The following is a 55,512-nucleotide window of genomic DNA, read 5'->3' on the forward strand; positions in this document are numbered from 1 at the left end:
CCGTAGGTTGTGGAAAAACCAGCTTAATGAAACTCTTAAGACACCTGGTGCCGCATCTACGCCCTTATGAAGTTATTCCCTGTAGAAATATCACCTTTGCGTTCAACCACCTCGGGTATAAAGTCATTCAGGAACATGGGGATGGGAACTTCTATTGTTTTGATGATCTGGGTACCGAAGCCATCGGCAGGCATTATGGTAAGGATTGTAATGTGATGGGAGAACTCATTTGCAACCGCTACGAACTCTTCTTAAAACACAAGATTAAAACCCACATCACGACCAATTTAAATGCTACAGAATAGGAAGAGCGATACGGAGTACGGGTGCGCAGTCGAATGCGGGAATTGTTTAACTTGGTTGCGTTTGATAAGAATGCTAAGGATAAAGGAATCTAGGCGTTATCCAGACGTTCGCATTCTTGCATCTTTTTTATTACTCATGTCTGAACTTTCTTAACTTTGACCCTCTTTAAGGGTAGTGATTAATTTAAATTGAGAATAGTGATAGAAGTTGTGATAATTGAAGATGAAGATCTTGCAGCGGATTCTCTGGAGAAACTTTTGTTGCAGACTCCCTATGATCTGGTTATTAAGAAGAGATTAGAGAGTGTTTCTGAAGCTATTACCTGGTTTAAAACCCAGCGTTGTGATTTAATCTTTAGCGATATTAGCTTGGGTGACGGGGATAGTTTTGAAATTTATGAAGCTTTAAAAATTGAGATTCCAATCATTTTTACTACCGCTTTTGATCACTACGCCATACAATCTTTTCAATTTCAAGCAATTGATTATTTATTAAAGCCTTATAACAGCACTAAGCTTCAAAAAGCTTTAGAAAAGTTTATAGCACTCACAAGAAAACAAACAACTCCCGAGAATCAAAATCTAGAACACTTAATCAATCAATTAAGTACTATCTCCGAAATACATAACTATCAGACCCGGTTTTTAATAACAAAAGGAGATGCATTAGTCTCCATAAACAGTTCGGAAATAGCCTATTTTATGGCTGATGATAAATCCCTTTTTCTAACGACTCTTGAAGGAGAATTATTTCTTTATGATGATACCTTATCTAATCTGGAAAAAAGGCTATCACCCCGAGACTTTTTTAAGGTGAACCGTAAATTTATAGTAAGGCATAATGCCATCAAATCTATCATAAAATACAGTCAAAGCCGCTTGAAAGTTGCATTACAACCTGAACCTAATTTAAATGACCCCATTTTAATAAGTGCAAGAAACATACAGTCTTTTAAAGAATGGTTAAACAACTAAAATGGGTTCTAGTAAACTGCTGATTAGCTTTAAAAAACATAAGCGGTATTTATATACAAGCCTGGCACTTATTATTTTATTTTTTGCCGTTAGCGCGCTGATTACACCTAAGATCACCTTAGTTGCTGAAAACCTCTTAGAAGATGTCGTTCAGGAAAATCTCACATCTAAGAAAAATAGCATTGCATTTGAGTTCAATAACCTGAATAGTTTTCTCATCTATTCTGAAAAAATAGTAGGAGACTCCATTGAAATACCGGCTGAACAACTGCAAGAAAAGCTTCGGTTTACTGCAGATTTGGCTCAAACTTCTCCATTTATTTTAAACAGTTACTTCTACAACCTTACTCCTAAAGGGTGGACAAATCTATATACTACTCAAGACCCCATCAATAAAATGGGTTTACCCTTACACTACGAGGATTACGTGCGTAGTGAGTTTGTAGACACGATCCTAAAACTCAAAGACCATGTTATCTATCGAAAATTCTATGTACATAGAGGAGCTGCTAATGGCATTACGGTAGTAGGCAATGATATTGACCTATTGGCTTTTTGGAACTATTTTTCTGAGAGTAACGAGGCTCGTATAGGCTACACGGTTGTTACAACAGATACCGGAATCTGTCTGTTACATCCTGAGCCTAAATATATAGGAACGAGATTAGACTCGTACTTTACCCGGGTTTCACTTAACGCGGTATTAAACCATTCAGAGCATTCAGATACAAAACTGTTAACAGATGAAGCTAAATCTGAATATTTAAATTTGAATGTCAAACGCTATTTTGATAAGGTTCAGGTTGGAAACTCATCGTTGCTTGTTATTGAAAGTTTTCCCTTAGATATTATTCTCAAAGAGCGTACTCAAAAAATCAACCGCTACTTTCTTTGGATAAGTTTATTAGCATTTTTTGTTTTTATGGGTTTACTGTTGGTATCTCGATATCAATTGAAAAAAGAATTCCTCGAAAACCTCAAAGTTGTAGAAGAAAAGGAACAGCTCATAAACGCCAATGAAAAATACCAAAAAGAAAATGCACTTTTACAATTGAATCAGCTGAAAAAGAAAATGAATCCTCATTTTCTTTTTAATAGTTTAAACTCTCTTCATATACTCATTGAATCAAAGCCTGAATTATCACAGGAGTTCTTATTAAAACTCTCTGATGTTTACCGGTATCTGTTAGAGAATAAAGAAGGAGACTTGATTTTAGTTAAAAAGGAGCTGACGTTTCTTAATCAATACTTTTTCCTTCAAAAGATACGTTTTGGCGCAAGTATACAAGTCCTTATCAATAATACAGTTGATGACGCCAAGGTATATACAAAAAAAATCCCCTTTCTTGCTTTGGAAACCGTAGTAGAAAACGCTATCAAACATAATGAATTTACCAAGCAAAATCCGCTTCAAATTGAACTCCTCTTTTATGAGAATTACATTGAAGTCATCAATACGTATACCCCACGAAAAACCCCAAAAGTAGCAAGTCATAAACTGGGATTGATCTATCTTAAAAACACTTACAATTTTTATAATATTGAAGGCTTTCAAACGGAGATTACTGGAGATAAATTTAAATGCAGGCTACCTTTGCTACCTTAAAATCTAATTTCACTCTCTAAATTACAGACTTCACTCCATTTGCTTTTTTTTAACTTTTCAATTAACGGAGATTTAGCGTTAAATAATCTAAATCCATGGAGAAATCCTCAAGCATTTCCGGCTACCTTCGCCAGTTTATCATCCTTTTAATCTTTTTCACATATCATTCTCAATTTGCGCAAAAAGATCAGAATAAGGAGGAAAATAAAAACAAGACTGAAGATATCAAAAAGGTAATTGATTCTATCGCCGATGCAGAGCAAGAATTATCGTACCAGCACTTTTTGAAAAAAGGAAACGTCAAGAAGGGTTTATTTAATGTGTACAATCTTGAAGGGGATTATTACTTTGAAATTCCCGACTCTTTAATAGCCAGAGATTTATTAGTTGTAAACAAAATTTCAAGCGTTCCTTATGCGTTAAACGGACACGGATTAAATAAAGGAATGGCTTTTGAAACGAAATTGATTCGTTTTTATAAAGATACGGTCTTAAATAAAGTTTGGGTAAAAACCATCAACCCCCGGGTACAGTCCCCTACTTCAGATGCAATTACGCGTTCGGTAAAAGCAAACTTTGGAGAATCTATCATTGAAGAATTTGACATCAAAGCAGAGAATACTGACTCTACTTCCACCTTTATCAAAGTAAACAAAATCTTTAACGGAAAGGAAAAAAGCTTTAGCGACATTTTAGCGAATACTGGTTTAGGAGGTAGCCTAAAAACCGAACTCTCCATTCTTGAAGAAGTCAAGTCTTTTCCTGAGAATATTGTTGTTAAGTCACTTTTGTCTACTTCTGTAAGTGAGGGTGGTAGCCCTGCACTCCCCTTATCTATTGGTGTAACCACAAACCTTGTACTTTTACCTACAGATGTTATGAAACCCAGATTTGCGGATAAGCGCATTGGTTATTTTGGTACACCGATGGACTATTTCTCTGATATACAACAGGAAGTGGAAACCCGAGAATTGATAACCCGATGGCGACTGGAACCTAAAGCGGAAGATGTCAAAAAATATAATCAAGGAGTTCTTGTTGAACCCAAAGAGCCAATCGTTTATTATATAGACCCTTCCACTCCACCCCAGTGGGTGCCTTATATAACAAAAGGAGTTTTGAACTGGAACAGGGCTTTTGAAGAAGCTGGTTTTAAAAATACAATTCAGGTAAAATTACCCGGTAAAGAAGACCCTGATTTTGATATAGATGATGTACGCTATTCTGTAATCACGTATGCGGCCTCAGAAAATCAAAACGCGATGGGTCCTTCAGTAGTGGACCCCAGGAGCGGACAAATTTTGGAATCAGACATTATTTGGTGGCATAATTTGATGAAAGGTTTGCATTCCTGGATTCGTGTTCAAACAGGCCCAATAAATCCTGAGGCAAGAGCCAATACCTTTTCAAATGAATTGATGGGTGAAGCTATCCGGTTTGTTTCTTCGCATGAAGTAGGTCATACTTTTGGACTTAAACACAATATGGGTGCTTCCCACAGCTATCCTGTAGATTCATTAAGATCACGATCTTTCACATCAAGAATGGGGGGAACAGCACCGTCTATTATGGATTATGCTCGTTTCAACTACGTGGCGCAGCCGGAAGATAATGTTGTGGATATCACCCCGGAAATCGGCATCTATGATAACTATGCTATTGCATGGGGTTATAGATGGATTGAAGGTAAATCTGCTCAGGAAGAACTTCCCATTCTAAATCAGTGGATACGCAAACACGAAGACGATCCGCTCTATTTTTACGGCCCCCAACAGGCCGATGTTATCGACCCCAGATCACAAAGTGAAGATTTAGGAGATGATGCTGTCAAAGCCAGTGAATATGGATTGAAAAATTTAAAGCGCATTATTCCTAATCTCCTCAACTGGACCCAGGAAGAAGGCCAAGATTATTATAAAGCATCCAAACTCTATAAGGCTGTTATTGATCAATGGGAGCGTTACAACCATCATGTAATGGCAAACATAGGTGGAGTCTATCTCAACAATACGGTTTATGGTGATGGCAAAGATTCTTATGTTCCGGTACCAGCAACCCAGCAAGAAAAAGCTTTAGAATACCTGATAGAGCACGCGATAAAACCGCAAAAATGGCTTTTCACCCCTGAAATTACTGATAAAATTTTTGCAGTTCGCGATGCTCCTGATGGAGAACGCTATTACTCGCCTGTTTCTATGCTTCGTATTTATCAGACCAATGTAATCTATGATTTAGTAGATACCGATCGTATTATGCGTATAACAGAAAATCAAGTGCTTGAAAAGAAGGATAATCCGGTATTTACGGAACAATACCTTTTTGATCAACTTTATGATGCCATTTTTGAAAAAACCCAAAAAGGTAAATCCTTAGACATGTTTGACAGAATAACCCAGAAGAATTATGTGGATGTGCTCACTGTAGACCGTAACAAGCTTCTTGAAAAAACAAAGGAGAACACAGTATCGGAAAATTCTAAACAGTTTAAGAATATTCATTTTTCATACCTACCCCGTGTTTCAGACGCAGGTACAAATAAAAGAGCAGCGCTTGAAAAAGTATTGTCTTTACTAAAAAAGAAAAAGAAAAGAGGTGATCAAGCAACCCAAGCCCATTATCGGGATCTTATTTCCAGAATTGAATATAATTTGAACCATTAGAGCTTATGAAGAATTTAATATATCTGATGTTATTTATTCCCGTCTTTACCACTGCTCAACAAAAGCAGAAAATGGTAAGCGGTACTGTTGTTGACGCGGCCATGAACATGCCGATTCCCGGAGCGTCAGTCTACATCTCTTCATCTATGGTAGGAAGCAAAGCCAAAGAAGAAGGAATTCTTGATGGTGCTATGCTGGGTACCACTACAGATTTTGATGGATATTTTGAACTTAAAATTGATGATACGGTAAAATCGCTTGTGGTATCATATATGGGGTTTAAAAGCAAAACCATAGATGTTTCCGGCTCTACTCAAAACTTAACTATTGTTTTAGAAGAAAGTACCCAAAATTTAAACGAGGTACTGATTACCGGCTACCAGAAGATTGAAAAACGCAAGGCTACTTCTGCTTATTCTACAATTGACGTTTCAGAAATTCAGCAGGCGGGTGTTGCAACAGTAGACCAGATGCTTACCGGCCAACTCCCCGGGGTATTTGTGCAGCCTACCAGCGGAGCGCCAGGTGCTCCTTCTAAAATTTCCATACGCGGTACCGCAACTTTAAACGGTTCTTCAGATCCCCTGTGGGTTTTAGATGGCATTCCGTTAGAGGGAGAGGACATTCCCAAAGATTTCCGTGATAAGGATAATATTGATAATCTTCAATCTTTTCCGGTAGCTGGTCTCAATCCTGAGGATATAGAAAGTATCACTGTTTTAAAAGATGCCGCTGCGACCTCTATATACGGAGCAAGAGCTGCTAATGGTGTTATTGTTATAACCAGTAAAAGCGGTAAAAAGGGAGGAATGCGCATAAGTGCCTCGGCAAATGCCTTTATTACTCAGAAACCAGATTACAGTAAATTGAACCTAATGAACGCTTCACAAAAAGTAGATTTTGAATTGTTCTTGGCCAGCCGCGAAGATCTGACCTACCAAAAGAACCGGGGTGAAGTGGCGCGTATACTCAATTCCTACAATTCTTATGATACGTTTCAAAACAACGGATTTTCTGCACTTGATTCCGAAGTACAAAACGCGATCAATAATCTCAGGACCAGAAACACAAACTGGGGAGGTGAATTATACCAAATGGCAGTAAACCAGCAATACAGTTTGAGTATTTCGGGCGGAAACGACCAGAATACGTATTACTTATCTGCAGGTATTTTTGATGAAAAAGGAAGCACCATTGGTACTGGACAGCAGCGTTACAACATCACTTTAAAAGATAATTTTAATTTAAACGATGATTTTAAAGTAGGTGTTTCGGTATTTGCCAGTCAGAATAAAACATTCTCCTATATAACAGGCGCTGACTCCTATACCAATCCCGCGTATTATGCTCGTAATGCCAATCCCTATTTACGTCTAACGGATGATCAGGGGAATTACGTTTACGATCCCGATTTGGTAGAGCGTTCTGACCTTAACCTCAACTATAATATACTGGAAGAGCGCAGAAATACCAGCCATGATTTGGTAGCAAATTCTGTAAAATCGATCTTAAATGCAGCTTATGATTTAACCGATGATCTTCATTTTTCTACTCAACTGGGCTTGCAATTTGACTTTAACAGAACCGAAAAATTCAGTGACCGAAATAGCTATTATACGCGAAAATACAGACAACGCTCCCGATATGCAGGTCCTACCGGCGATGCCTATTATATGCCCGAAGGCGGAATAATACAAAATTGGAATACCGATGTTTTTCAATATAACTGGAAAACTACCGCCAATTACAATACCACCTTTAATAATCTTCACGAGCTGGATGTTATGCTAGGTACCGAATTCAGGAGAAATAAGACGGAAGAAATTCAGACTAAAGGTTTTGGATACAACCCAAATACACTTACTACCATTCCGATTACAGATGAGCGGGCGTTGACCAATTCCTTATTTGACCCACTTAACAAGCGCTTTAATGAAAATGCTTTTGCTTCGTTCTTTGGTACTGCATCGTACACCTACGACCGTAAATACACGTTGTTTTCGAGCTTACGATATGACGGCTCCAACTTATTTGGTGTAAACCCTAAATACCGCTACCTCCCTATATGGTCTGTAGCCGGTTCATGGAATGTACATCAGGAAAGCTTTATGCAGGCGTTTGCTATGGTTAGCAACCTCAAATTAAGAGCTTCTTATGGTATTCAGGGCAACATTGATAAAAGCACCTCTCCATACGTTTTGGGTATCTATGATAATGTTTCGATTTTACCAGGAGTAAATGAAGAAATAATTCAGGCTCAGGGTGCTCCTAACCCTGATTTAAGATGGGAAAAAACCAAGTCGACAAATGTAGGTCTTGATCTGGGTCTCTTCAATAACAAACTTTATGTCACCGCAGATTATTATTACCGTAAAAGTACAGATTTGATAGGTCTAAGAGCAGTACCCCTAGAAAGCGGGTATAATTTTATCAATACCAATTGGGGAACAGTTAGCAATAGAGGTTTTGAACTCGCTATTAACACGATAAACATTTCTAATGCAAATTTTAAATGGACCAGCGGTCTTAATATTTCACATAATAAAAGCATTGTTGAAGACATTCAAATACGGGAGGAAAACTTTAAACCTTCCTTAAAGGGATATAGCGCAAATGCCATTTTTGCTTTAAAAACTGCCGGGTTAGATAGTAATGGTCTGCCTGTATTCTGGAAAGATGGAAAAAAAGTTTCAGCCGTAGACTTTTATAATCTGGAAGAAGGTACCGATGGCAGTCAATTAACCAACCAAGAACACCGGGATTTGTATTCCTATGTAGGTGACGGTGCTCCGCTTTTTAGTGGAGGGTTTAGAAATACCTTTCAATATAAACAGTTTGATTTGCGAATTCTAAGCAATTTTATACTTAAGCAAACTGTGCAGGCAGCCCCTAGCTATTACCCTACACTAGCTCGGCCAGGCACTAATTACAGTACTGAAATTTTAAATGCCGGTACCGGTAATTTGCCTGCACTTATTGGTGCTAATTCTCCTGGTTTTAATACCGATCTGGTTTACAGTTGGTACAATTCATTTGATGCAGGAAGAACTTATGATGATCTGGATATTTGGGTAAAAGATATGTCATACATACGTATAAGCAGTATCAGACTTAGCTATTCAGTACCTACCAAACAATTGGATAAATTCAACATATCTCGTTTAAATTTTAATGTAGAAGGTAGAAACTTATTTGTGTTCGGAAGTGATTATGATGGGTTCTTTGATCCTGAAACCTACGGAAGTCTCTATGCACAGCCCATTCCTAAGGTTATTTCTGCAGGATTTAATCTCACATTTTAAATGACTCTTATGAAAAAACTAGTATACCTATATATAGTGCTGACGGCCTGCATATCCTGTGATGATTACCTGGATATTAAACCCGTGGGACAGGTTATTCCGAGTTCAGTAGAAGATTACAGAAGCTTTTTAACCTCGGCCTACAGCATCAAAAATCTGGATAAAATATTAACCACCTATCGAGGTGATGAGTTACAATTAAACCCAGACAGTCCCGGAGTTGAACAATATACTGATATTTACATCTGGAATGATGAAAATCCAAGTCCGTTGAGGAGGAGCTTTCCTTATGCCAGTTTCTATAGCATCATTTTTTATTGCAATCACATTATCGAAAGCAAGAACGAGATCACAGGCGATTCTGGCGCCATTGATGAACTTGTTGGGGAAGCCTACGCACTTAGAGCGATGCAGTATTTTAGATTGGTTAATCTGTATGCCAAACCTTATGAGCGTACTACAGCTGATCAAGATCCTGCTATACCCATTGTAACTAAATATCAAACTGATGTAGATTACCCGGTAAATTCGGTACAGGAAGTTTATGATTTAATCCTAAACGATTTGAACCGGGCAGAAGATTTAATAGGTGTAGCTAAGCAGGAAGTTGGCTTAAATTATCGATTTTCAAAAGTAGCTGTAAAAGCATTTCAGACACGTGTTTATCTCTATCAAAATGAATGGCAAAAAGCGATTGATCACGCCAATGCTGCATTGAGCCTGCATTCCGAACTGCAGGATTTAAATGCCGATGTCTCCCACATGCCTTCCGAATACAACTCGGTAGAATCTATTTTGGCACTGGAAACAGTAGCATCTTTTGACACCGCGAACAATACAACCATTGCAGATGACCTAATCGGAATCTACGACCAATCTACCGATTTGCGTTTTGATCTGTATTTCCGCCCAATTTCAGGAGGAGGATTCCGGAGTAAAAAAAATGCAGATACCAAATTTAAAGTGAGCTATCGCACTTCAGAATTGTATTTGATCAAAGCGGAAGCACTTGCCAGACTTGGCCAAACTGAGGCTGCAACAGACCCGCTTCTTGAATTGGCTAAACACAGGTATACGCCTGAAGGATTTCTTACCTACCAGCAAAATACTGAAGTTTTAAATGACGAAGAATTGCTTTCGGCCATTCTAGAAGAACGCAGGAAAGAATTTGCCATTGAAGGACATCGCTGGTTCGATTTGAGGCGTACGACGCAGGCCAAAATCACAAAAACCTATGATGGACAACTCTATACTTTAGAAAAAAATGATTTGCGGTATGTCATTCCCATTCCCAACGATGCAATAATCAACAATCCAGATCTTTAAAAAATACTAAAAATTTAACCAGGTTTTGCGTTGTTATCTTGCGCAATGCCTTAGAACAAAAAAGATAACATAACCTTTTAAACAAATTACCTTATGAAAAGAATGTATTCTTTTATTCTTAGCCTTATTGTAGTCGCAATGACTCTGGTTTCTTGCTCAGATGATGATAGCCTCACGCAATCATCTCTTGCTGAAATCACCAATTTTACTCTTGATTTTGACGGTTTAGAAGCCGATGATGTAGCCTATGATCTGGGAACGGCTATTTCTGTAAGTGTACCTTACGGCACTTCTTTAACAGGTGTAGTACCCGCAATTATCGTTTCAGAAAATGCCAGCATTTCGCCAGCATCAGGAGAAGCAATAAGCTTTGAAGACGGTGTGGCCAAAACCTTTACCGTAACCGCAGAAGACGGTTCTATAAAAGAATATACGGTAACTGTAAACATACGCCCAGAAGTAGGAAGCGGTTCTAAGCTGAAAACCTTTTTAGAAGTACAGGATTTCGGTTTCTTTGCTCTCGAAACAATTACTGAATATGAGTATAATGAAAACTCCGGTTTTGTAAGTAAGTATTCTATAACTGAAGATGGAGAAACTATAGCTTTTACGCTGGTTTATGATGACAAAAATCAGGTTACTGAAAAAACCGCTGAAACACAAAGAACTACTTACACCTACGAAGGCGGTAAAATTACAAAAGCTGAAGAATATGAAGATGGTGAACTAAAATATGGTTTTTCATATACCTATAATGAAGACGATTTACTGGCAAGAAAAGAACAAACCAATTACCAAGAAGAAGAACCTGTTGTAGATGACATAAGAACCTATAAGTATGATGATAAAGGCAACGTCATAGAATTTAATAGAGGTACGTCACAAACTAATATTGTAAAAGCTACTTATGATTCTAAGAATAATCCTTTTAAAAGTATTTATCCAAAAGCCTATGCAGCGATCAAAGTTTCAGGAATTGATGGGGTAAATACGAATAATCCAATTACACGTAGTGAGACTAATGGGGAAGTTACTTATGAATATAATTCAGACGACTACCCTGTATCATCTTCATATTCGGATGCTGATGGAATTGTCACCTATAAAAAAGCTTTCACATATTACGCAGAATAAATTAGCCAATAGTTTTTTCTATTTAAGTCAAGGAGGCTGTCTACAAGCTAAGACAGCCTCTTTTTTATTCACCTGAACTACTGTATTCTTTCAGAAAACTTTTTATCAGGAATTACCCCTATTCTCTACTTCTTTTATCCTTATAACATCATGAAAAACACACTTTTAATCCTATTTATTATAGGTATTGCATCATCCTGCAATAGCAATTCTACTGAAGATGTTCAAAAAAAATTAACCAAAGCTGAACAATTCATTCAATTATATACTCTTGAGGTTGTTCCCCTCTTTGATGAATATTCAGATTTGAATATCCCGGAAGAAATACAGATTGATGAAAATGATCTTTCGGTAAATGCCGGGGCTGCTTTTGGTTATGTTGAAGTAAGTAAGGGCCTTGTAGAACTGAAGGACCAATCAATCCAAATTTTTGTTCTTGCCCACGAGCTTGCACATATCGCAACTCTAAAACAGGCAGAAGGATTCAATCTAAAGGGTGAACTACCATCAGGCTCTGAAACAAGTGATTACAAAAAAGCAGAATATTTGGCCGATTTAATGGCATTTTATCTTATCTCTAAAAACGAACCCGAGACCTATGATCTGTTAAAAGAAAAATTGAATTATTTGGAAGAGTTGCTGGGGAATGGTGATTTTACCCATCCATCAGGAAGTTCCAGAATTGAATCCCTAATGAAATACCTAAAAGGAATGGATAACACTTCGAAAGAAACTGCCTTTTCTAATAGATTTAGAACGATATGGAGTATGAATTAATTTTATAATCCTACCAAATCAGTCAAGGTATTAGTCATTTTAATTATATCAATTTTTCTATCCGAAATTGTTACGAGCTAATGTTAGCTGTTTGTAATATCTCGCTTATATCTCTAGCACAATTACTCAGGACCCTACAGTTCTTTTTCAAGTGGTATTTTTTACTGCTTTTACCTTTAAAGACAGAGACGGCATTTGTACTTATTTGAGGTGCTGCTGTAACTAGTGCAAGGGTCAAAATAAATATGAAGCTTTTCATCAGTTGATCACGTTATAATTAGCGGTAAGATATTCATTTTATAGGTATTAACGGATATCTTTTATAAACCCTACTTCTAACACTATTGCAGGACAAAAATCTTTTAGATCCCGCAATACCTGAAAGTTTGCAAATTTCACCCCTCTACTCTTTTGACCGGTCAAAACAACAAGCCGTTTTTCTAACAGATGCCCCAACCAAATGGATTGCTCTAAATACGGATTTTCTTGGTTATATGCATATACCTCTACGCCAGTTGCATTAGAATTAGAAGCGTCATTATAATGTAAAGAGATAAACAAATCCGCCTGGAGTATTCTGGCTAGTTTTGTACGATCTCCAAGACTGATCAAGGTATCGGTATATCGGGTCAGGAAATATTCAGCAGGTTTCCCATCAAACTCCTGTTGTCCAGTGATCAATCTTTGAGCTAGATCCAATACCAGATCCTTCTCAAGAATACCATTTAAACCCCGTGCTCCAGAATCCATTCCCCCGTGTCCGGGATCGATCACAATACGTAAAGGTCGATATACATCCTGACCAAAAAAGAGACAAGTTTTGAGGAGCAAATAGAGAAAAACGACGTTTTGGAGCTTCATTTTATTTTTTGGGTTTTGAGTTATTAACAGAGGAACGGCTTTATTTCCTAAAATTTAATTGACTTTGAATGCATTTAAAATCAAATGAATACAAAATTTATTTTATTCACAAATTATTGATTTACAGGTATTTGAGATAATAAATATATACTTTTCAAGAGTTCAATCAAACAGTAATTTAAAACGAACTCTTATGAAAAAATCAAGCTACTTCACAACGATCCAATCGCTGGTCACGATTCCTCTTTTTGCTCAGATTGGAGGGATTGAAGATTCTGTAAATGATGTTTCCGATACCATCAGAGCCGTATTCCCTATCATTCTAGGGGTTATATTTCTAGTGGGTTTCCTCTTTAGTGCCGGGCATTTCTTTGGGGAGAATTCTGATCTAAAGAAAGGAATCACGCGCGTACTGGTTTTTGTATTGATCGCCGGAGGAGTGGTAGGCATCTTTTCCTACCTGATCGGTATCGTAGTCTAAGCGAATCAACAGCAACACGCACAATGAAAAGCTACGAAGTCTATAAAAACATCAGAAAACGGGCCGTCCTTTTCGGACTCCAGCTTTCGATGTTCGCCCTTATGATGTGCAGTATCATTTGTTCATTAATGGTCATCATCTTTTCCTTCAGTCTTCTTGTTCTTATAGGTGTTCCTGTTTTCAATGTCGCACTGTATTTCAGCTTGCTGAATTTAAACCGATTTCAAACGCTCAGGCTATTCGGATCTCGATTTCCGAAACATTTAAGCAATAAAAAACCGCTATAAACTTCTACGATGACTTATAAAACTCAGTTAATACAACCCATAGCAGCACTAGAAAGCAACATACTTTTTACCAGCAATGGAGACGTTGTATGGTGTTATGAAGGCCATTTACCGGAGATTTATTCTTTATCGGAAAAAGATTATGAAGCGCTTCACGCCTGTTGGTTTCAAGCGGTTAAAACTTTACCAGCAGGTACCATCATTCACAAGCAAGACTGCTATCAGCAAAAAGAGTATTGCGCTGAAGAATTGCCCAATACCAGCTTTTTAGAACAAGCAACCCGGAGCCATTTTAGGGGGCGAAAGTATCTCACACACCGTTGCTATGTATTCTTCATATTCACAAAAAACAAATCCTTAACTCGTGCACATTACATCAATCCTTTTAAAAACAGCAACAAAGCCATACCCAAGCAGCTGGATGATGCTCTTCTGCATTTTAAAGCAGCTGTTGAAGATGCTGTTGCCTTTATCAACACAAGTCGTAAAATGGCTGTTGAACCGCTTGATGCGGCGGCTATTGAGACGCTGACCCGTTCTTATTTTAACGGTTACAATACCGACGTGGATACCGATATCGTGTTAGATAACAACCAAGTGATCATCGGGGATCACTATTTTGATGCGCTTGCCGTAACTAATGAAACGTGCTTTGGAGAGGCTGTACAAACCAGCACGATCAATGAGAAATTTTCAACGGACTCGTATGTATTTCATAAGGGATTTATAGATGGTTTAGGGCTCGCTTTAGATGAGAACCACATGGTAAATCAGATACTGATTCTCGATGATAAGCATAAATGGCGTAAGCTTTTAGATAAGAAAGTAGAGGAACTCAACAAAAGCTCCAACTTCGGTACGCAAAACAAAGTGGTCTTAGGGAAGATTCAGGATATTCTGGAGCAGATCAATACCGATGAAACATCGCGGGTAAGCGGTCTCACTGCCACAAAACTTTTGCAAGTGCTTTTGTATTTGTTTACTTTGCGTACTCATTTTAGTTAGATTAAAGTGATTAATTAGAGGGCGTTAATTTTGGAACATCTTCGCCCTCTTTTTTAAGTGATTTACTCGGCTTTGCTTCCCAGTAATAGAATTTCTGAAGCTTCTACTTCAGTTACATAGCGTTTGATGCCGTCTTTGTCCTCGTAGCTTCTAGACTTGAGTTTTCCGCTCAAAGCGAGTTCTTTGCCTTTGGTGAGATAATTCTCAATAAGATCAGCGGTTTTACCCCAAGCCACAATGGTGTGCCATTGCGTATCCTGTGTTTTTTCGCCTTTGGTATTTTTGTAAAACTCATTGGTAGCCAATGAAAAACGAGCTACTTTTTTTCCGCTTTCTAGCGTAACTAGTGTAGGTTCTTGTCCTACGTTTCCAATTAGTTGAACTTGATTTCTGATCGTACTCATAACAGTAGTATTTAAAGATTAATTAAAATGCTGTCTAACCTCTTTAGACAGTTTGCATTTGTATTTTGAAAAATTGATTTACTTATTTTATCCTGAGCGTTTTCCTTTTTTGTTTTTGTTTGTTTTGATCCCGCATCTTTTTGTATGTTTTGAGCTGATTTCATAATGCTTGTTTTTGATTTACTTCCCTTAGTGCCTATCGCTGTTCCCTTTTTTTGTTGCTGATACATTTTCAAGAGTTTGAATTAGTAAGGACATATAAAAGCGCGGTACAAGCGGTTATGCTGTCCGGCTAACTTCAAACTATTGGTATTTTGCTTTCAAAAAAAGAGACGTACAGCGATGCTGTTAAAGGGAATTCAAAAAACTAACGTGGGAAGTTTTAAAACTTGAGAAGGGGGATTAAATGCTAAATGATAATTCTTTAAAAAAAGAGAAGTCCATTTACTCGATAAATACATTTGGCTTTCTGTATTATTGATAAACTACAAATAAGTGCCCCCGAAGCATTTTAGTGTTGAAAATATACTTACGTTTTAATACCTTTTTTTAATCAAAAAAAAAGGGTGACCAGTATATAGTAACCCTTATCACTTATCCTTTTTATTTATTCGTTTATATATATAAAATCAAAGATTGTCTGTTAATCTATATTAGCACTTCCGGTATTATTTGTTGTGACCTCTTCAATTAAAAAAATTCATTCAAATGGAAATCTTAAAACATTTGGAATTGTAAAATTTCTTATTGAGAAATCGAATACAAAAACGTCTAAATTGATCATTTTCTAGTTTAGAGTATAGCTTTAGAAAAAGACCAGAATATTACGTAATACTTATTATTCCTCATTAAAATCTAGGATATATGTAATTATTTCAGCTTGTTGTACAAAAGTATTTGTGAAAAATTAATGAAACTTATAAAGTTAATTTTAGCAGATTATGAGACCTGAAAAGTACTCTATGCACAGAACGAATGTGAGGCATAAATTGTTGAATTTAAAATAGAGTTTTAACAGGCTTTCATTTGCCTAAAATTCGTTTACTAATTATTGTAACACTTAAAAATTATGAAAGTAAGAATTAAGAATATGGTAAGCCTGCGATGTAAACTCAAGGTAGCTTCAGTACTAGAAGAATTGGGTGTTGCGTATACGACTTTAGAGTTAGGAGAACTGCAATTTGCAAAGCCGCTTTCCAAGCCATTAAAACGAAAGCTAAAAGAAGAATTGTCAAAATCTGGTTTAGAACTTATTTATGACCGAAATGCCTTACTTATTGATAAAATAGTCAATGTAGTGGTAGTGATGGTAAAGTATACAGAAGAATTACCCGAAATTAGTTTTTCTACTTACCTCAGCGATAAACTAAAGCTTGACTACAACAAAATGGCAGTTCTATTTTCAAGTTCTAAAGGCATCACATTAGAACATTTTGTTATTCTGCACAAAGTAGAACGCGTTAAAGAGTTAATTATCTGTAATACATTGAACCTTACCGAAATATCTTTTAAGATGCAATACAGTGGTGTAGCGCATTTGTCTAAACAGTTTAAGCAAATAACCGGTATTACGCCTACATTTTACAAATTGATGTCAGATCAGGAGCGCAGTGATCTGAATAAAGCCGGATGGCTTTATTCTTAAAACCTGTGATAGATGTAATTTTCATAATAAACTATACAACTGTTTTACCCAATTAAGTGCTGAATTTTGTGAAGTGAGTTGACATTAAGAAAATTCATCTAAAACAGCTCGTTATGGATATGTACGCAGGTTATAATTTCTGAGGAATGCACGTGATCTGGTGGTTTATCTGGGGCATTTTACTCCTGTGGATGTTTGCCACGCCTTACGAAATCCCTGGTCAATTTACCCGAAAAGAGACTCCCTTAGATATTTTAAAAAGACGTTTTGCTTATGGAGAAATTAATATGACAGAGTATAAAAAATTAAAAGAACACCTGCGTTAACAACTCAATGAAGAATCTGAAATGAACAAAAACACAAAATTTTCCGTAGAAAAAATGCAGTATGGTACAATTAGTTCCGTGCGTGGGAGTGTGGTTGATGTTCGGTTTGAAACGAATTTACCTGCTGTCTGTACGGTTTTGTATTCAGGAAAAGAGAATGAGATTGTTATTGAAGTCCTGTCGCAAAAAGATGAATTTACGGTTCGGGGTATTGCGCTAAATCACACACAAGGACTTGCCCGTGGAATGCGCGTTAAAACCGATAGAAGCGAACTTACCGTCCCCGTTGGGAACCACATTTTAGGGAGAATGTTTGATGTTTTTGGGAACACGATAGATCATCTTGAGCCGCTTAAAGAAGGTGAACTCCGCAAGGTGCATCAACCACCACCTCCTTTATCAAAAAGAGCGGTTAAGGCTGAGGTTTTTGAAACGGGAATTAAAGCAATTGATGTTTTGGTGCCTTTAGAACGGGGTGGTAAAGCCGGACTATTTGGTGGTGCAGGCGTAGGTAAAACCATTTTGTTAACTGAAATCATACACAATATGGTGGGTCATAACCACGGTGTGAGTATGTTTTGTGGTATTGGTGAGCGTTGCCGGGAAGGGAACGAATTGTACAACGCGATGAAAGAGGCCGGTCTTTTAAAAGATATGGTGCTAATTTTTGGGCAGATGAACGAACCGCCGGGAGCACGATTCCGGGTGGGGCACGCTGCTTTGACAATGGCCGAATATTTTAGGGATGAAGAGAAACGCGATGTGTTATTACTGATAGATAATATTTTCCGGTTTATTCAAGCGGGAATGGAAGTCTCTGGTTTGATGGGGCAAATGCCTTCCCGATTGGGATACCAACCCACAATGGGTACCGAGCTTGCAGAATTGGAAGAGCGAATTGCGTATACCAATACCGGGGCGATTACCTCAATACAGGCGGTTTATATACCGGCTGATGATTTAACAGATCCTGCTGCCGTACATACGTTCTCCCATCTTTCTGCATCTATTACGCTTTCGCGGAAAAAAGCCAGCGAAGGATTATATCCTGCGATTGACTTATTACAATCCAATTCTAAGATGACCACCCCGGGGATTATAGGTCAAAAACATTATGATCTCTCGCAGCAAATACGAGAAACTCTGGCGCAGTATGAAGAATTAAAAGACATCATCTCGATGTTGGGCATGGAACAGCTTTCCGTTAAAGACCGCCTAGTGGTGAATCGGGCGAGGAGAATAGAACGTTTTTTAACCCAGCCATTTTCAGCTACAGAGCAATACAGCGGTATTAAAGGCAAGCAAGTTCCTTTACAAGATGCTTTAGACGGTTGTCAGCGCATTCTGAATGACGAATTTAAAGACTATCCGGAAAGTGCTTTTTATATGATAGGTACTATCGATGAGGCTAAAATGCCTAAAAATGAAGAGAAACCCAAACCCGGGGATAGTGTTGAACATAAACCTAAAGAACCCGAAAAAGGCGAGAAAAAAAAGAAGCCTACGACTGAAAAAGAAGTTGTAGTAAACGCATAAAAATCTAAACCAGATGAATTTAAAAATCCTGCTTCCGTATAAACTATTTGCAGACATTAAAAATGTGAAAAGCATTGTGATGGAAACCAGTGAAGGTTGTTTTGGGATGTTACCTAACCGCCTGGATTGTGTGGCAGCACTAGTTCCGGGTATTTTAAGCTATAGAACGACTACTCAAAAAACAAACTATATAGCCGTTGACGAGGGAGTTATGGTAAAGGCTGGTAGCGCAGTATTGATATCGGTACTCAACGCTACGGGAGGTACCGACCTTGGAAAGTTGGGTGAACTTATAAAAACGGAGTTTAACAAAAAGGAGGAAGATCAACGCAAAGCACAAAGGGTAATTGCCAAGCTCGAGAGGGGCTTTGTATATAGCTTTGATAAATTCAGAAACCATTAAAATGGAATCCGAATTTCATAACGAATCCAGTTCTTTTAGTGAAGCAATTGCAAAAAAAGAAAAGCGGAAGCTCAATACACAGCAAAAGAAAAATAGTGTTTGGTCTGGTTTGGGAATGATGGGAATGGTTGGCTGGTCTGTTGTGGTTCCTGCGGTGATCGGTTCGGCTGTAGGGCTGTGGCTCGATAAACATCATCCGCAATCTTTTTCCTGGACGCTTACGCTTTTGTTAATCGGTGTTATCATCGGCGCAATAATCGCGGGGTACTGGGTACAAAAAGAAGATAGTGAAATACATAATGATAAAAACGATGATGATGAATGAATCCTTGATACTGATTTTATGTTTTACTGCGGGGATGATCCTGGGCGTTCTGTTTTTTGGTGGACTCTGGTTGACGGTGCGCAAATCGGTAAATGCCAAAATCCCCGAACTGTGGATTTTTGGAAGTTTCCTTTTACGAACAAGCATAACTTTAGTAGGGTTTTACTTTATAAGCGGCACAGAATGGCAACGTCTTATTTTCTGTTTATTGGGATTTATAACAGCAAGATATCTGGTGATGCGAGCAACCAAAAAATGGGATGCCAAACATGAAATTCTAGAAAAAGAAGAAAACCATGGAGCTTAGTCCCGACCAAACAATTTTCTGGCAGTATGGTTTTATCACCATCAATCTGACTCTGGTTACGACCTGGGGCATTATGCTGTTCTTGATAAGTTCTTCGGTTGTGGTAACCCGCAAATTAAAAACCGGACTTCAAATCTCACGCTGGCAATGTTTTGTCGAAATGATCGTAACCGGTATTAACGATCAGATTAAAGAAGTGGGCTTGAATAAACCACAGGAATACATCGGTTTTATAGGTACTTTGTTTTTGTTTATAGGTGTTTCGAACGTGTGTATTATTTTTCCGGGATACACGCCACCCACGGCATCCCTATCCACCACAGCAGCTTTGGCCTTGTGTGTATTTCTTGCGGTTCCGTTTTACGGGATTAGCAAAACCGGAATTCTGGGTTATCTCAAATCCTACCTGCAACCCACTTGGATTATGCTTCCGTTTAACCTTATCAGCGAGGTGTCACGTACACTGGCACTGGCAGTTCGTTTATTTGGAAACATTATGAGCGGCGGTATGATAGTGGCTATTTTATTAAGCATTTCGCCCTTTATTTTTCCAGTTATTATGAATGCGCTGGGCTTACTTACAGGCACGGTACAAGCGTACATTTTTAGTATTCTGGCAACGGTTTACATCGCCGCTGCTGTTCAGAATACCAAAAATAAAAAGAAACCTAAAATACTAAACACTAACTAAATCTCTAAAAATGGACAGTACAACTTCAATAGCCATCGCATCAATTATTACTGCCGGTCTCACTACCGCTGTAGGATGTATGATGCCGGCAATAGGCGAAGGCAAGGCTGTTTCTACGGCATTGAGCTCAATAGCACAGCAGCCAGATGCGGCTCCTACCATTACCCGAACGTTATTTGTGGGCCTAGCAATGATCGAGTCTACCGCGATTTATTGCTTTGTAGTGGCAATGATTCTCCTTTTTGCAAATCCCTTCTGGAACCACGTAATCGCTAATTAAAATCCTATGAAAATCAACTGGTTCACGGTAATAGCGCAAGTCATCAATTTCCTAATTCTGGTGTGGTTGCTCAAAAAATTCTTATACAAACCCATTCTGAATGCAGTGAATACCCGAGAAAAAAAAATTACTGATGAACTGAAAGATGCCGATGCTCAAAAAGCGTCTGCACAACAGGAAAAGGACGATTTTAAAAAGAAGAATACAGATTTTGATACTCATAAGAAAAACCTAATGGCAGCGGCAGTTGCAGATGCGGCTACTCAAAAAGAGCAGCTTATAACTGCGGCCAAGACCCAAGCCAATGAACTGCGAACCACTATGGAAAAAGCCGCTCAGGAAGATCAGAAGAATGAGAATGCAGCACGTGCTCACGACAATCAAGATCAGGTTTTTGCGATGACACGTAAAGCCCTTACTGCTATTGCTTCTGTAAGCTTAGAAGAACACGCGGCAAACAGTTTTATTCAACGCTTGAAATCGGCTACAGAAGAAGAAAAAAAGCAAATGCAGGATGCGTTTCAGTCTAAAGAGCATGTTCTTTTAGTACGTTCTGCTTTTGCTCTAGCTGAAGAGCAACAGGCAAGTATAAAGAATGTAGTTAAGGGAGTGTTGAATGTGGAAAAAACAATGGAATTTAAAACAGACCCCCAATTGGTTAGCGGAATCGAACTTTCCACAAGCGGCTATAAACTGGGGTGGAATTTTTCTGAATATATAAATGCTTTGGAAGAACATACAGCTGAAATATCGAAAGAAAAGCTAAAACTGCAATTGGAAAAAAAAGCTGTGATATCCAACTAATATGCAAGCAAAAACCCCTACTCTACCCTATCAGTTCATCGAAGGAATTGAAAATTTTAAATTTCCACTGACACCACGTGAAATTGGAACGGTGACTAGCGTTTCAACAGGAATAGCAACGGTCTCCGGCTTACCTAATGTGGGTTTTGAAGAATTGCTGAAATTTAAAAACGGACTTTTTGGTATTGCTTATAATCTTGATGAAGACGAGATCGGTGTTATTCTTTTAGGAAAAGACTTTTTGCTCAAAGCCGGTGATGAGGTCGAGCGTACCGGTCGCGTGATAGATGTTCCAGTGGGTGATGGATTGATAGGAAGAGTGATTGGTCCGCTTGGCAACCCTTTAGATGATAAAGGCACTGTGTGGTTTCGTGAGCGTTTTCCCATTGAGCGCCCCGCACATCAGATAATGGATCGAAGTGCGGTTTCGGTTCCCTTACAGACGGGTATTAAGGTGATTGACGCGTTGATTCCCATTGGTCGCGGCCAGCGTGAATTGATCGTGGGAGACCGCCAGACCGGTAAAACCGCCATAGCCATTGATGCCATTCTTAATCAGCGTGATAAAAATGTATTGTGTATTTATTGCGCTATTGGCCAAAGAGCTTCTGCTGTGGCAAAAGTGATTGCCAATTTTCAGGAAAAAGGAGCAATGGAATACACCGTAGTGGTGGTTGCCGAAGGGAATAATGCTCCAGGAATCTCCTACATTGCCCCTTATGCAGCGACTAGTATTGCAGAATATTTTATGGAGGCAGGCCGCGATGTGCTTATCGTTTATGATGACCTTACGCATCATGCACGCGCGTATCGAGAACTGTCTTTATTACTACGAAGACCACCGGGGCGAGAAGCTTTTCCCGGTGATATTTTTTACATTCACTCCAGATTGCTAGAACGCTCAACGCATTTAAGCTCTGATTTAAAAGGCGGTTCGCTTACGGCTTTGCCAATTATAGAAACCGAAGCACAGAACATTTCGGCATACATCCCCACAAATTTAATTTCCATAACAGACGGGCAAATCTATTTATCGCCTAAACTTTTTGAACTTGGAATTCTACCGGCTGTTGATGTTGGAAAATCGGTTTCCAGGGTTGGAGATAAAGCGCAGTTGTTCGCGTATCGCGCTATTGCAAAACTAAAACTCGAGTATGCTCAGTTTGAAGAATTAGAAAGCTTCACCCGCTTCGGAACCCGACTCGATGAGGGCACTAAAAAGACAATCGCTCACGGAAAGCGTATTCGCGAATGTTTGAAACAAGAAGAGCATCAGCAGTTGACGGTATCTGAACAAATCGTGATTTTACTTTCTTTGAAAGCAGGTCTTTTAGATACAATTGTCATCGAAAGGATTCAAGAAGCAGAGCAGGAATTACTTAACAATATGGATTCTTTTCCGCAGGAAATTATACAACGTATTACTTCTAACGAAAAGCTAAGCGAGGAAGATAGCCAGACGATTCTCAAAATTTCTGAAACGCTACTGAAATTCTTCTTAGATAAACCCGAAGTCTGATGGATACTTTAGAAAACCTACGCGGTAAGATTGAAGGCGCCAAAGATTTAAAGTCGGTGGTGAATGCCATGAAAGCGATGGCAGGTTCTAATATTATTCAATATGAGACCGCTGTAAGTTCCCTTGCAGCTTATTATTATACTATAGCTCTAGGAATCGTTGGATATTTTAAAGCTGAGCAGATTGCAGCAATTGAAAAACCGAAGGGATTTAAAAATAAAGAAGAAGTGATTTGTGCCATTGTTTTTGGTTCTGATCAGGGATTGGTTGGGCAGTTTAATGATTCTATGGCAAACTTTGTTTCTGAATACTTTAAGGCTTTAACCGGAAAAAAAGAGGTTTGGGTAGTAGGCGAACGGATGCAACTGTTGTTGTCTGATGAAGGTTTTAATACTTCAAAAATATACCCGGTACCTAATGCTATTAATGGGGTTACGCCTTTAATTACTGAAATTTTAAACCAAAGTAGGAAAAGTCAGGATAACGAGAACATTTCAGTCTTTTATATTTTTCACAATAAGCCTAAACCAGATTCGGGTTATATCCCGGTAATGCAGCGTTTCCTACCATTAGATCAACAGTGGAAGGATGACTTACAAGAAACCGAATGGCCTACAAAATTACTTCCGCAGCTTGCAGGAGCTGTACGTCCCACACTTGCTACTCTAATTAAAGGCTATCTATTTACTTCGTTATTTAAGGCCTGTGTAGAATCATTAGCGAGTGAAAATGCGAGCCGGTTAGAAGCCATGCAACGCGCAGAAAAAAATATTAGTGATCAGCTAGAGGATCTCAACAAAAAATACCATCGACTTCGCCAAAGCTCAATTGATGAAGAATTGTTTGACGTGGTTTCAGGTTCTGAAGCATTGAAAAAGTCATAATTCCCTTCAACGTGCAGATGTGTGGTTTATGCAAGAATTAATCGAAATAGAACAAGAGCGCGGATTCTTTAAAAGGGTACCTTTTTTCATTCTTAGAAAGATCATCAAATCAAAGCGTATAACGCGAAAAGGAATTAGGAGCTTGATGGATCTTTCTGAATCAAATGCAAATTAGGGCTTCCGCAGCTTTAAAATCTTGCTTGATTAAACCCGAATACACTAAAATAAAACTATGGAAGCAGAATTGATTAATACAGCCACCGGAATATTGTCTCCCGATCTTCTAAGAAAGATAAACGCCTATTGGCGCGCTGCTAACTATCTTTCGGTAGGGCAACTTTATTTGCGGGAGAACCCGTTACTTAAGGAGCCTTTAAAGCTTTCTCACGTAAAGAAAATGTTGTTGGGTCACTGGGGAACTACCCCGGGTCAAAATTTTATCTACGTCCATCTCAATAGAATTATAAAAGAATACGACCTCGATATGTTTTACATCGCAGGTCCGGGTCACGGTGGTCCTGCATTAGTAGGAAACACCTATTTGGAAGGTACCTATAGTGAGATTTATCCCGATATAAGTCAGGATGAGGACGGACTCAGAAAATTATTTACCCAGTTTTCGTATCCCGGAGGAATCCCAAGTCATGTATCTCCTGATTGTCCGGGTTCGATTCACGAAGGAGGAGAATTAGGCTATTCTCTAAGCCATGCATTTGGCGCAGCCTTTGACAATCCTGAACTCATCATATCCTGTATTATTGGTGATGGCGAGGCAGAAACCGGTCCGCTAGCTACCGCTTGGCATTCTAATAAATTTCTGAATCCCGTTACAGACGGCGCTGTTTTGCCTATTCTGCATTTAAACGGATATAAAATTGCAAACCCAACCATACTGGCAAGAATTCCACATAAAGAGCTCAAAAAGTTGCTTAAAGGCTATGGTTGGAAACCTTATTTCGTAGAAGGTGATAATCCCGAATTGATGCATCATATAATGGCAGAAGTTATGGATGAGGTGGTCAAAGAAATTCAGCAAATTCGAAATGATGCCCGTAGTAAGGGAGTGACCAAAAGACCGCGCTGGCCAATGATCGTGCTCAAATCTCCCAAAGGCTGGACCGGACCAAAAGAAGTAGACGGTTATAAAATAGAAGGAACCTTTAGAGCGCATCAAATACCGCTGCAGGTAGATCGAGAGCATCCACAACATCTGCGTGTACTGGAGGAGTGGATGAAAAGTTATAAGCCGGAAGAGTTGTTTACCGAAGTAGGGAAACTTGTGCCTGAATTAGCTGCACTTGCACCAAAAGGCGAACGCAGAATGGGCGCAAACCCACATACAAATGGAGGGAAATTACTGCGCGATCTGGTGATACCTAACTTTAGAAATTATGCGGTTGAAACGCACACCCCGGGATCTGTAAAAGCTTCAGATACGAACCAAATGGGCATTTTTCTGAGAGATATTGTTAAACACAATCAGGAGCAACGAAACTTTAGGATTTTTGGACCGGATGAGATTCTTTCCAATCGCCTAAATGCTGTTTTTGAAGAAACAGACAGGCAGTGGGAATCAGGATCCAGAGTAAATGATGAGTTTCTTGCTTTGGAAGGCAGTGCGGTAGAAATGCTAAGCGAGCATCAATGTGAAGGTTGGTTAGAGGGCTATTTACTTACGGGAAGACACGGGCTATTTACGAGTTATGAAGCCTTCATACATATTGTTGATTCTATGTTTAATCAGCACGCAAAGTGGTTAAAAGTAAGTGCACGAATCCCGTGGAGAACAAAAATTGCGTCTCTAAATTATTTGCTGGCTTCCCACGTTTGGCAGCAAGCTCATAACGGAGATACGCATCAGGATCCCGGTTTTATTGATCACGTGGTCAATAAAAAAGCTTCCATAGTGCGGGTATACCTTCCGCCGGATGCGAACTGTTTACTGTCTGTAACCGATCATTGTTTGAGAAGCCGTCATTATGTAAATGTGATTATTGCCGGTAAATATCTGGCTCCGCAGTGGTTAAATATGGAAGACGCGATAGCGCATTGTACCCGAGGAATTAGTATCTGGAAATGGGCAAGTACTTACCACGGTACTAATCCTGATGTGGTGATGGCAAGCTGTGGGGATGTGCCTACACTAGAGTCACTTGCAGCAGTTTCCATTCTTAAAGAATTTTTACCAGAGCTCAATGTAAGAGTCGTAAACGTTGTTGATCTGATGAAATTAGAATCGAATACCGAGCACCCACACGGATTGACTGATGAGGAGTTTGACAGGTATTTCACGGCAGACAAGCCGATTATTTTTGCTTTTCATGGTTATCCGAAACTCGTACATACCCTTACCTATCGCCGTACAAACCATGTCAATATGCATGTGCATGGTTATAACGAAGAAGGTACAATCACAACGTTTTTTGACAATCTAGTGGCTAACGACTTAGACCGCTTTCATTTAGTGATAGATGTTGTAAATCGTTTGTCTCATCTGGGTGAAAAAGGACAGGCGGTAAAACTTATGCTTGAGGAAAAACTGGTTAAACACAGCGCATACATCATCAAAAACGGTGAAGATTTACCGGAAATCCGCAATTGGAAATGGAAAAAAAACTAGACAATTCGTATTTAAAAGAGACGATACGCTTACTCTTCGCCGGCAACAAGCGTTTTGAAGCCTTGGGAATCCCACAGACACTTGAAATGCGCCGTAATTATCGCGAATTGATCATCAAAACCCCGGGTTTGAATGAAAGTATAGGCGGTGTTATTTTATACGATGAAACGATACGGCAACGAACTAAAGACGGAATTAAGTTTACGCAGTTATTGAAAAATGCCGGTATAATTTTCGGAATAAAAGTAGACACAGGAGCGAAGCCAATGGCCGCTTTTCCGGGTGAAAAAGTCACCGAAGGCCTTGATGGTTTGCGCGAACGTCTCGCTGAATACAAAAAGATGGATGTTCGTTTTGCTAAGTGGAGGATGGTGATTGCCATAGCAGCGGAGATCCCCACCACTGCCTGCATCGAGGCAAATATTCATGCTTTGGTACGCTATGCCGCTTTATGCCAGGAAGCAGAAATTGTACCTATTGTTGAACCCGAAATCCTGATGAGTGGAAATCATACAATAGAACGTTGTTACCAGATTTCTGAGGACGTATTAAAACGGCTTTTTTATCAGTTGTATCAATTTGGAGTCGATTTAGAAGGAATGATTTTAAAACCAAATATGGTTAGTTCCGGGAAAGCCCGGGTGGTTCATAGCAGTGTTGATGAAGTGGCAGAAGCTACAATAAAGTGTTTACGGGCATCGGTGCCGGCAAGTGTGCCTGCGATTGCGTTCTTGTCTGGCGGTCAATCTTCTCTGGAAGCCGCAACCCATTTAAATGCGATGCATACCCAATTTAAAAATCAGCTGCCATGGATGCTTACTTTTTCTTTTGGCAGAGCCATTCAACAACCGGCATTAGAAGTTTGGAAAGGCCGGGATGAAAACATAAAAAAAGCTCATAAGTTACTGTATCTGGCAGCGAAATCTGATGTTTCCGCACGTTTAGGGAAATATTTTAACGAGATGGATCGAGCTGCATTTTAAACTTATTTGACCAGAGAAATAGAACATTGAAAAGTTTTAAATATGACTGCTATTACTCATTTTAATATTAAAGGGTTAACGGAAGTGCAGGTTTTAGAAGCCCGAAGGAATCACGGTGGTAACAGTCTTGATTATAAAAAGGAAAGTGGCTTTTTTGCAGCTTTGAAAAGTATTGCCAAAGAACCAATGGTTCTGTTGTTGCTGGCGACTTCTTCCATTTATTTTATTAGCGGAAAAACCGGCGATGGTATTTTTATGGCTTCGGCAATTTTGCTGGTTGTTGCGATCTCCCTGTATCAGAATTCGCGAAGCCGTAATGCGCTTGAGAAATTAAAAGATCTTACGCAACCGGTTTGTAAAGTCATTCGCTCTGGCGACATACAGGAAGTTACGAGTGAGGAATTAGTACTGGGAGATAGTCTGATGATTGAAGAAGGCACTGCGATTGCTGCAGATGGAACGATTGTTCACTCCAATGATTTTTCGGTAGATGAGTCGATCCTTACCGGGGAATCTTTATCGGTTTACAAAGACAAGGATTCTGATAAAAATGAAGTGTATCGAGGAACCACAGTTGCCGGAGGTCTCGCAATTATTACGATTACCGCTATCGGCAATAAAACCCGACTGGGAGAAATTGGCAAGAGCCTGGAAGACATTCAGGAAGAAAAAACCCCGCTTGAACGCCAAATCAACAGTTTTGTTAAGAAGATGGTTATTGCGGGAGTGCTCGTCTTTAGTATCGTCTGGGCGATAAACTATTTTCAATCCTACAGTTTTACAAGTAGTTTGATCGAAGCACTTACACTGGCGATGAGTATTCTGCCGGAAGAAATTCCCGTGGCATTTACCACATTTATGGCATTGGGAGCCTGGCGTTTGATGAAACTGGGCATTGTGGTTAAGCAAATGAAAACGGTAGAAACCTTAGGCAGTGCAACGAAGATTTGCACCGATAAAACCGGCACACTTACAGAAAATAAAATGACACTTGCCAAAGTGTTTACGCTGGTAGATTCTAAAATCACAGAAACAGCGGCTATTGCAAGCGATACTGAAAAAGAGTTGGTACGCCTGTCGATGTGGGCGAGTGAACCCATACCTTTTGATCCTATGGAAATCGCGCTGCATCAGGTGTATAAAACTACAAATATTACTGATGAAAGACCCGATTTTAAGTTGGTGCACGAGTATCCCTTAGATGGAAAACCACCCATGATGACGCACATTTTTGAAGATACTTCCGGTAATCGCATCATTGCAGCAAAAGGAGCTCCGGAAGCGATGCTGGAAGTTTCCGATTTGACTGAAGTTCAACAAAAACAGATTGAAAACGCCTTGGAAAGCCTTACAGGAGAAGGGTTTCGGGTACTGGGAGTTGGTGAAGCGGACTTTAAAGGCAAAGACTATCCTAAAAGACAGCAGGATTTTAAATTCAGTTTTAAAGGAATTATCGCGTTCTACGATCCGCCGAAAAAAAATATAACTCAGGTTTTAGAGGATTTCTATTCCGCAGGAATTCAGGTTAAAATTATTACAGGTGACAACGCTACAACTACAGGAGCGATTGCAAAACAAGTGGGATTCAAAGGCTTTGAAAAGAGTATTTCGGGAGAAGCATTGATGCAATTATCTGATGCTGAAATTCAAAAAATAGTAACGGATACGAATGTCTTTACCCGAATGTTTCCGGAGGCAAAACTGAAAATAATAGAAGCTCTTAAAACTAATAAAGAAATCGTAGCGATGATTGGCGACGGGGTCAACGATGGCCCTGCATTAAAAGCGGCTCACATAGGCGTGGCGATGGGAACCAAAGGCACCGAAATCGCTAAACAAGCGGCTTCTCTTATTTTAAAGGAAGATGACTTGTCGAAGTTGGTTGACGCCGTAGCGATGGGAAGACGCATTTATGCCAACCTTAAAAAAGCGATTCAGTATATTATTTCCATTCATATTCCTATCATTCTGACGGTGTTTTTACCGCTGGCTTTGGGTTGGATTTATCCTAATATTTTCTCGCCCATACACATCATTTTTCTGGAATTGATTATGGGACCTACCTGTTCTATAATTTATGAAAATGAACCGATTGAAGCAAATAGTATGCTTGAAAAACCCAGAGCGTTTACCAGTACTTTTTTCAATATGAAAGAGTTGGCTACCAGTATAATTCAGGGAGTGGTAATAGCTGTAGGAAGCTTGTTTGTTTATCAATATGCGGTTTGGCAGGGCTATAATGAAGCGCTCACCCGTACGATGGTTTTTACGTTGCTTATCGTAGCTAATATCGTTTTGACTCTGGTTAACCGGTCTTTTTACTATTCGGTATTAACGACGCTGAAGTATAAAAATAAACTTGTACCGCTCATCATCGCGATCACCATTGGCATTACTGTGGTACTGCTATTTGTAAAACCAGTGACCGATTTCTTTCAGTTTGAACGTCCAGATTTTCTGCAGATTCTAATGAGTTGTGCAGCCGGTTTCCTTTCTGTTATTTGGTATGAAGCTGTAAAATGGCGGAAGCGCCTGAGGGAATGAAAATGCATATATAAATATTATTATAATCAATTAATCATACAATTGACTGAAGCGTTCGTAAGCGCACAAAATGTGGGAGATGTATAAAAAATTATAGGAATTCAACAAAAAGCAGCACCGTATTATTCTGAAATTGTGTTACTGCGATAGCGTTAGAACCACTTGATATCGGTAGTTCACAACCCGATACTATGAGATTTCACCTAAGTAACAAAACTTGATATGAAACGTATTTTATTACCAACAGATTTTTCGGAAGATTCATTCAATGCAATTCAATATGCGCTACAGTTGATGCAGAGTGAGACTTGTACATTTGTACTCTTACATACCTACACCCCTCCCATGATAAGCACGCATACCATGCTTGATAGTTCAGCTGTGTGGAGCATTCAAAAAAGTGTTGAAGACAACGCACGTAGAAATCTTGATGATTTATCTGAAAAACTGCAACTCGACTTTCCTAATACTAAACACAGCTTTAAAACTCGGGTTTCTTTTAACCTTCTAGTGCCTGAAATGGGTGAGGTTGTCCTTAAAGACCGTATTGATCTGGTAATTATGGCAACTCAGGGAGCCACAGGTGCTAAAGAAATCTTTTTGGGGACGAATACGATGTATGCCATTAAACATTTGAAGATTCCGGTGCTGGCGGTACCTGCAAGATATAGCTATCAAATACCCAAACAGATACTTTTTGCTACGGATTATAGTGCAAGCAAAGGCAATCTCTTTTTTAGTCTTTTACGTGATCTTGCCCAAACACATCGGTCACACATCCAAATATTAAACTCCTACTTCGGGGTGCCGCTCCGGGATTCACAAATTGCTTTTAAAGATTACCTAAACACATATTTTAAAGATATCATACATATTTTTCACGTAGTCGATGGGAAAGAAGTGCTTGATGCCATTGAACATTTTGAGTCAGAGAACACCATTGACCTATTGGTAATGGTTCACAACAAACATAATTTTTTCGAAAACCTATTGTTTAACCCCACGATCAATAAGATCGTTTATCATACCAAAGTGCCTTTTTTAGTAATACCATCAATTAAACAGAACTAACTTCAACCTTTGAGATATTGATTTAAAAATTGAGGTAGAAACTTAACCCCATTATTCTAAAAAGAAATGATTCTAATAGAAAATGGAATTATTATTACTTTAAATCACGTAACTCATAGTAGAAAGCTTCTGTTACAGATTTAGATTTAAATATTCTATTGGCATTAAATACAACTTCCGGTGAATCTGAAAATTAGTTCAATAGATCAATAAATTTTAAAAAAAAACCAAAACTGAGGTTTATATTTTCTAGGAGCGGAATCTGTTAAAAGCAACTTCTTTTGCGGGATTGAATTCAAGAATTTTGAATGAACCCTTTGTCCTACTCTATAGTCTTTTACGGCATATCCTGAAATGAGATGAATTCATCAATGATACCAATAATAGTATATAAAATACTAAGTGACTAAATGCATCCATCAGAACTTTGTCTACTTCTTTTAGAAACAACAATAAGTCACTTTAAGAAAGATTTCTATTTAAAATAGGTGTACCTTCTTTTCATAAAATAAAAGCTATGAGAGTTTCGGTAGTTCGTAAACAAATTAATTTTTTACCAGACTCAAGCAGGGTTGTCGCCAGGTATTTTATGAACGGTGATCTGCGCACACAAAACCTGGTTACCCGCATCTTAAGAATGAGTTCAGTACAGGTATCAGATGCATTAGAACAAACCCTCAGAGAATTTGCTACGCGGCATCGCAACATCACCCGTCTTTTTCATAAACACTGTGAAAATATTAGACCTATAATTGAAAGGATGGAAATCAATTTCAACCTGCTTTCTGGCGAACAACGCATGCTTATTGGTTCTTACTGCACAATGGAATATTCTCTGGAATCAGCAGCCTTTTTCAATCCTTCTATCGTTGAAGATTTTGATCAGTCGTACCTGCAAAAAGGAGAGAAACGGGTGATTATTTCGTTTCGAGCAACCGGGGAAGGTCATATCTCATCGCTGGTTTTTCGGCGGGCAATTCTGGATTTTGACAATAATCTGCACTTGACCCGTTTAGGCGATTATATCGATATGGCTGAAATTTCGCATAAGAAGCTCTTTGACAAAAAGCATTTTGAAAAACGACTCAGCGAGATGCAGATTGAAAAGCAGTATTCAACCCGTATTATGGCAGGATTGCCCGATCGTTTTGAATATTTCGCACTTAAAAAGCAAGTGTCTGATTTGCTTGCTAACGAAAGCATCAACCCGGCAGCACGCATTGCCTATGAAGAAATGATGTGGCTTTTAGAATCCTTTTACGATTTGATATTTCACCGCGATTCAGATCTCACCGAACGCGTGATTTTTCCCATTGCCGAATCAGAAAGTAACGGTATTGAAGACGCCCGTTTTGTACGCTTTTGCGACGGGGAAGAAAATACGGTTATTTATGCGACCTACACCGCGTACAACGGCCATACCATTTTACCAAAACTTATCGCCACCGAAGATTTTTACACCTTTCGCATTATGCCCCTACGCGGCGAAGGTGCCAAAGGCAAAAACCTGGCACTCTTTCCGAAAAAAATTAAAGGCAAGTATGCGATGCTATCCCGGGTTGACGGAGTTAATAACTACCTGATGTATTCTGAAAGTCCCATTGTGTGGAACAAACCCATACTACTTCAGGAACCTAAATACCCCTGGGAATTTACCCAGATTGGGAATTGCGGCTCCCCGTTATGGACTGAAAAAGGCTGGTTAATCCTCACCCACGGGGTTGGGCCTATGCGCCGCTACTGCATTGGCGCTTCGCTCTTTGACCTTGATGATCCCGCTATAGAACTGGGCAGGCTTGAAGAACCACTATTGATGCCGCTTGAAGAAGAACGCAACGGCTATGTGCCCAATGTTGTGTACTCCTGCGGTTCAATCATTCACAACAACTGCCTGATTATGCCCTATGCCGTTTCAGATTATTCCTCGACTTACGCTGTGGTTAAAATGGAAGAATTGTTTGACGCCCTGCTCAACTAGCTTTTGATAACTTTCACATACGCTGCTTCATAAGCGGTGATCATTTTGTGCATACTAAAATTGGTCTCTGCGTGTGCACGTATTTTCTTTGGATTGAGATTATTGAGTTTTTTAATAGCAGCTACTGCTTCCGCTATCGTTTTAACCAAAAATCCCGATACGCCTTCTACGATAAGCTCGGGCATACTGCCTCTTGAAAATGCGATGACCGGCGTTCCGCACATCATCGCCTCAAGTACGCTCAGGCCAAAAGGTTCTTCAAACGAAATAGGATGCAAGAGCGCTTTTGCCCCGCCCAAAACCACATCACGCTCTTTCTTGCACAGGTTGCCTAAATACTGAATCGTGTCGCCGTTAATTTGTGATTGAATTTGCGACTGGTAATATTGCTCATCCTGAATAAGTCCGGCAATTTTAAGCTGAAGCTTTGCATGGCGTGCAATTGCAATGGCTTTGTCCAGACCTTTTTCCGGGTGAATGCGTCCAAAATATAGCAGATACTCTTCTTTTTTACTGCGGAGGGTAAACAAGGCGGGATCAACACCATGGTAAATCGTATTAAGGTAGTTGAGGCTATCATGCCGGTCTGCATTTGATATCGAAATATAGGCAGTTGTCTCATCGTACTTTTGATATACCGGAAGGATTTTAGGCGAAGAAAACCCGTGAATAGTGGTAATCATCGGGGTTTTAATGAGTCGGGAATAGGTAAGCGGAAGAAAATCAAAGTGGTTGTGAATGATGTCAAATTCTCCCGCCCGCTCCATGAGATTGGTTATGTGCAAACACTCTGATACTTTAGGGTCTGCTTCGCGGTCTTCTTCATACGGTTGCGCGCAAACAGCTTCCAGCGTTCCTGCTGTAACCGAATTTCCGGTTGCAAAAAGGCTCACTTCATGGCCACGTGCAACTAAACCTTCAGTTATGGTTGAAGCAACCTGCTCCCAGGGACCGTAGGTTTCCGGTGGCGTGCGCCAGGCTATGGGAGCGAGAATAGCTATTTTCATACCGATTGTAAATCCTTAATTTTTTCGCTAACAGCACTAGCATCAGCTTTGTAAAATTCTTCATACGCCTGTAATACGGTCAAATGCGAAATGAGATAAGCCAGCGAACTTTCAGCGCCTTGATTTCGGTTGATTCCATAATTTTCAAACCCATCACAACAGCCTTTGGTTTCAAAATCATACAAACTCATACGCAGATCGTTTTCACCCAAAAACCACATAAACGAGTCAAAAAGCTTGGTTAGGTATTTTTTATCACCGGTTAGTAAAAACGCCTGATGAAACATTAACACCATCGCCATCGCATCTATGGGCTGCTGTGCAAAAAAGGAGCGTTCGCCATCTTTTGCATACCATTTATCATTACCAATTACAGAGAGAATACCGTCTTTAAGGGTATGCTCTTCCAGAAATTCCATTGTGGTCATCGCCACGTCAACGATTTGTTTGTCAGGTAGTATCTGGGCTGCGTGCAAGAGCGCCAACGGTAGCATGCCGTTGTCGTAAGCCAGTAAATGTTCAAACCATTTCCAGTCTTCAGAATGACTCACAGCGTATTGATGTAGCAGTTTTTGAGTAAGACTTTTTAAAGTATCTAGTACCGGTTCGTCTGAAGGGTTGGTTTTTAAATAATAACAAATCCCAATCACCGTATTGGCAATGCTGCGTATTGATTGTAGTTTTTCAAAGTTGGGCATCGCATCAAAAAACACCAGTTTACCGGTCTGGTAATAGGCATCGTTAGGCGCATTGCCTATCAAATAGCCCAGTGCCCAGATGGTTCTGCCAAAAGAATCTTCAGAACCCACCTCATCCAAAAAGTTTCGGTTAAAGCTTAGAAAATTTCTAAAGCTGCCATCTGTATTCTGCATATAGTGAATATAGCTCAGGTAAATAGGCATAAACTCAAGCGCCTTTTCATCTTTCTTCTGCTTGTATGTCATCAAAACCATTAGCAACGCGCGGGCGTTATCGTCAAGACAGTAACCTTCCTTTAGATTAGGAATCCCAAATTTTGCATGCTGAATGATCCCGGTATCATCGGTAAGACGTTTGATGTGGGTCAACGAAAAGGGCGGCAGTAAAAGCAGATCGATTACCGTTTCCTTTTTCTCTAAAACCTGCTTGGGAAACGAAAGCAGGCTGTTACACAGATGCAGGTACTTTTTACCAATTTTTGGCCAGGTTACATTTTTTCCGTATTCGTAGGCATTCTCCTGAATTTGTTTTAGGGTTTCCGGTTGATCGAATAACTCATTGAGCAGCGCAGCCAATTGCTCGCTGTTATTAAAATCAAACAATCTGCCCCGATCTTCGGTAAGCAATTCTGCTGCATGCCAATACGGCGTAGAAACTACGGCGCAGCCGGCTCCCATAGCATAAGAAAGCGTCCCGCTTGTAATCTGGGCTTCGTTAAGATAAGGTGTGATGTAAATATCGCACGCGCTCAAATATTTAAACAACTCGACCTCTCCTATAAATTCATTGAGCATGAGCACGTGCGACTGTAAATTAAGGTTTTTGATAAGCAATTGTAAAAACGTACGGTACTCCTCCCCTTCATGCCGCAGCACATTGGGATGAGTTTTACCCAATACAATATAGAGCACCTCGGGATGGGTTTTTATAACCTCAGGCAGTGCGTTAATAACAGTCTCAATCCCTTTATTACGACCGATAAAACCAAACGTAAGAATCACTTTTTTCTTAGTGAGTTTAAATTCGGTCTTTGCAGGCAACCGGTCAAAGTGAATGTTGGGTACACCATGCTCAATAAGTAAAATCTTCTCCTGCTTAACATCGTAGATTTCGGTTAGAAATGAAATCGCTTTATGACTCATCACGACGACCTTATCTGCCATTTTGCAAATCTCTTTGAGAATGGCTTTCTCGCTGTAAGAAGGTGCATCTAGAATTGTATGTAACGTCACAATACACGGGATCTCCAGCCGGTGCAAAAGCGGAAGAATATAAACGCCGCTTAGCCCTCCAAAAATACCAAACTCATGTTCCAGAATGCAAATATCTGCACCGCTCAGGTTGATGTAGTTTGCTGCTTCCAGATAATCGGTTTGCTGTTCCTGTTGAATTTGCAGTTTTACTTCTTTGGGGTAATTGTAATTTTGATTACCATCGTTCAATGCCACTACCAGTAGTTCATTTTCGGCAATACCCTGATCATCAAAACCTAACATAGACTGGGTTAGGTTTTGAGTGAATGTCCCTATGCCGCATTCGCGCGGCGGATAGGTTCCTATATACGCTAGCTTCATACCGTGCAATTACGAATCGGTACCCCGGCTTCTTTTACGTTCGGTGCGTTTTGCTGCTTTAGCGGCTCTCTTTTCTTTGAGGTTTAAAAGGGGTTTGGTTTTATCGGTTTTTGGGGTCGTATCTTTATTTCCTTTTGCCATGATATTTTATTTTTTGTAGTTAATAAATTCAAAATCAATATAGCTGAAGGAACTTCGCTCTGCATTGTACAATTATCTGTAATTGTTACATAAATCACATTTCTTCTTAACTATTAAAACCTTTTAATCTTTTACATCAAAAAAAAGTGTATCGCGTTTCTCTACACAAGCGGCCGCATATAAATAATTTGAAGCACTCCAGGTTTGCCAATCCTGTCCCATTGGCTCGCCATTCTGGGCTTTATACCACTCATTAAATCCAAAATCAAGCTCAGTGTTTTTAGACTTTTTAATTAAATGCGTGAGTTGGATCAACTGATATTCAGCCAAATCATATCTCTTAATAGACACCAGTGCTGCAATATAAAAGCCACAAATAAAAGGCCAGATCCCTCCATTGTGATAATCCCCAGGCATATTAAAAGCTTCGTATCTATCTAACCAATCTTTATCACCAGGATTTATATACGGAAAGAAGTTGGGAGGAAGTTCAACACCTAACTCTTTTTTGGCACGCATCAAATGGCACTGTTCCTCTATCCATTTTATAATGTCATTTGCTTTTGATTCTGAGGCCAAACCTGATAGTATTGCCAGACTATTTCCCAAAAGATCAAAACGCTCGCTGCTGTAAATCTTATACGTCCATAAAGCGAAATAAGGTTTATCCTTAATACTAAAACCTTCATATTTATGCGTATGTGAAAAATCTGAACTATAGGTGTATTGATTAAATGAAAGTTTGAAAAATTCCTTCCTTTCATTCACTGCCAAAATTTTATATCCTGTATAAACTAAGGTGTTTACATAAAGACCAAACCCCAGAACCCATTGCTCATCCCTCCAGTCACTGGTAGGTTGTTGCGCAACAAGATAATTACTTTTAGGGCATTGATTTTCAGTCCACAAAAGTGCTTTAGAAACGGCCTCTTCCAGAAATAAAGGATCATTAATTATCGTTCTTAGAATTCCTACAGCTATTAAGAAAAGTGGAGTGGTGTCACTCGATCCAAGGTTGTTTTTATCAGTTACTATAGAGGGTATTTGTCCATTCTTAGATTGATTCAAAGTCAAAATCAACAGAACACTCTTGAGACTTAAAATAAGATCTTGATTTTGTGTGGTGGCAATTCCCAATGCTGAAATCAAAAGATCCCGCGTATACGGTTCAGGATACCCCCATCCCGCAGTGCGCGGGAGATCATTAATAGGTCCTTTAGCATTATGCACTAAAACGTCAAGGGCGGCTCTTTTAGCTTTATCAATTAATTTTTGATTTTCTAAGGTCATGGTTTTAGCTTATACCCAATTTGTCCTGAATAATATCTATAAATTTTTGAGCAACTATTTTATAATCAAAATTAGCCACCACGTGCTTTCTGGCCTCGTTTCCCAATGATGTTCGCAGGTTTTCATCCTTCATAAGCCTTAGCATATAGTTAGCAATGTCCTGCACATTTGCACGGTAATCTACGGTTCTGGGAATATCAAATTCAATTTTATGTGAATTTTCAAAACCTGATTCTTTTCCAAGAGTTACTTCCTTAACAACTATACGTTGTGCCACACTTGCCAATAATGCGGTTTTCTCATGAATAAGCGTATCGAGCATTCCCATTGCCTTAAGACTTATCACAGGTTTACCACAAGCTCCGGCTTCAACCTGAGGCATCCCAAAACCTTCTAATCGGGAAGGAGCTGCATAAATATCACAAGCTCCGATCAGATAAGGCATAAAATTTCTAGAAATTGTATTGGTGGCGTAGGTTACATTTTTTTCAATACCCAGTTTTGTAGCCATTTCCAGGTCTAAAAGATTTTGAGCTTTGGTACGCGGCTGTGGCCATACTTTACAAACGTATTTCCAATCTGGTGCTTGGGCATCTATAATTGCCAGAGCTTGCATCACTTCCTGGGCACCTTTTGAGGCTGCGTCCCCACCTACTGTCAAGACCATTAACTGATCTGGGGAAATACCTAAAGCTTCCCTCACTGCACTTATTTTAGGATCTGTCTTTTCAAAAGGAATAAAGTAACTGGTATCGCAACCTACCGGCAATACCACAATATTGTCAGGTTTTATTCCATCACGGACGTACATCTCCTTAACCCAGTTAGAAGTTACCAAGATAAGTGGTAAGGCATTAAGTACTTCCTGATAGTTAGCAATGTACCCGTCTGCAACCAACCACGGCACCGGAAGTACCCCATACCTTTGAGGATGGAGCACAAGATCTGGTGTATGTCCCCAATAGCCCACTCCTACTACGACATCTGGCTCAAACCAGCGGTAATACCATTCTTTTTCCTGTGCTGATTCAAAATGAACCGCATGTGCATCTACACCCAATTCTAACAGTCCGCGGTATAACAAATCTCCCTGCGTTGCCAGACCTCCCGGTGAAGGTGGATAATCGTAAAGAACTAAAACTTTCATAATTTATTTTTAAGGGAACGCTTTGCATCTTGCAGCCATTTCAAGGCTTGTTGAGTTTTTGTAAATTTCCAGAAAGCTTCTGCTTTAGGATTGCATTGGGATTCAAAACTGTCGGGTAAAAAACCATAAACTTCATTTATGATTTTCGATTTCATTTTAAAAATAGATTCCGAAAGTATATTTTGAATGGGGGCTTCCTTTCTATTCTTAGGGAAATAGGCTTTATTACTGTCTTCATAAGCGAAAGTCCACAATTCTCTGGTAGCAATTTTATTACCATGCCAAAGTTTTATAACTGCAGCACCTATCTCTTCATGACGCAGGTGTCTGGTATATTCACCTGAGGGATCATGGGTTATGATTAGGTCAAAATATTTATGGGGTATCAGATTTAAAACAAATTTTTCAACATCTTTAGGTCTAAGAGGGACCTGCTCTGGACCATCATCTAGATCACCCATGATCCCATCAGCCTTTAACTGTTTTAATGCACTTCTAAATTTAGGCGCTCGATCTAAATCATTCTTTCTTGAAAGACAAGCTATAAACCGGTTCGCTTCAGGAAAATTTAAAACAGTACCGCCACACCATAGCGTCTCATCATCAGGATGGGCTACGATCACAAGTATTTCCTTTTTATTTTCATTTACTGCTCCATCCATAATCGATTTGAGGTTCTGGTATGTGGCTTAATTGCGTTACGCTTTCAAAAATTGATAGGCTTGACATCTAACTTCAGCGCAAGAACTACATAAAAATAATCATATAGGTACCCGATTTCTTATACAGTTCTTATCAGATCATATATAAATCACACATTTTAAAACCATTAAGAAGTAGTCAATAAGGAAACTTTATTCGTAACCATTAACAGCATTTACAATCGTAACTTAATTCTAGATTTAATACTAAAATAGAAAGCCGGCTAATCCCCTGATTAACCGACTTTCATCCCCAACTTAAACTTGTTATTCTCTTAGTATTCAGCCACACCAATTGATTTAGAATATTTGTAATGCTAATCGTAATTGATCAAATTGAATCCTTCACGTTTTCCATTGCACCATTTAATTTGAATTCCCCTCTCCTTTTTGAGTCTTGTGTGTTTTTGAATATTTCAATAGGATTTCTTCCAACGAATTGTAATATGCTTTGAAGTTGGCTACACGCATCTGGTCTGAGTCAATACCCAATTCCTGTTCAGGTATCTCCTCAATGTATTTTGATAACTCTGGAAATTTATCGTGGATTTTCAACGTAATATCAATAATCTCGCGTTCTAATTGGGCTTTACTTTTCATTTTATAGGGCTTAATTTGATAAAAATCAAATACTCAACACTCCTCAGAATCGTGGCAGTTGCGAATTTTTGTGAATTATTTTCTTCGCTTAACTCTTGTCTTTTATAAGCTTGTTACTTTAATAAAAAGCTTAGAGTCTGTCATTGATATCTCGCAACGTGCCGGAGCAACGGTTGCATAGGTATTCCCACAAGTGGGGCATAAAAAATAAAGTTTGGCAAGTGTATTATCTGTTCTATTTTTTAATGCGGCCAGCGCTTCAATATAAAAATCCCTGTGCTTCTGCTCTACTTTATAGGCATAGGTGAGACTTATTTGCGCCATATAATTTCCCGCTGCATTAGCATTTTTTATGAACTCAGGATACATTGTATTGAATTCGTAACTCTCGCCTTCAATAGATTCTTCCAGGTTTTCTGTAGTCGATTTTACTGTGAACTCAGGAGTAATTTCAGGAATGGTTTCTCCCATTCGTATTAATACAACTTTATGATTATTGGCGTGAATCAATTCGGCTTCTGAAGCCGCTTTAAATAATAATGCAATTTCAGGATGACCCTCATCTGCAGCTTTTTTACTATACGCCGCATATTTAAAATGTGCCGTGGTCTCACCTTTATACGCATCGTGCATATTCTGAATGGTAAGCTTTTGAGGATCCTGTTTTTCAACAGATACATCTTCTGTTCCTTCAGTATTGAGTTCTTCTGTAGTCGAAACGGCACTCGTATCGGCTATTTTTTCTTTACAGGATTGGAATACCATTCCGAAGAAAACTAGCGCTAAAGCATATACTAAAATTGATTTTTTCATGGGTTCTATAGTTATATATGGTGTATTCTGCACACACCGTTTTGTGCAGCACAGTCATTAAATTGAATTCGTATTGTATTAGTCTGTGTTTTGGGTTTCAAAATCAGGCAATGCCAATTCTATACCCGCGCCGTGTTTAAAAACCAGCTCTCCTCCCAGGTATCCTGTTCTGGCAATAAAACCTACTAAAACGGCAAAGAGTAAAAAACTAACGCCTTGTAACCAGGCTTTTTTGTAGTTTAAAAAATGCATTGCCACACGCAGGAGTGCTGTGCCTATTGCCAGCCAAAGCGTTATAGTGGCAGCATCTTCGTGTAACTCTAAGGGTTCCTGTAAAATACCATCGGTCATCCCGTCACCGGCATAACCGCCGCTTATATAAGCCGCAATGGTACCAAGCGCTCCAAGGAGTAGCAGGTAAAAAGCGGCATTTTTAAAAAAATGCTTTTTAGTGATTAGCGCGACGGCTTCTGTTATAAATCCTATCAGCAGTAAGGCTATAGGAAAATGGATAAGCATCGCGTGCAAATGAGGTGCTGTGATCATATAGGTTTTGTGACTATTGAATTATAAAAAGACATTTCCCACTTGAGCTTAAGCGCGTTGAATTGCCTGAAGCATTTAAAGTGTGCGCCTAGAAAAATGATTTTTAATAAATAAATGTTTTTCTGAGTCTGTCATTTTATCTGCCGACTCTATATCAATCCTTATATTTTTAAAATGAGAGTCGGTACTTAGAAAATTATAGAGTTCTGTTTTTGCATCAGTAGGGCCAAACAGTAACACGTGATTGTAGTTTAAGATAGCATCGGCTATCTCTTTATAATAGGCCTCGTTCATTTGCTGGCGCTTGTTGTGCATACTTTTTTCACTTCTATTCAACACTTCTTCTTTTGTTTCTGCAGTAAATTTTGAGGTGATATTCTTATTTTTTCTTTTAGTGGTACTGTGTATAAGATTGGCCATTGCATGATCCATCCAGATGCCCAGATTTTTTGGTGTTTCCATTTTTTATGTTATTTAATTTCTAGTGTGATCCTAATCAGTTCACTCTTCTCCCATAAGCAGTGGGATCTTCCCTCATACATGTTTATATTGTTTAAAAACAGGTGGTTTTTTCATTAACTGTCAATTAGAATGGGATCCACTTTTATTGCTATTTCCATACTTATTTTTGACTTGATCGAATGTGATATCAGGCAGGCGTGTTCAGCTTTCTTTACAATGCGTATGGCTTTGTTGCGCAAGCCTTCATTTTGAATAAACACGGTAGGTTTCAGTAGTATTTCACTCATCATCCAGACGCCGTCTACCTGCTCCAGTCTGCCTTTTGCATTACAGCTAAAACCCGTGAATTCTAAAGTTGAATTTTCGGCTATTGCCAGAAAGGTAGTCATCAAACAGCCACTCACCGATTCTACAAATAAATGTTCTGGTGACCAGATGCCAGGCATTCCTTTAAAAAATTCAACCGGTGTAGCCACTTCAATAGCAACGCCCATCTCATTCATAAGCTCTGGGCAAGAAAGCAAGCCTTTGCGGTGACTTTGCCAGGTTAAGTCTACATTATAATGATGTACCATGATCATACGTGTAATTTTTAGTGTTAATTATTCATTGCGCTGCTTATTCGAAAAAGGCGATACATGGGGCAAAAACCCAAAAAACCTGTGACAACGAGTATAAGAACAGGAATCAATACTAAAAACGAAAAGGTTCCTGTAATTACCTGCGCTGCATAAAGGAGAAGAATTATAAAAGAAACGGTAAATCTCAGAACACTATCTAAAATATTCATGTTCAATATCATATAGTTATTTCTTTTTCGCATGCCTCTGCTATATGTTCTTTACTGAGTTTTTTAGTGCAAAAAAACCAGTCTGCGCAGGTGAGCTCTTCATCTTCGCATTGCATACGCTCTTTTGCTAAGCCGCACGAACCTGCAGGTGGTACGATAACATCATCGCCGGGTTGCCAGTCTGCGGGTGTGGCTACATCAAAAGCATCTGCTGTTTGCATCGCAATCAAGGCGCGTTTGAGTTCGTTAAAATTTCTTCCCATCGAAAGCGGATAGTAAATAAGCGCGCGTATGATTCCTTTAGGATCTACAAAGAAAACAGCACGCACCGCTTTTGTAGAACTTTCTCCCGGCTGAATCATTCCGTATTTTTTGGCCACTTCCATCGTGATGTCCTCAATAAGCGGGAAATTGACTTCTACGTTTTTCATACCCTTGAATTCGATTTTTTCTTTAATCGTACGTAACCAGGCAATGTGGCTGTAAAGGCCGTCAATAGACAACCCTACGAGCTTACAATTGAGTGCGTTAAACTCTGGCTCTCTACTGGCAAACGTCATAAACTCAGAAGTACACACGGGCGTAAAATCTGCAGGATGACTAAAGAGTATCACCCAGTTGCCCCTATAATCCTGCGGAAAGTTGATGGGTCCCTGAGTAGTCACTGCTTTAAAATGTGGTGCCTCATCCCCTATTCTGGGTAACGAGACTAGTGCTTCAAATGAAGAATCCATAGATATAGGGTTGAATTAAAAGCGAAAGCCGTTTAGCTCCCGCTTAACTAAATTTAATAGACTAATGAATAATCATAATCTACCGTGAGTTCATTATTTACGTGTAATACCCCAGGTGTATTCCAAGCAATACGACCGGCTTCATCTTTTTGATACCACGAAGTAACCTCGCCAGAAAGTGTAACGGTAGAACCTTTTACCCGTACGGCAATGTCTTTATCATTAATGGCGCTGCGCTTCAAGGCCTGTTCTACATCGTGCTGCTCAATCTTATCTCTCGATTCTGGATTGATTTTAATGCTGTTGGTCACCCCTTTAACGCCCATTAAAATGTGAACAGCTTCTTCGGCAGCTTCTCTTTGGTAATTCCATGGAAGCTCTCCCTCGAGGGTAATCCAACCTTCTTCAACGGTTATAGCTATCATATCTCTAGGTATAGACCAGTTTGCATTAAGAGAGACCAAAGCCTCTTCAGCCACTTCCTCATCAGTTTTTGACCAGAGACTGGGAAATTTTACTATTATATTTTCAACTAAGGCTTTAACGCCAATAACTTTTTTAGCTGCTTGCTCAGCTTCAATTTTCTTTAAATAATTATCTACTGTACCGGTTAGGGAAACCACACCATCTTTTGCAGTAACGCCTATCTCTGCCGCGTGTAATAAAGGTTCCCAGCGTATGGCATTTTGGACATCGGTTTGTAACTCTGCGTTGCTTTTCATCTTTAAATTATTTAGACTGCTACAGACTTATAACAGCACCTTAAAGGTCTGGAAATACAGTGGGTAATGTATTGTACAATTAGTCAGAATCATTGCATAACTCCCACATTTTGACTTTTTAGTGCGCTCAACGCGGAAGAGTTAACCCATTATTTTTACTCCGATCATTCCCGATAAAAAACCCAGACTCGCACCCAGTGCCGGGATGTAATTTTTTTTCATTTTAGATAAAGGCGCGATATCCTGAAATATCAAATACACTATACCGCCGGAAGCAAAAAGCATCAATACTCCTGTAGCGAGTGGTTTGTCTGCTAAAAAGTAAAAGCCAACAAGTGCTGAAGCTACTCCTGAAAAACTCAAGACGAAAAGGATGGCAAGACACAAGACTGTACTATACATTTCCTTTAAATCGATATAAGCATTAAATGCTTCCGGAACATTCTGAAGTCCTATGACCACAGCCAGCAGAATTCCCAGATCCGGATCCTGGGTAAAAACAGCACCCATTGCAATCGCTTCGGGGATAAAATCGGCCAGCATTCCTAATAATTGCGGCAGAGATCCTTTCTGCTTGTCGAGGTAGCGATCCAGCAGATAAAATGAAAAAGCTCCACCCAGAAAACTCACAATAACAGGAATGATTTGCAGGGTTTCCATACCATATGGTATAAGTACCAAAGCAACCGCTGCCATCAAAATACCTCCACCAAAGGCGGTGATACTGTGTAAGATTTCGGCTTTGATTAATCCCGATTTTACAAACGCTCCGAAATAATACGACGCAATACCTCCTATGATTATTGTTGAGCCCGAAAGCATCGCATAAATCAGGAGGTATTCTAGTGTCGTCATGGTATGTTGAATTTAGAAACTGATAGCTGCTTCCAGATTTACCCCATCAAACTGGGCTCCTGCAAATCTGCCGGTCCAGGCGTTGCCTTTGTAATTTTGATCTACATATTCTGCCTTAAGCACAATATTTTTAGACAAAAACCAGCCACCACCCAGATTCAAGCGCGTGATCTCCAGATCCTGGGTATCACTTTCTAAAGCCTGTCCTTTAACCGTGTTGTACCTTCCGGCGATAAAGAAGCGTTCATCCTGACCAAAACGATACACCAACTCACCAGCCAATTGTGTAAAATCACCCTCTTTTTGAGCTACAGTACCTGTTGTGGTATTGCTTCCTAATGCACGTTCAAAAATTCCGAAGAACTCAATCCCCTTGTACTTGATAAACGGATTGATCTGAAAAGCAGTTAACTTCTTAAACCGCGGATTAAAACGGCCTTCAAACTCGCCACCCTGAGTTGCCCCATCAACATCTGGGATGGTATGTAAAACATTGTAATAGCGCCCGCCAGTACGGTCACCCCCGTATAAATACGTACCCGTAGAAGTTCCGTGATTACTATAAATAGATCCGGTTAGACGAAAACGCATTTCGCTTCCCAGACTCTCGTCAAAGCCTATTTTACCGTAAAAGGAAGGTTTGTTGTCTGTATTCTCGTTGACGGTGACACTCTGGTTGAGTTTCCCATTGGTGATACCGGCAACAAGCAGCAATCCATTTTTTTGAAGCGTAATTTCTCCAAATGCTTCTGTAGAAAACGAATCCATAATATAATTGCCTACAAAAGGATTGAAAATCGCCCGGGCGTTGTCTGTACGTCTAAAGTGCGCATCGCCGTAATTGAACTCGTCGAGACCTATGGTGATGGTTGTGTATTTCATAAGCTCTTCTAAAAGTCCGGGGCTTACAAAATCGAGCTTGTCTATTTGAATATGACCGCCTTTAACCCAGGTTTCTTCGTGATGCTGAGAAGATAAATAGAGTTTTAAATGCATACGCACCCCATCAATCAACTGCACATCCAGGTTTAAATTAGCCGATGGCAGATTAAAATCTGACCCTAATTCTACCAGATTATTGGCATCATTGCTCTGATCCAGACTTTGAAACTGCATCGCAAAGTCTCCTCCTACCCGCACCCGCACGCCTTCATAAGCGATGGTGTCTTCTTTTGAAGTTTCAAACACATTAAGTCCTAATTGGCTGTTGGGTCTAAAATATTGTAAATTCTTTTGTTGTGCATTTGATGCAAAAACCATCAGGCATACCGAAATTGTAAGAATATATTTTGTCATTTTTTCTATATAAATATTGAGGTTATATTTTTTCTGGTTTGCTGTAGATCACATCAAAACCCAGCGTGAGGTCTTCATCTGTTTTCATAAGTCCCATCATAAAAGAGGGCGGCTCCACATTATAATCGGTCATATTTAGCTGGTATTCCCCTTTGCAGGAAATAGCGTTAGGTGAGTGAACGACCAGGTGCAGATTCATGACAATATCTTTGGTCACTCCCGCGACCGTTAATTTCCCTTTGGTTTGTAATAAATAGCCGCCTTTTTCAGGAGCGATTTGAGAAGAAGACAAGATGTAGTGAATTTCTTTATACGTATCGCTTTTCAACGCTTTGTACGCGTTTTTATCAAGGCCTTTGCTGTCACTTTTAAGGTTTAAGACTTCCAGATTAAACGTGAGTGCATCCAGTGATTTTAGTGTATTCCCATCGTTTGTATCAAATGTAAACCGGGCTTCCCCATTTGATTTTTTAGCATCCATCTCCCAGTCGTGCAAGGTAGAGCTGCCGTTTAGCCGCATATCAATTTGCCGCGTCTTTTCTATCGTAAAGGTTTCCTGCGCATTTAGAAAAGGGACATTAATGAGCATCAAAATCAACACGATCTTGTTTAGGTAGGTATTCATAAGGGTGTTTTTGTTTTAGTTTATAAATCAATTAGAAAGAATAATCTTAAGGACTTTGCTTTTTGAAGCATTCTCAAAAACCTCATAGGCTTTAAGTATCTCGTCTAGTTTAAAATGGTGGGTAATTAATTGTTCGGGCTTGATTTTACCAGAAACCAGGGTTTTAAGAAGCATAGGAGTCGTGTTAGTATTAACCAGCCCCATTGTAATTGTGATATTTTTAATCCACAAATCCTGAATTTCAAGACTTACCGGTTTACCATGAACGCCTACGTTAGCTACGTGGCCGCCCGGTCTAACGATTTGCTGACAAATATTAAAGGTTGCAGGTACGCCCACCGCTTCAATAGCGACATCGACCCCGTCTGGCGTTTCATCTTTGATGCGCTGTATGGCATCTTCAATACCCGTGTTGATTCCATGGGTTGCTCCCATTTCAATTGCCATTTTGAGTCGGTTTTCATCCAGATCAATCATGTATATTTTTGCCGGTGAGTAGAATTGGGCAGTGAGTAAGGCAGCCATACCTATGGGACCGGCGCCAACAATAGCGATGGTATCACCCGGTTTTACGCAACCGTTAATAACTCCTATTTCGTGCCCAGTGGGCAAAATATCACTTAACATAACTAATGCATCTTCGCTAACATCCTTTGGAGCGAGATACAAACTGGTATCTGCGTGCGGGATGCGCACGTACTCGGCTTGTGTACCGTTGATGAGGTTTCCTAAAATCCACCCACCATCAATGCAGTGCCCGTAGAGTTGTTTTTTACAATAATCACACGTACCGCAAGAGGTGATGCATGAGATAATCACCAGATCTCCTACTTTAAGATGGGTAACTGCGCTGCCGGTTTCGGTAATGATGCCCACGCCCTCGTGACCCAAAGTGGTCCCCGGTTTTACTGAAGATGTTTTGCCGTGCAGAATACCCAAATCGGTACCGCAAATGGTAGTCTTAACAATTTGGACAATCGCATCTGTTTCTTTTCTGATACCGGGTTTTTCAACTTCTTCATAATCAATCTCGCCCGGCCCATGATAGACTAAAGCCTTCATTTGTGTTTTGGAATGTGGAAATACTCCGTTAGAAGTTTTATTAGGCAGTGAAATGGTGTTTAAGGTCATCTTGATCAGGTTTTAGATTAACAAAAATGATAAGATGTAAAGGTTCGTTACTAGCTTGCCTGAAGCCTTGTACCTTGAGGGAGAAGGTTTACATAAATCCCACGTTCATCAGTTCAATGACCATATTAGATTAGAAAACAGGTGGAATCGATGAGGATAATCGAGTAATACCGCTATGTAGCATTTAAATATCCTCTAAGTTACTTAGACGTTTGTCTTTTATTTTTCGGTAGAATGTTGGCGTAAGGCCAGTAACTTTTTTAAACTGGTTGGAGAGGTGTGCAGGGCTGCTGTAGTGTAATTTATAAGATATTTCAGAGAGGTTCAACTCATCATATATGAGTAGTTCTTTTACCCGCTCTATTTTATGTGTAATGATGAATTGTTGAATCGTATAACCATTCACTTCAGAAAAAATATTGGCTAGATAGGTATAATCATACCCCAGTTGTTCCCCAATATATTCTGAATAATTGACCTTAGGAATCTCTTCAGAATGGTGAATCATCTCTATAACAAGCGTCCTTATTTTTTCTATCAAAATACTTCGCTTATTATCCAAAAGTACTAATCCAGATTTTTGTAGATTAACTTTAAACTGGTTTTTCTGTGCCGGGGTTATGTTTTCTAAGATTTCTACCAAACCTAGTTCTACGATTACATAATGCAGGCCGAGCTTTTTTAACTCTTCTTTGACCAGCATTTTGCAACGCAGACTCACCATAAATTTAATAAAGAGTTTAGTGCTCATAAAATTGGTTTAGAAAGCGTTAGAATTAATGGGATTATGGTTCTCCAAGATAAACAATTCCGCAGCATCTAATAGGCTTAAGAATTGGAAAAGAAAACCTTAAACTCATTAGTAGTAAAAAAGAATTTAGAAAGTAAAAAATTGAGACTAATATCTGCTTACAACAAATATCAATACGCTAGAAGATAAAGGAAAAAATGAGCAAGAAATAGAATGCTTTGGCTAGTTTATTCTCTATAATAATATGAGGATAACTCTATAAATATAACTGCTTCTGAAAACTAATCCCTCCTAAAGCAAGGATTCTGTTTTAGACAGATAATATTGACTCTCTTTATAAAGAGTTGAGGAATAAAAATATTGAGTTTATTGGCGAGGTTATAAATGAACCGTATGGAAAAGTATTAATTTTTGAATCCCCAGATGGCCATTGGTTTGAATTTTTGAAAATAGTAGGTCGCAAAATAATCCTGACTTAGTAATGGTAAAGATCTAATGCAATAAATAGTATCAATAATAATTATTGGAAAAATTTCTTCTAATTTCTAATAATAATTATATTTTTATAATCGAATGTATCAAACAACATCAAATCGTTCTAAATACACTGTGAGTTTATCGTGAGTTCTAAAATTAAGAAAACTCCGAAAGCCCCATAATTACTGGGGATTGAAAATGCATCAAGCGTTCTCTCATCCCGACGAACCAAATCACGGTTTATATCAAAAAGCCTGTTAATCAATGGATTAGCAGGCTTTTCATTTTTTATGATACCCTCTGATATCATCTAAAATCAAGGCAAATGTGTGCAATAAGGTGTGCAAATTATCGTAGATTTATATAGCATTTAGGCCATCTGGATGTAGTCTTTAACTAAGAATCGTTTAACTAAAAGACTTACAAAATGCCTGTAAACAGCACCTTAGGCGTGAACTTTTTTACACGCCCCAAAAGAAACAACCCCAACAAACTGGATATCTATTTAAGAATTACAGTCAATAAAAAGCGCTCTGAAATGAGTATAAAGCGTGATATTGATGTAAAAGACTGGGATATCCTCCGGGTAAAAGCTAAGGAAACTTCAGATCAACTTATTACGCTTAACTCCTATATGGATGATGTAAAGGCTGAAGTTTTAAACGCACATAAAGAGCTGCATGCAGAACGAAAAGTAATTACGGCGAAAGCAATCAAATTGCGCTATATGGGCGAAGATGAAGAGCGTATGACGCTCCTGGAACTTGTGAAGTACCATAATGATAATATGGGATTGTCGCTAAAGCCCGGTACGATGAAAAATTACTATTCTACTGAAAAGTATATCAAGGCGTATCTCTTAGATCATTATAAATCAGATGACTTCTTCTTGGTTGATTTAAACTACCGGTTTATAACAGAGTTTGAACACTATATACGTACTTATAAGCCTAAGAAGGAAAGAAAGACATGCTCCATAAACGGTACGAGGAAGCATTTAGAACGGCTTCGAAAAATGGTGAATCTAGCTGTCAGGATGGAATGGTTGCCTAAAGATCCTTTTGTCAATTATAAATTGAAATTGGAACGAAAGGAACGCTGCTATTTAACCCAGCGTGAATTAGATCGAATTGAAGAAACGCACTTTACGAGTAAAGGTTACGAGCGTGTAAGAGATTGCTTTCTGTTTGCATGTTACACAGGACTTTCCTATGTAGATTTAAAAGCATTACGAAAAGACCAGTTGATTCCGGCGTCTAATGGACGCTTGTGGATTTATACCAAACGTGAAAAAACCAACGAATCTGTTAGAGTTCCCCTCCTGCCCCAAGCTCTTGCACTGGTCAAGAAATATACAAAGGATGAGGAGTTGGAGGTCTCCGGCAAATTAATGCCCTTATATAGTAATCAGAAGGTAAACAAATACCTTAAGGAAATAACTGAAGTCTGTCAAATACCTAAACACGTAACCTTCCACGTAGCCCGTCATACCTTTGCAACTACGGTTACGCTATCTAATGGAGTACCCATTGAGACTGTATCAAAGCTTTTAGGGCACACACAGCTGCAAACGACTCAAATCTATGCCAGAGTACTGCAAAAGAAAGTTGGAGATGATATGGATGCTCTAATGCGGAAAATGGAAGCTAGGAATACTAAAGAGTCATTTTGATCTTCGATATGATTTGATTTACACAACCAACTGAGGGTAGGTAATTTGCAAACCAACTCACCCCCTATATTTACTGAATCGTACAGCTGAAGTATTCGATCTATTCACCGAACAATTCACTATACCTAAATTAACATTCCAATTGATCTGATTTGATTGTCTTTACTATCTTTTAAGTATAAAAAATATTCTAAAGCCTTTAAAGTGAGTAGGTTCAAGTCGATCGCTTAATAAAAAGCTTTAGTCTTCAAAGTTGATTTCATACCGTGTACTCCGTCCCTCCCCTATAGGTATAAATATTTTTTTTGCTGCTAAGTCCTGAAGGTCGCGCGTTGCTGTAGCTTTTGATGTTTTGGTAAGGGCGATATACTTTTTTGCCGTCATCCCCCCTTTAAACCCTTCCGGTTCTTCATCAAGCATTCGGTTGATCACTTTTAACTGCCGCTCATTCAGGGAATTTCTATGGCGATCAAAAAACCGGGCTTTTCTCAACGTAAAAGAAACAAGCTCTTCCGCCTGAGATTGCGCTTCTAAAACAGTATTGACAAAATAGATGATCCAATCGGTTATTTCATTGGACTGCTGCGCATTTTTTAGAGCCTGATAATAGGCTTGTTTATCGTGCTCAATGGCTTTTGAAAGACTCAGCAGAATAGGGCGTTTTAAGTCTTGAGATAGTGCCTTTTCAGATAATGCCCTTCCTATTCTTCCATTACCATCTTCAAAAGGATGAATGCTTTCAAAATACAGATGTGCAATCGCTGAACGGATAAGGGGTTTTTTAATAGGGTTGGCTCCTTCTGGATGAGATTCATTAAACCACTTTATAAAAGCGTTCATTTCTTCCGGAAGCAGATGGGAAGGCGGAGCTTCGAAATGGATTTTTTCCTTGCCCCATGTACCGGATACGATCTGCATGGGTTCAGGGTGCTTACGCCATTGCCCGGTATTCATGCGTTTAGCACTCGCTAATAGCGTTTTGTGCCATTCGAATAATGCCAGATCTGTCAAAGGTTCTGCAAAATTTTGCCTAACCCGCACCATCAACTCTCCTACACCCCGCGCCATTGGGTCTTTGACCGCTTTGGGCGTACCATACCCCATATTGTTTCGTATGGAAGACATCACATCTTCCCGGCTCAGGTATTCTCCCTCGATTTCTGACGTTTTCACAGCCTCAGCAACCATTAACGATAAGATAGCTTCCATTTGCATCGAATCTGAAAGTCCTTCCAATATACCATTAACACGCCCGGCCCTTTGGCTGAACTCAAAGAGCTTCTCTTCAATTTCAGTTGTAGTATACTTAAAATTGGGCCAGTCTTTCAGTTGCCAATTATACATGATGAGCCGATTAATTTAATTAACTGGCTCAAATATAATCAAAATATGAGCCGATTAGGAGGGGTAATCGGCTCATATTGCTATTTAAACCTAAAATTTGAGTTTAATTTATTATTATTTGGGGAAAAGCAAATTTGTTGAGGACAGCTTTGTATAGCTATAACAGGACTTAGTTAATTAATGGGAATAGCTATTTTAGGACGGGTCATTTTGGACGAACCTCTTTCCCCGAAACTCAGTGTAGGGGAATGTGCTGAGGACTATCTTAACTTCCCTTGCCAATTACATTTTTAGAGTTTTTCACGAAAAAAATGCCTGTTTTAAAGGGCTTAGAAATTTTTTCACGAAATTCCTCGTTCTCCAATCTTCTATCAAAAAACATACAACTCTTAAAATCAACAAAATGAGTAGTTGTAACCTCGCGCAGCGTGTTACCCTCTTGCTACTCCCTTAGATTTACATAATTGCTTATTTAGAGCTAATTAGAGGAGGGTTGGTATAGATGAAATAGATTTGCGTAAAGTATTTCCTGTAGCAACTCAGGAAATTACCGGTCTGGTCAAAAGTAAATTAGAAATGGTAAAAAACGAAAAGAATGCTACGGCCCTTTATTGATGCCCACGTACATCTTAATACTGCAACCGAAGCCAAACTCATACTGGCTCAGAAATACGATGCCTATTTTGTATCGATAAATACTGATATTCCCTTTTTTATAAGTCTGAATGAGCAGGAAAAGCTGATTCATGAACTCAATACTGTTGAAAACCGAAGCTTTTTTATCACCTCTTTTGATATTGAATACTGGAATACTGAAATGTGGTTGCCTCACGCCCTAGAACAGATTAAACAAGGCGTGGCAAGAGGTGCGAAAGGCGTTAAAATCTGGAAGAATATCGGGATGGATCAGCGGGTAAAAGATCAGGATGGAAACTTTGTCTTGCTTGACGATCCCCGTTTTGATCCCATTTTTCAATATTTGAGTGATCATAATATACTCCTCATAAACCATCAGGCAGAACCCCGCAATTGCTGGTTACCACTTGAAGAAATGACTGTAGATTCAGATCGTGATTATTTTAGCGAACATCCAGAATACCATATGTTTAAAAATCCGGATTATCCTTCTTATGAAACGCATATGGCCGCAAGGGACCACGTTTTAGAACGCTTCCCCAATTTAAAATATGTAGGGCTGCATTTGTTTAGTATGGAATATGACCTGGATGAAGTCTCCAAACGTCTGGACCGGTTTCCAAACAGCAAAACCGATCTGGCCGAACGTATTTGCCATGTGCAATTACAGGCGATGCACGATTGGCAAAAAGTACATGACTTCTTTATAACCTATCAGGACCGTATTATTTACGGAACCGATGTGATTGACGATGGCAGTATGACTGCTGAAGAAACTGCAGCAAAATTTGAGCGTTTATGGAATTTTCACTGGGAATTCTTTGCAACAAATTCCCTTATGCAAGCCCCGGAATTTAAAGGATCTTTCAAAGGTTTAAATCTTCCGGAAGACGTGCTTAAAAAACTGTTTTATACCAATGCGGTAAAGACGTATAATCTGGAACTCCCTAAATAACGCAACAGCATTACACAGTGCTTTTTATCTAATGATTTGGTTGAAAAGGCTAATGTTAATATCGGTCTTTTTTTATTTACGTTTTTATCTATGGGGTATATTTATTTGCTATTTTTCTACAAATGAAACTTATCGTAAGAAATAAGATTACCAAACAGAATTAAATGAAAAAGACAGCATATCGCAGATCACGTATATTAGAAGAGCTTGATGCTCACGGGCAGGTAAATGTAAATGAGCTTAGCGCAGCGCTGGGGGTAAGCGAAGTAACCATACGCAACGATCTGGATAAACTGGAGCAAAACAATTTGCTCATACGCGCCCACGGTGGCGCGTTTAAAACCACTAATATTGCGTTTCCGGTAACGGAAAAGAAAAAGATAAACCTGGAGGTTAAACGACGCATAGGTAAAAAAGCCCTTACGCTCATTCACGAAGATGACAGCATTATTTTAGATTCAGGAACCACAACTTTTGAAATTTCAAATAATCTGGGAGATTTTAAGAATCTCACGGTGATAAGCAATGCACTTGATATTGTAAATAATCTCGCGCAATACGAGCATTTAAATGTCTTTATGCCTGGCGGTTATCTTAAGGAATTCTCCATGTCGCTTGTAGGGCCTATGGCGGAGCGCAATTTGAGACAATTGTACTGCAAGAAGCTCTTCATTGGGGTAGACGGTATAAAAATCAACAAAGGTATCTTTACGCATCATATGGAAGAGGCCTACCTCAACCAAATTATGATAGATATTGCCGAAATGGTCATCGTGGTGGCAGACAGCTCAAAATTTGAAAAATCGGGTCTGGCGTTTATTTGCGGATTTGAAAAGATCAATATGCTTATCACCGATGACGGTATCACCGAACAACAAAAAGAAATGCTTAAAAAGAGCAATGTAGAGGTGCTCATAGCCTAATTTAGAGCTTAATGATTTCTTAGCTCTACCTTTCAATAGGCATTATCTAATTAATAGGTAATGCCTAAATCGATGGTTCTAACTTCTTTCAATTTTGTTTAAGAGCAGCCTGCATCTCACTTACAATTTTTGAATAGGCAGGATTGTGAGCCAGATTATTAAACTGTTTAGCATCATATAGTTACATTCCTTTAGAAGCATCTTCTTCATATTCAATATAGGCCCAGCGGTCATTTCTCCATAAAAAGGATTTACCTCCCAAACTGGTTGAAAAGGCTATATCTCGCACTTCAAATTCAGGATCATACAATGCTGAGCTGATATCTTTCCCCTGAATATTTGTACTGTCTCTAAGCGATTCAATGCTCCATCAATTCACCGAATCATTCACTACACTAAAACGATCATTAAGATTGACGGTATTTAATTGTCTTCGACAGTATAAAAAAGAACGATTCACAGTAAGCAGGTAGCCCCATTTAAGGAGTGCTGGCAGCTATTTTGCTAGTTATGCTTATATTTTATGAAAAATGATAAATAGCCTTCATGCTTTCTTTTAATCTCGAATCATCTTGTTTGTGG

The 55,512-nt window shown here is 39.2% G+C and carries 53 protein-coding genes and 1 pseudogene; 30 read left to right on the top strand and 24 right to left on the bottom strand.

Translation table 11 applies throughout. The features are described from left to right. The 8 genes and pseudogenes from DSM03_RS18020 to DSM03_RS18055 all read left to right on the top strand — a co-directional run. Positions 1-398 (top strand): annotated as a pseudogene (locus tag DSM03_RS18020) (ATPase); the annotation flags it as partial. A gap of 105 nt (positions 399-503) precedes the next feature. Then, the gene (locus DSM03_RS18025) at positions 504-1,280 is read left to right on the top strand and encodes a LytR/AlgR family response regulator transcription factor (protein ID WP_236638787.1); all 777 of its coding nucleotides are present in this window, start codon (positions 504-506) and stop codon (positions 1,278-1,280) included. Between the two features lies 1 nt (position 1,281). Further along, positions 1,282-2,886: a sensor histidine kinase gene (locus DSM03_RS18030; protein WP_128760772.1), complete on the top strand. Its 1,605-nt coding sequence runs from the start codon at positions 1,282-1,284 to the stop codon at positions 2,884-2,886. Between the two features lie 95 nt (positions 2,887-2,981). Beyond that, on the top strand, positions 2,982-5,546 hold the full coding sequence (locus tag DSM03_RS18035) for a zinc-dependent metalloprotease (protein ID WP_128760771.1): 2,565 nt from the start codon (positions 2,982-2,984) through the stop codon (positions 5,544-5,546). A 5-nt stretch (positions 5,547-5,551) separates the two neighbouring features. Beyond that, positions 5,552-8,848 carry a SusC/RagA family TonB-linked outer membrane protein gene (locus DSM03_RS18040; RefSeq protein WP_128763430.1) on the top strand — a complete coding sequence of 1,099 codons (3,297 nt, stop codon included), beginning with the start codon at positions 5,552-5,554 and terminating at the stop codon, positions 8,846-8,848. A gap of 9 nt (positions 8,849-8,857) precedes the next feature. Next, positions 8,858-10,174 (top strand): RagB/SusD family nutrient uptake outer membrane protein, encoded by a 1,317-nt coding sequence (locus DSM03_RS18045; protein ID WP_128760769.1) that lies wholly within the window; start codon positions 8,858-8,860, stop codon positions 10,172-10,174. A gap of 93 nt (positions 10,175-10,267) precedes the next feature. Then, complete coding sequence (locus tag DSM03_RS18050) at positions 10,268-11,308, top strand: hypothetical protein (RefSeq protein WP_128760768.1); 1,041 nt, start codon at positions 10,268-10,270, stop codon at positions 11,306-11,308. Positions 11,309-11,458: 150 nt separating this feature from the next. Further along, positions 11,459-12,085, top strand: a complete 627-nt coding sequence (locus tag DSM03_RS18055; RefSeq protein ID WP_128760767.1) for a M48 family metalloprotease — start codon at positions 11,459-11,461, stop codon at positions 12,083-12,085. Between the two features lie 306 nt (positions 12,086-12,391). On the opposite strand, the gene DSM03_RS18065 is transcribed toward DSM03_RS18055, so the two are convergent. After that, entirely contained in the window at positions 12,392-12,946 is a 555-nt protein-coding gene (locus tag DSM03_RS18065; RefSeq protein WP_128760765.1) for an N-acetylmuramoyl-L-alanine amidase family protein, read from the bottom strand. Between the two features lie 193 nt (positions 12,947-13,139). Here DSM03_RS18065 and DSM03_RS18070 point away from each other — a divergent pair, with 193 nt between their 5' ends. Together DSM03_RS18070 and DSM03_RS18080 are read left to right on the top strand one after the other, a co-directional pair. Beyond that, positions 13,140-13,427, top strand: a complete 288-nt coding sequence (locus DSM03_RS18070; RefSeq protein ID WP_128760764.1) for a hypothetical protein — start codon at positions 13,140-13,142, stop codon at positions 13,425-13,427. Positions 13,428-13,723: 296 nt separating this feature from the next. Beyond that, on the top strand, positions 13,724-14,719 hold the full coding sequence (locus tag DSM03_RS18080) for a DUF3875 domain-containing protein (protein ID WP_128760762.1): 996 nt from the start codon (positions 13,724-13,726) through the stop codon (positions 14,717-14,719). A 62-nt stretch (positions 14,720-14,781) separates the two neighbouring features. Here DSM03_RS18080 and DSM03_RS18085 read toward each other — a convergent pair whose 3' ends face one another. After that, positions 14,782-15,123, bottom strand: a complete 342-nt coding sequence (locus tag DSM03_RS18085) for a single-stranded DNA-binding protein (protein ID WP_128760761.1) — start codon at positions 15,121-15,123, stop codon at positions 14,782-14,784. A gap of 11 nt (positions 15,124-15,134) precedes the next feature. Continuing rightward, on the bottom strand, positions 15,135-15,353 hold the full coding sequence (locus DSM03_RS18090; protein ID WP_128760760.1) for a hypothetical protein: 219 nt from the start codon (positions 15,351-15,353) through the stop codon (positions 15,135-15,137). An 839-nt stretch (positions 15,354-16,192) separates the two neighbouring features. On the opposite strand from DSM03_RS18090, the gene DSM03_RS18095 reads away from it, so the two are divergent. The 16 genes from DSM03_RS18095 to DSM03_RS18170 all read left to right on the top strand — a co-directional run bounded on the left by DSM03_RS18095 (position 16,193) and on the right by DSM03_RS18170 (position 33,039). Then, entirely contained in the window at positions 16,193-16,768 is a 576-nt protein-coding gene (locus tag DSM03_RS18095; protein ID WP_236638786.1) for a helix-turn-helix domain-containing protein, read from the top strand. Positions 16,769-16,914: 146 nt separating this feature from the next. Next, positions 16,915-17,094: an SHOCT domain-containing protein gene (locus DSM03_RS18100; protein WP_128760759.1), complete on the top strand. Its 180-nt coding sequence runs from the start codon at positions 16,915-16,917 to the stop codon at positions 17,092-17,094. 21 nt (positions 17,095-17,115) lie between these two features. Continuing rightward, positions 17,116-18,630 (top strand): F0F1 ATP synthase subunit beta, encoded by a 1,515-nt coding sequence (gene atpD, locus DSM03_RS18105; RefSeq protein WP_128760758.1) that lies wholly within the window; start codon positions 17,116-17,118, stop codon positions 18,628-18,630. A gap of 13 nt (positions 18,631-18,643) precedes the next feature. Next, complete coding sequence (locus DSM03_RS18110) at positions 18,644-19,033, top strand: F0F1 ATP synthase subunit epsilon (RefSeq protein ID WP_128760757.1); 390 nt, start codon at positions 18,644-18,646, stop codon at positions 19,031-19,033. Position 19,034: 1 nt separating this feature from the next. Then, entirely contained in the window at positions 19,035-19,358 is a 324-nt protein-coding gene (locus DSM03_RS18115) for an AtpZ/AtpI family protein (RefSeq protein ID WP_128760756.1), read from the top strand. Beyond that, a complete protein-coding gene (locus tag DSM03_RS18120) occupies positions 19,351-19,665 on the top strand; it encodes an ATP synthase subunit I (protein ID WP_128760755.1) in 315 nt (104 codons plus the stop codon). The genes DSM03_RS18115 and DSM03_RS18120 overlap by 8 nt, the downstream gene beginning before the upstream one ends. Then, positions 19,655-20,356 (top strand): F0F1 ATP synthase subunit A, encoded by a 702-nt coding sequence (locus DSM03_RS18125; protein ID WP_128760754.1) that lies wholly within the window; start codon positions 19,655-19,657, stop codon positions 20,354-20,356. The genes DSM03_RS18120 and DSM03_RS18125 overlap by 11 nt, the downstream gene beginning before the upstream one ends. A gap of 10 nt (positions 20,357-20,366) precedes the next feature. Continuing rightward, entirely contained in the window at positions 20,367-20,636 is a 270-nt protein-coding gene (locus tag DSM03_RS18130) for a F0F1 ATP synthase subunit C (protein ID WP_128760753.1), read from the top strand. Positions 20,637-20,642: 6 nt separating this feature from the next. Beyond that, positions 20,643-21,440, top strand: a complete 798-nt coding sequence (locus DSM03_RS18135; protein WP_128760752.1) for a F0F1 ATP synthase subunit B family protein — start codon at positions 20,643-20,645, stop codon at positions 21,438-21,440. 1 nt (position 21,441) lies between these two features. Further along, positions 21,442-22,959: an alternate F1F0 ATPase, F1 subunit alpha gene (locus DSM03_RS18140; protein WP_128760751.1), complete on the top strand. Its 1,518-nt coding sequence runs from the start codon at positions 21,442-21,444 to the stop codon at positions 22,957-22,959. Then, a complete protein-coding gene (locus DSM03_RS18145) occupies positions 22,959-23,843 on the top strand; it encodes a F0F1 ATP synthase subunit gamma (protein ID WP_128760750.1) in 885 nt (294 codons plus the stop codon). The genes DSM03_RS18140 and DSM03_RS18145 overlap by 1 nt, the downstream gene beginning before the upstream one ends. A 232-nt stretch (positions 23,844-24,075) precedes the next feature. Next, the gene (locus DSM03_RS18150; RefSeq protein ID WP_128763431.1) at positions 24,076-26,463 is read left to right on the top strand and encodes a phosphoketolase family protein; all 2,388 of its coding nucleotides are present in this window, start codon (positions 24,076-24,078) and stop codon (positions 26,461-26,463) included. Further along, positions 26,448-27,446, top strand: a complete 999-nt coding sequence (locus DSM03_RS18155; protein ID WP_128760748.1) for a class I fructose-bisphosphate aldolase — start codon at positions 26,448-26,450, stop codon at positions 27,444-27,446. Before DSM03_RS18150 ends, DSM03_RS18155 begins: the two co-directional genes overlap by 16 nt. 42 nt (positions 27,447-27,488) lie before the next feature. Continuing rightward, positions 27,489-29,990 carry a cation-translocating P-type ATPase gene (locus tag DSM03_RS18160; protein ID WP_128760747.1) on the top strand — a complete coding sequence of 834 codons (2,502 nt, stop codon included), beginning with the start codon at positions 27,489-27,491 and terminating at the stop codon, positions 29,988-29,990. A 222-nt stretch (positions 29,991-30,212) separates the two neighbouring features. Next, a complete protein-coding gene (locus DSM03_RS18165; protein WP_128760746.1) occupies positions 30,213-31,061 on the top strand; it encodes a universal stress protein in 849 nt (282 codons plus the stop codon). 517 nt (positions 31,062-31,578) lie between these two features. Then, entirely contained in the window at positions 31,579-33,039 is a 1,461-nt protein-coding gene (locus DSM03_RS18170; protein ID WP_128760745.1) for a glycoside hydrolase family 130 protein, read from the top strand. Here the strand turns inward: DSM03_RS18170 and DSM03_RS18175 are convergent. The 19 genes from DSM03_RS18175 to DSM03_RS18260 form a co-directional block, all read right to left on the bottom strand. Further along, positions 33,036-34,046 (bottom strand): glycosyltransferase family 4 protein, encoded by a 1,011-nt coding sequence (locus DSM03_RS18175; protein WP_128760744.1) that lies wholly within the window; start codon positions 34,044-34,046, stop codon positions 33,036-33,038. The two genes, DSM03_RS18170 and DSM03_RS18175, sit on opposite strands and share 4 nt — an antisense overlap. After that, complete coding sequence (locus DSM03_RS18180) at positions 34,043-36,319, bottom strand: glycosyltransferase family 4 protein (RefSeq protein WP_128760743.1); 2,277 nt, start codon at positions 36,317-36,319, stop codon at positions 34,043-34,045. The genes DSM03_RS18175 and DSM03_RS18180 overlap by 4 nt, the downstream gene beginning before the upstream one ends. A gap of 9 nt (positions 36,320-36,328) precedes the next feature. Next, complete coding sequence (locus DSM03_RS19240; protein WP_262707742.1) at positions 36,329-36,460, bottom strand: hypothetical protein; 132 nt, start codon at positions 36,458-36,460, stop codon at positions 36,329-36,331. Positions 36,461-36,583: 123 nt separating this feature from the next. Next, positions 36,584-37,750 (bottom strand): glycoside hydrolase 100 family protein, encoded by a 1,167-nt coding sequence (locus DSM03_RS18185; RefSeq protein WP_128760742.1) that lies wholly within the window; start codon positions 37,748-37,750, stop codon positions 36,584-36,586. Positions 37,751-37,754: 4 nt separating this feature from the next. Further along, the gene (locus tag DSM03_RS18190; protein ID WP_128760741.1) at positions 37,755-38,897 is read right to left on the bottom strand and encodes a glycosyltransferase family 4 protein; all 1,143 of its coding nucleotides are present in this window, start codon (positions 38,895-38,897) and stop codon (positions 37,755-37,757) included. After that, positions 38,894-39,559, bottom strand: coding sequence for a PIG-L family deacetylase (locus tag DSM03_RS18195; RefSeq protein WP_128760740.1), 666 nt, complete (start codon positions 39,557-39,559; stop codon positions 38,894-38,896). The genes DSM03_RS18190 and DSM03_RS18195 overlap by 4 nt, the downstream gene beginning before the upstream one ends. 405 nt (positions 39,560-39,964) lie before the next feature. After that, the gene (locus tag DSM03_RS18200) at positions 39,965-40,198 is read right to left on the bottom strand and encodes a hypothetical protein (protein ID WP_128760739.1); all 234 of its coding nucleotides are present in this window, start codon (positions 40,196-40,198) and stop codon (positions 39,965-39,967) included. Positions 40,199-40,300: 102 nt separating this feature from the next. Continuing rightward, entirely contained in the window at positions 40,301-41,011 is a 711-nt protein-coding gene (locus tag DSM03_RS18205; protein ID WP_128760738.1) for a rubrerythrin family protein, read from the bottom strand. Positions 41,012-41,089: 78 nt separating this feature from the next. Continuing rightward, positions 41,090-41,557 (bottom strand): DUF2231 domain-containing protein, encoded by a 468-nt coding sequence (locus DSM03_RS18210; protein WP_128760737.1) that lies wholly within the window; start codon positions 41,555-41,557, stop codon positions 41,090-41,092. A 75-nt stretch (positions 41,558-41,632) separates the two neighbouring features. Then, positions 41,633-42,019, bottom strand: coding sequence for a hypothetical protein (locus tag DSM03_RS18215; RefSeq protein WP_128760736.1), 387 nt, complete (start codon positions 42,017-42,019; stop codon positions 41,633-41,635). Between the two features lie 113 nt (positions 42,020-42,132). Continuing rightward, positions 42,133-42,600, bottom strand: a complete 468-nt coding sequence (locus tag DSM03_RS18220; protein ID WP_236638784.1) for an OsmC family protein — start codon at positions 42,598-42,600, stop codon at positions 42,133-42,135. Positions 42,601-42,617: 17 nt separating this feature from the next. Beyond that, entirely contained in the window at positions 42,618-42,842 is a 225-nt protein-coding gene (locus DSM03_RS19330; protein WP_128760735.1) for a YgaP family membrane protein, read from the bottom strand. Beyond that, positions 42,818-43,543, bottom strand: coding sequence for a peroxiredoxin (locus tag DSM03_RS18230; RefSeq protein ID WP_128760734.1), 726 nt, complete (start codon positions 43,541-43,543; stop codon positions 42,818-42,820). The genes DSM03_RS19330 and DSM03_RS18230 overlap by 25 nt, the downstream gene beginning before the upstream one ends. A 53-nt stretch (positions 43,544-43,596) precedes the next feature. Next, entirely contained in the window at positions 43,597-44,265 is a 669-nt protein-coding gene (locus DSM03_RS18235) for a BON domain-containing protein (RefSeq protein WP_128760733.1), read from the bottom strand. A gap of 141 nt (positions 44,266-44,406) precedes the next feature. Continuing rightward, positions 44,407-45,120, bottom strand: coding sequence for a ZIP family metal transporter (locus DSM03_RS18240; RefSeq protein WP_128760732.1), 714 nt, complete (start codon positions 45,118-45,120; stop codon positions 44,407-44,409). A 12-nt stretch (positions 45,121-45,132) separates the two neighbouring features. Then, complete coding sequence (locus DSM03_RS18245) at positions 45,133-46,416, bottom strand: hypothetical protein (protein WP_128760731.1); 1,284 nt, start codon at positions 46,414-46,416, stop codon at positions 45,133-45,135. Between the two features lie 22 nt (positions 46,417-46,438). Next, positions 46,439-47,041 (bottom strand): YceI family protein, encoded by a 603-nt coding sequence (locus tag DSM03_RS18250; RefSeq protein WP_128760730.1) that lies wholly within the window; start codon positions 47,039-47,041, stop codon positions 46,439-46,441. 27 nt (positions 47,042-47,068) lie between these two features. Further along, the gene (locus tag DSM03_RS18255; RefSeq protein WP_236638783.1) at positions 47,069-48,172 is read right to left on the bottom strand and encodes a zinc-dependent alcohol dehydrogenase family protein; all 1,104 of its coding nucleotides are present in this window, start codon (positions 48,170-48,172) and stop codon (positions 47,069-47,071) included. Between the two features lie 184 nt (positions 48,173-48,356). Beyond that, complete coding sequence (locus tag DSM03_RS18260) at positions 48,357-48,923, bottom strand: helix-turn-helix domain-containing protein (protein WP_236638782.1); 567 nt, start codon at positions 48,921-48,923, stop codon at positions 48,357-48,359. 323 nt (positions 48,924-49,246) lie between these two features. Here DSM03_RS18260 and DSM03_RS19335 point away from each other — a divergent pair, with 323 nt between their 5' ends. Continuing rightward, positions 49,247-49,402, top strand: a complete 156-nt coding sequence (locus DSM03_RS19335; protein ID WP_420813170.1) for a VOC family protein — start codon at positions 49,247-49,249, stop codon at positions 49,400-49,402. A gap of 425 nt (positions 49,403-49,827) precedes the next feature. Continuing rightward, a complete protein-coding gene (locus DSM03_RS18265) occupies positions 49,828-51,072 on the top strand; it encodes a site-specific integrase (RefSeq protein ID WP_128760729.1) in 1,245 nt (414 codons plus the stop codon). A 240-nt stretch (positions 51,073-51,312) separates the two neighbouring features. Here DSM03_RS18265 and DSM03_RS18270 read toward each other — a convergent pair whose 3' ends face one another. Further along, on the bottom strand, positions 51,313-52,416 hold the full coding sequence (locus DSM03_RS18270; RefSeq protein WP_236638780.1) for a Fic family protein: 1,104 nt from the start codon (positions 52,414-52,416) through the stop codon (positions 51,313-51,315). Positions 52,417-53,011: 595 nt separating this feature from the next. Between DSM03_RS18270 and DSM03_RS18275 the strand changes: the two genes are divergently transcribed. Beyond that, positions 53,012-54,007 carry an amidohydrolase family protein gene (locus DSM03_RS18275; protein ID WP_128760727.1) on the top strand — a complete coding sequence of 332 codons (996 nt, stop codon included), beginning with the start codon at positions 53,012-53,014 and terminating at the stop codon, positions 54,005-54,007. A gap of 164 nt (positions 54,008-54,171) precedes the next feature. Continuing rightward, positions 54,172-54,930, top strand: a complete 759-nt coding sequence (agaR, locus tag DSM03_RS18280; protein ID WP_128760726.1) for a transcriptional repressor AgaR — start codon at positions 54,172-54,174, stop codon at positions 54,928-54,930. A gap of 181 nt (positions 54,931-55,111) precedes the next feature. Here agaR and DSM03_RS19245 read toward each other — a convergent pair whose 3' ends face one another. Further along, entirely contained in the window at positions 55,112-55,240 is a 129-nt protein-coding gene (locus tag DSM03_RS19245; protein ID WP_262707743.1) for a hypothetical protein, read from the bottom strand. Positions 55,241-55,512: the final 272 nt, after the last annotated feature.

The sequence above is a fragment of the Leeuwenhoekiella aestuarii genome, from assembly GCF_004104055.1.
Classification (GTDB): Bacteria; Bacteroidota; Bacteroidia; order Flavobacteriales; family Flavobacteriaceae; genus Leeuwenhoekiella; species Leeuwenhoekiella aestuarii.

Coding starts and splice junctions, on each gene's coding strand:
- DSM03_RS18030 (WP_128760772.1), top strand. CDS start 1,282: ATGGGTTCTAGTAAACTGCTGATTAGCTTTAAAAAACATAAGCGGTAT.
- DSM03_RS18035 (WP_128760771.1), top strand. CDS start 2,982: ATGGAGAAATCCTCAAGCATTTCCGGCTACCTTCGCCAGTTTATCATC.
- DSM03_RS18040 (WP_128763430.1), top strand. CDS start 5,552: ATGAAGAATTTAATATATCTGATGTTATTTATTCCCGTCTTTACCACT.
- DSM03_RS18045 (WP_128760769.1), top strand. CDS start 8,858: ATGAAAAAACTAGTATACCTATATATAGTGCTGACGGCCTGCATATCC.
- DSM03_RS18050 (WP_128760768.1), top strand. CDS start 10,268: ATGAAAAGAATGTATTCTTTTATTCTTAGCCTTATTGTAGTCGCAATG.
- DSM03_RS18055 (WP_128760767.1), top strand. CDS start 11,459: ATGAAAAACACACTTTTAATCCTATTTATTATAGGTATTGCATCATCC.
- DSM03_RS18065 (WP_128760765.1), bottom strand. CDS start 12,946: ATGAAGCTCCAAAACGTCGTTTTTCTCTATTTGCTCCTCAAAACTTGT.
- DSM03_RS18070 (WP_128760764.1), top strand. CDS start 13,140: ATGAAAAAATCAAGCTACTTCACAACGATCCAATCGCTGGTCACGATT.
- DSM03_RS18080 (WP_128760762.1), top strand. CDS start 13,724: ATGACTTATAAAACTCAGTTAATACAACCCATAGCAGCACTAGAAAGC.
- DSM03_RS18085 (WP_128760761.1), bottom strand. CDS start 15,123: ATGAGTACGATCAGAAATCAAGTTCAACTAATTGGAAACGTAGGACAA.
- DSM03_RS18090 (WP_128760760.1), bottom strand. CDS start 15,353: ATGTATCAGCAACAAAAAAAGGGAACAGCGATAGGCACTAAGGGAAGT.
- DSM03_RS18095 (WP_236638786.1), top strand. CDS start 16,193: ATGAAAGTAAGAATTAAGAATATGGTAAGCCTGCGATGTAAACTCAAG.
- DSM03_RS18100 (WP_128760759.1), top strand. CDS start 16,915: ATGCACGTGATCTGGTGGTTTATCTGGGGCATTTTACTCCTGTGGATG.
- atpD (WP_128760758.1), top strand. CDS start 17,116: ATGAACAAAAACACAAAATTTTCCGTAGAAAAAATGCAGTATGGTACA.
- DSM03_RS18110 (WP_128760757.1), top strand. CDS start 18,644: ATGAATTTAAAAATCCTGCTTCCGTATAAACTATTTGCAGACATTAAA.
- DSM03_RS18115 (WP_128760756.1), top strand. CDS start 19,035: ATGGAATCCGAATTTCATAACGAATCCAGTTCTTTTAGTGAAGCAATT.
- DSM03_RS18120 (WP_128760755.1), top strand. CDS start 19,351: ATGAATGAATCCTTGATACTGATTTTATGTTTTACTGCGGGGATGATC.
- DSM03_RS18125 (WP_128760754.1), top strand. CDS start 19,655: ATGGAGCTTAGTCCCGACCAAACAATTTTCTGGCAGTATGGTTTTATC.
- DSM03_RS18130 (WP_128760753.1), top strand. CDS start 20,367: ATGGACAGTACAACTTCAATAGCCATCGCATCAATTATTACTGCCGGT.
- DSM03_RS18135 (WP_128760752.1), top strand. CDS start 20,643: ATGAAAATCAACTGGTTCACGGTAATAGCGCAAGTCATCAATTTCCTA.
- DSM03_RS18140 (WP_128760751.1), top strand. CDS start 21,442: ATGCAAGCAAAAACCCCTACTCTACCCTATCAGTTCATCGAAGGAATT.
- DSM03_RS18145 (WP_128760750.1), top strand. CDS start 22,959: ATGGATACTTTAGAAAACCTACGCGGTAAGATTGAAGGCGCCAAAGAT.
- DSM03_RS18150 (WP_128763431.1), top strand. CDS start 24,076: ATGGAAGCAGAATTGATTAATACAGCCACCGGAATATTGTCTCCCGAT.
- DSM03_RS18155 (WP_128760748.1), top strand. CDS start 26,448: ATGGAAAAAAAACTAGACAATTCGTATTTAAAAGAGACGATACGCTTA.
- DSM03_RS18160 (WP_128760747.1), top strand. CDS start 27,489: ATGACTGCTATTACTCATTTTAATATTAAAGGGTTAACGGAAGTGCAG.
- DSM03_RS18165 (WP_128760746.1), top strand. CDS start 30,213: ATGAAACGTATTTTATTACCAACAGATTTTTCGGAAGATTCATTCAAT.
- DSM03_RS18170 (WP_128760745.1), top strand. CDS start 31,579: ATGAGAGTTTCGGTAGTTCGTAAACAAATTAATTTTTTACCAGACTCA.
- DSM03_RS18175 (WP_128760744.1), bottom strand. CDS start 34,046: ATGAAAATAGCTATTCTCGCTCCCATAGCCTGGCGCACGCCACCGGAA.
- DSM03_RS18180 (WP_128760743.1), bottom strand. CDS start 36,319: ATGAAGCTAGCGTATATAGGAACCTATCCGCCGCGCGAATGCGGCATA.
- DSM03_RS19240 (WP_262707742.1), bottom strand. CDS start 36,460: ATGGCAAAAGGAAATAAAGATACGACCCCAAAAACCGATAAAACCAAA.
- DSM03_RS18185 (WP_128760742.1), bottom strand. CDS start 37,750: ATGACCTTAGAAAATCAAAAATTAATTGATAAAGCTAAAAGAGCCGCC.
- DSM03_RS18190 (WP_128760741.1), bottom strand. CDS start 38,897: ATGAAAGTTTTAGTTCTTTACGATTATCCACCTTCACCGGGAGGTCTG.
- DSM03_RS18195 (WP_128760740.1), bottom strand. CDS start 39,559: ATGGATGGAGCAGTAAATGAAAATAAAAAGGAAATACTTGTGATCGTA.
- DSM03_RS18200 (WP_128760739.1), bottom strand. CDS start 40,198: ATGAAAAGTAAAGCCCAATTAGAACGCGAGATTATTGATATTACGTTG.
- DSM03_RS18205 (WP_128760738.1), bottom strand. CDS start 41,011: ATGAAAAAATCAATTTTAGTATATGCTTTAGCGCTAGTTTTCTTCGGA.
- DSM03_RS18210 (WP_128760737.1), bottom strand. CDS start 41,557: ATGATCACAGCACCTCATTTGCACGCGATGCTTATCCATTTTCCTATA.
- DSM03_RS18215 (WP_128760736.1), bottom strand. CDS start 42,019: ATGGAAACACCAAAAAATCTGGGCATCTGGATGGATCATGCAATGGCC.
- DSM03_RS18220 (WP_236638784.1), bottom strand. CDS start 42,600: ATGATCATGGTACATCATTATAATGTAGACTTAACCTGGCAAAGTCAC.
- DSM03_RS19330 (WP_128760735.1), bottom strand. CDS start 42,842: ATGCGAAAAAGAAATAACTATATGATATTGAACATGAATATTTTAGAT.
- DSM03_RS18230 (WP_128760734.1), bottom strand. CDS start 43,543: ATGGATTCTTCATTTGAAGCACTAGTCTCGTTACCCAGAATAGGGGAT.
- DSM03_RS18235 (WP_128760733.1), bottom strand. CDS start 44,265: ATGAAAAGCAACGCAGAGTTACAAACCGATGTCCAAAATGCCATACGC.
- DSM03_RS18240 (WP_128760732.1), bottom strand. CDS start 45,120: ATGACGACACTAGAATACCTCCTGATTTATGCGATGCTTTCGGGCTCA.
- DSM03_RS18245 (WP_128760731.1), bottom strand. CDS start 46,416: ATGACAAAATATATTCTTACAATTTCGGTATGCCTGATGGTTTTTGCA.
- DSM03_RS18250 (WP_128760730.1), bottom strand. CDS start 47,041: ATGAATACCTACCTAAACAAGATCGTGTTGATTTTGATGCTCATTAAT.
- DSM03_RS18255 (WP_236638783.1), bottom strand. CDS start 48,172: ATGACCTTAAACACCATTTCACTGCCTAATAAAACTTCTAACGGAGTA.
- DSM03_RS18260 (WP_236638782.1), bottom strand. CDS start 48,923: ATGAGCACTAAACTCTTTATTAAATTTATGGTGAGTCTGCGTTGCAAA.
- DSM03_RS18265 (WP_128760729.1), top strand. CDS start 49,828: ATGCCTGTAAACAGCACCTTAGGCGTGAACTTTTTTACACGCCCCAAA.
- DSM03_RS18270 (WP_236638780.1), bottom strand. CDS start 52,416: ATGTATAATTGGCAACTGAAAGACTGGCCCAATTTTAAGTATACTACA.
- DSM03_RS18275 (WP_128760727.1), top strand. CDS start 53,012: ATGCTACGGCCCTTTATTGATGCCCACGTACATCTTAATACTGCAACC.
- agaR (WP_128760726.1), top strand. CDS start 54,172: ATGAAAAAGACAGCATATCGCAGATCACGTATATTAGAAGAGCTTGAT.